General features: G+C 46.7%; 54 protein-coding genes, 1 tRNA gene and 1 pseudogene (1 of these 56 running past the window's edge). 22 read left to right on the top strand and 34 right to left on the bottom strand.

What is annotated here, in order from left to right:
* The 3 genes in view from NA59_RS03040 to NA59_RS14195 are tightly spaced (at most 2 nt apart) and all read left to right on the top strand, a layout consistent with a single transcriptional unit that may run on beyond the window.
* Positions 1-624 carry the 3' portion of an aspartate carbamoyltransferase catalytic subunit gene (locus tag NA59_RS03040; protein WP_044407794.1) on the top strand. The gene continues 417 nt to the left of window position 1, outside the view, so 624 of the gene's 1,041 nt are visible here — the last part of the coding sequence; the start codon falls outside the window, past its left edge; it ends in the stop codon at positions 622-624.
* Complete coding sequence (locus NA59_RS03035; RefSeq protein WP_044407791.1) at positions 624-1,910, top strand: dihydroorotase; 1,287 nt, start codon at positions 624-626, stop codon at positions 1,908-1,910. Before NA59_RS03040 ends, NA59_RS03035 begins: the two co-directional genes overlap by 1 nt.
* A gap of 2 nt (positions 1,911-1,912) precedes the next feature.
* Entirely contained in the window at positions 1,913-2,539 is a 627-nt protein-coding gene (locus NA59_RS14195) for a hypothetical protein (protein WP_052501424.1), read from the top strand.
* Here the strand turns inward: NA59_RS14195 and pabC are convergent.
* From pabC to NA59_RS02980, 10 genes are all read right to left on the bottom strand, one after another.
* Complete coding sequence (gene pabC / locus NA59_RS03025) at positions 2,521-3,372, bottom strand: aminodeoxychorismate lyase (protein WP_052501423.1); 852 nt, start codon at positions 3,370-3,372, stop codon at positions 2,521-2,523. The two genes, NA59_RS14195 and pabC, sit on opposite strands and share 19 nt — an antisense overlap.
* Positions 3,373-4,746: an aminodeoxychorismate synthase component I gene (locus NA59_RS03020; RefSeq protein ID WP_232504018.1), complete on the bottom strand. Its 1,374-nt coding sequence runs from the start codon at positions 4,744-4,746 to the stop codon at positions 3,373-3,375.
* 10 nt (positions 4,747-4,756) lie between these two features.
* Positions 4,757-5,998: a beta-ketoacyl-ACP synthase II gene (gene fabF / locus NA59_RS03015; RefSeq protein WP_044407789.1), complete on the bottom strand. Its 1,242-nt coding sequence runs from the start codon at positions 5,996-5,998 to the stop codon at positions 4,757-4,759.
* A 106-nt stretch (positions 5,999-6,104) separates the two neighbouring features.
* Positions 6,105-6,341, bottom strand: a complete 237-nt coding sequence (gene acpP, locus NA59_RS03010) for an acyl carrier protein (RefSeq protein WP_044407786.1) — start codon at positions 6,339-6,341, stop codon at positions 6,105-6,107.
* Positions 6,342-6,443: 102 nt separating this feature from the next.
* Complete coding sequence (fabG, locus tag NA59_RS03005) at positions 6,444-7,184, bottom strand: 3-oxoacyl-ACP reductase FabG (protein ID WP_044407783.1); 741 nt, start codon at positions 7,182-7,184, stop codon at positions 6,444-6,446.
* A gap of 2 nt (positions 7,185-7,186) precedes the next feature.
* A complete protein-coding gene (fabD, locus tag NA59_RS03000) occupies positions 7,187-8,119 on the bottom strand; it encodes an ACP S-malonyltransferase (RefSeq protein WP_044407780.1) in 933 nt (310 codons plus the stop codon).
* A 10-nt stretch (positions 8,120-8,129) separates the two neighbouring features.
* On the bottom strand, positions 8,130-9,107 hold the full coding sequence (locus tag NA59_RS02995) for a beta-ketoacyl-ACP synthase III (protein ID WP_044407777.1): 978 nt from the start codon (positions 9,105-9,107) through the stop codon (positions 8,130-8,132).
* Positions 9,107-10,147 (bottom strand): phosphate acyltransferase PlsX, encoded by a 1,041-nt coding sequence (plsX, locus tag NA59_RS02990; RefSeq protein ID WP_083944888.1) that lies wholly within the window; start codon positions 10,145-10,147, stop codon positions 9,107-9,109. Before plsX ends, NA59_RS02995 begins: the two co-directional genes overlap by 1 nt.
* Positions 10,148-10,153: 6 nt before the next feature.
* A complete protein-coding gene (gene rpmF / locus NA59_RS02985; RefSeq protein ID WP_044407774.1) occupies positions 10,154-10,330 on the bottom strand; it encodes a 50S ribosomal protein L32 in 177 nt (58 codons plus the stop codon).
* A 54-nt stretch (positions 10,331-10,384) separates the two neighbouring features.
* Positions 10,385-10,900 carry a YceD family protein gene (locus NA59_RS02980; RefSeq protein WP_044407771.1) on the bottom strand — a complete coding sequence of 172 codons (516 nt, stop codon included), beginning with the start codon at positions 10,898-10,900 and terminating at the stop codon, positions 10,385-10,387.
* 241 nt (positions 10,901-11,141) lie between these two features.
* Here NA59_RS02980 and NA59_RS02975 point away from each other — a divergent pair, with 241 nt between their 5' ends.
* A complete protein-coding gene (locus tag NA59_RS02975; protein WP_044407768.1) occupies positions 11,142-11,753 on the top strand; it encodes a Maf family protein in 612 nt (203 codons plus the stop codon).
* Here NA59_RS02975 and NA59_RS02970 read toward each other — a convergent pair.
* A complete protein-coding gene (locus NA59_RS02970) occupies positions 11,719-12,375 on the bottom strand; it encodes an HAD family hydrolase (protein ID WP_044407766.1) in 657 nt (218 codons plus the stop codon). The genes NA59_RS02975 and NA59_RS02970 overlap by 35 nt on opposite strands.
* Positions 12,365-13,309, bottom strand: a complete 945-nt coding sequence (locus tag NA59_RS02965; RefSeq protein WP_044407764.1) for an RluA family pseudouridine synthase — start codon at positions 13,307-13,309, stop codon at positions 12,365-12,367. Before NA59_RS02965 ends, NA59_RS02970 begins: the two co-directional genes overlap by 11 nt.
* 790 nt (positions 13,310-14,099) lie before the next feature.
* Here NA59_RS02965 and NA59_RS02960 point away from each other — a divergent pair.
* Positions 14,100-16,511, top strand: a complete 2,412-nt coding sequence (locus NA59_RS02960; RefSeq protein ID WP_052501422.1) for an Rne/Rng family ribonuclease — start codon at positions 14,100-14,102, stop codon at positions 16,509-16,511.
* A gap of 28 nt (positions 16,512-16,539) precedes the next feature.
* On the opposite strand, the gene NA59_RS02955 is transcribed toward NA59_RS02960, so the two are convergent.
* Entirely contained in the window at positions 16,540-17,172 is a 633-nt protein-coding gene (locus NA59_RS02955; protein ID WP_044407761.1) for a tRNA-uridine aminocarboxypropyltransferase, read from the bottom strand.
* Between NA59_RS02955 and NA59_RS02950 the strand changes: the two genes are divergently transcribed.
* Positions 17,171-17,584, top strand: a complete 414-nt coding sequence (locus NA59_RS02950) for a GNAT family N-acetyltransferase (protein WP_044407758.1) — start codon at positions 17,171-17,173, stop codon at positions 17,582-17,584. The genes NA59_RS02955 and NA59_RS02950 overlap by 2 nt on opposite strands.
* Before the next feature lie 27 nt (positions 17,585-17,611).
* Here NA59_RS02950 and ychF read toward each other — a convergent pair whose 3' ends face one another.
* The 7 genes from ychF to parE form a co-directional block, all read right to left on the bottom strand.
* Positions 17,612-18,703 (bottom strand): redox-regulated ATPase YchF, encoded by a 1,092-nt coding sequence (gene ychF / locus NA59_RS02945; protein WP_044407755.1) that lies wholly within the window; start codon positions 18,701-18,703, stop codon positions 17,612-17,614.
* Between the two features lie 42 nt (positions 18,704-18,745).
* Positions 18,746-19,330, bottom strand: coding sequence for an aminoacyl-tRNA hydrolase (pth, locus tag NA59_RS02940; RefSeq protein WP_044407752.1), 585 nt, complete (start codon positions 19,328-19,330; stop codon positions 18,746-18,748).
* 31 nt (positions 19,331-19,361) lie between these two features.
* On the bottom strand, positions 19,362-19,943 hold the full coding sequence (locus tag NA59_RS02935; RefSeq protein WP_044407749.1) for a 50S ribosomal protein L25/general stress protein Ctc: 582 nt from the start codon (positions 19,941-19,943) through the stop codon (positions 19,362-19,364).
* A 169-nt stretch (positions 19,944-20,112) separates the two neighbouring features.
* Positions 20,113-21,072 carry a ribose-phosphate pyrophosphokinase gene (locus tag NA59_RS02930; protein ID WP_044407745.1) on the bottom strand — a complete coding sequence of 320 codons (960 nt, stop codon included), beginning with the start codon at positions 21,070-21,072 and terminating at the stop codon, positions 20,113-20,115.
* Positions 21,073-21,122: 50 nt separating this feature from the next.
* Positions 21,123-21,197: transfer RNA gene (locus NA59_RS02925), tRNA-Gln, on the bottom strand.
* A 99-nt stretch (positions 21,198-21,296) separates the two neighbouring features.
* The gene (locus NA59_RS02920; RefSeq protein ID WP_052501421.1) at positions 21,297-23,000 is read right to left on the bottom strand and encodes a tetratricopeptide repeat protein; all 1,704 of its coding nucleotides are present in this window, start codon (positions 22,998-23,000) and stop codon (positions 21,297-21,299) included.
* Entirely contained in the window at positions 23,000-24,886 is a 1,887-nt protein-coding gene (parE, locus tag NA59_RS02915; protein ID WP_044407742.1) for a DNA topoisomerase IV subunit B, read from the bottom strand. Before parE ends, NA59_RS02920 begins: the two co-directional genes overlap by 1 nt.
* Positions 24,887-25,057: 171 nt before the next feature.
* Between parE and pdxH the strand changes: the two genes are divergently transcribed.
* Positions 25,058-25,711: a pyridoxamine 5'-phosphate oxidase gene (gene pdxH / locus NA59_RS02910; RefSeq protein ID WP_044407739.1), complete on the top strand. Its 654-nt coding sequence runs from the start codon at positions 25,058-25,060 to the stop codon at positions 25,709-25,711.
* 18 nt (positions 25,712-25,729) lie between these two features.
* Positions 25,730-26,461 (top strand): uracil-DNA glycosylase, encoded by a 732-nt coding sequence (ung, locus tag NA59_RS02905; RefSeq protein WP_044407736.1) that lies wholly within the window; start codon positions 25,730-25,732, stop codon positions 26,459-26,461.
* Here the strand turns inward: ung and NA59_RS02900 are convergent.
* The 7 genes from NA59_RS02900 to glyQ are packed head-to-tail and all read right to left on the bottom strand — an operon-like array spanning position 26,415 to position 32,960.
* On the bottom strand, positions 26,415-26,945 hold the full coding sequence (locus NA59_RS02900; RefSeq protein ID WP_044407733.1) for a hypothetical protein: 531 nt from the start codon (positions 26,943-26,945) through the stop codon (positions 26,415-26,417). The two genes, ung and NA59_RS02900, sit on opposite strands and share 47 nt — an antisense overlap.
* Positions 26,946-26,984: 39 nt before the next feature.
* On the bottom strand, positions 26,985-27,662 hold the full coding sequence (locus tag NA59_RS14190) for an OmpA/MotB family protein (protein WP_052501420.1): 678 nt from the start codon (positions 27,660-27,662) through the stop codon (positions 26,985-26,987).
* Positions 27,659-28,390: an OmpA/MotB family protein gene (locus tag NA59_RS02890; RefSeq protein WP_044407731.1), complete on the bottom strand. Its 732-nt coding sequence runs from the start codon at positions 28,388-28,390 to the stop codon at positions 27,659-27,661. Before NA59_RS02890 ends, NA59_RS14190 begins: the two co-directional genes overlap by 4 nt.
* A gap of 6 nt (positions 28,391-28,396) precedes the next feature.
* Positions 28,397-29,212: a motility protein A gene (locus NA59_RS02885; protein ID WP_044407728.1), complete on the bottom strand. Its 816-nt coding sequence runs from the start codon at positions 29,210-29,212 to the stop codon at positions 28,397-28,399.
* Positions 29,213-29,245: 33 nt separating this feature from the next.
* Complete coding sequence (locus NA59_RS02880) at positions 29,246-29,950, bottom strand: lysophospholipid acyltransferase family protein (RefSeq protein ID WP_052501419.1); 705 nt, start codon at positions 29,948-29,950, stop codon at positions 29,246-29,248.
* Between the two features lie 8 nt (positions 29,951-29,958).
* Positions 29,959-32,037, bottom strand: a complete 2,079-nt coding sequence (glyS, locus tag NA59_RS02875) for a glycine--tRNA ligase subunit beta (protein WP_044407722.1) — start codon at positions 32,035-32,037, stop codon at positions 29,959-29,961.
* Positions 32,034-32,960 (bottom strand): glycine--tRNA ligase subunit alpha, encoded by a 927-nt coding sequence (gene glyQ, locus NA59_RS02870; protein WP_044408025.1) that lies wholly within the window; start codon positions 32,958-32,960, stop codon positions 32,034-32,036. The genes glyS and glyQ overlap by 4 nt, the downstream gene beginning before the upstream one ends.
* 127 nt (positions 32,961-33,087) lie before the next feature.
* On the opposite strand from glyQ, the gene NA59_RS02865 reads away from it, so the two are divergent.
* From NA59_RS02865 to NA59_RS02855, 3 genes are all read left to right on the top strand, one after another.
* Positions 33,088-33,336, top strand: coding sequence for a sulfurtransferase TusA family protein (locus NA59_RS02865; RefSeq protein WP_044407719.1), 249 nt, complete (start codon positions 33,088-33,090; stop codon positions 33,334-33,336).
* A 114-nt stretch (positions 33,337-33,450) separates the two neighbouring features.
* Positions 33,451-34,758 (top strand): peptidoglycan DD-metalloendopeptidase family protein, encoded by a 1,308-nt coding sequence (locus NA59_RS02860; RefSeq protein ID WP_052501418.1) that lies wholly within the window; start codon positions 33,451-33,453, stop codon positions 34,756-34,758.
* On the top strand, positions 34,751-35,863 hold the full coding sequence (locus NA59_RS02855; protein ID WP_052501417.1) for an anhydro-N-acetylmuramic acid kinase: 1,113 nt from the start codon (positions 34,751-34,753) through the stop codon (positions 35,861-35,863). The genes NA59_RS02860 and NA59_RS02855 overlap by 8 nt, the downstream gene beginning before the upstream one ends.
* A gap of 133 nt (positions 35,864-35,996) precedes the next feature.
* Here the strand turns inward: NA59_RS02855 and NA59_RS02850 are convergent, their stop codons facing one another.
* Together NA59_RS02850 and NA59_RS02845 are read right to left on the bottom strand one after the other, a co-directional pair.
* Positions 35,997-36,686, bottom strand: a complete 690-nt coding sequence (locus tag NA59_RS02850; RefSeq protein WP_044407714.1) for a TorF family putative porin — start codon at positions 36,684-36,686, stop codon at positions 35,997-35,999.
* Positions 36,687-36,913: 227 nt separating this feature from the next.
* Positions 36,914-37,312, bottom strand: coding sequence for a winged helix-turn-helix domain-containing protein (locus NA59_RS02845; RefSeq protein ID WP_044407712.1), 399 nt, complete (start codon positions 37,310-37,312; stop codon positions 36,914-36,916).
* Positions 37,313-37,429: 117 nt separating this feature from the next.
* On the opposite strand from NA59_RS02845, the gene NA59_RS14185 reads away from it, so the two are divergent.
* From NA59_RS14185 to NA59_RS02815, 6 genes are all read left to right on the top strand, one after another.
* On the top strand, positions 37,430-38,461 hold the full coding sequence (locus NA59_RS14185) for a GGDEF domain-containing protein (protein WP_052501416.1): 1,032 nt from the start codon (positions 37,430-37,432) through the stop codon (positions 38,459-38,461).
* 433 nt (positions 38,462-38,894) lie between these two features.
* Complete coding sequence (gene nrdA, locus NA59_RS02835) at positions 38,895-41,180, top strand: class 1a ribonucleoside-diphosphate reductase subunit alpha (RefSeq protein ID WP_044407710.1); 2,286 nt, start codon at positions 38,895-38,897, stop codon at positions 41,178-41,180.
* 116 nt (positions 41,181-41,296) lie between these two features.
* The gene (gene nrdB, locus NA59_RS02830) at positions 41,297-42,430 is read left to right on the top strand and encodes a class Ia ribonucleoside-diphosphate reductase subunit beta (RefSeq protein ID WP_096777580.1); all 1,134 of its coding nucleotides are present in this window, start codon (positions 41,297-41,299) and stop codon (positions 42,428-42,430) included.
* Positions 42,431-42,523: 93 nt separating this feature from the next.
* The gene (gene msrA / locus NA59_RS02825; RefSeq protein ID WP_044407704.1) at positions 42,524-43,732 is read left to right on the top strand and encodes a peptide-methionine (S)-S-oxide reductase MsrA; all 1,209 of its coding nucleotides are present in this window, start codon (positions 42,524-42,526) and stop codon (positions 43,730-43,732) included.
* A gap of 7 nt (positions 43,733-43,739) precedes the next feature.
* Complete coding sequence (locus NA59_RS02820; protein ID WP_052501415.1) at positions 43,740-45,014, top strand: TlpA disulfide reductase family protein; 1,275 nt, start codon at positions 43,740-43,742, stop codon at positions 45,012-45,014.
* Positions 45,011-45,625 (top strand): LysE family translocator, encoded by a 615-nt coding sequence (locus tag NA59_RS02815; RefSeq protein WP_044407701.1) that lies wholly within the window; start codon positions 45,011-45,013, stop codon positions 45,623-45,625. Before NA59_RS02820 ends, NA59_RS02815 begins: the two co-directional genes overlap by 4 nt.
* Here the strand turns inward: NA59_RS02815 and NA59_RS02810 are convergent.
* Positions 45,622-47,181, bottom strand: a complete 1,560-nt coding sequence (locus tag NA59_RS02810) for an ATP-binding protein (protein WP_044407698.1) — start codon at positions 47,179-47,181, stop codon at positions 45,622-45,624. The two genes, NA59_RS02815 and NA59_RS02810, sit on opposite strands and share 4 nt — an antisense overlap.
* A gap of 456 nt (positions 47,182-47,637) precedes the next feature.
* On the opposite strand from NA59_RS02810, the gene NA59_RS02805 reads away from it, so the two are divergent.
* Complete coding sequence (locus tag NA59_RS02805; RefSeq protein WP_044407696.1) at positions 47,638-49,044, top strand: protein adenylyltransferase SelO; 1,407 nt, start codon at positions 47,638-47,640, stop codon at positions 49,042-49,044.
* A 5-nt stretch (positions 49,045-49,049) separates the two neighbouring features.
* Here the strand turns inward: NA59_RS02805 and NA59_RS02800 are convergent, their stop codons facing one another.
* Both NA59_RS02800 and NA59_RS02795 read right to left on the bottom strand, forming a co-directional pair.
* Positions 49,050-49,463: a type 2 periplasmic-binding domain-containing protein gene (locus NA59_RS02800; RefSeq protein ID WP_044407693.1), complete on the bottom strand. Its 414-nt coding sequence runs from the start codon at positions 49,461-49,463 to the stop codon at positions 49,050-49,052.
* Entirely contained in the window at positions 49,438-50,442 is a 1,005-nt protein-coding gene (locus tag NA59_RS02795; protein WP_044407691.1) for a PilZ domain-containing protein, read from the bottom strand. Before NA59_RS02795 ends, NA59_RS02800 begins: the two co-directional genes overlap by 26 nt.
* Positions 50,443-50,744: 302 nt before the next feature.
* On the opposite strand from NA59_RS02795, the gene waaA reads away from it, so the two are divergent.
* Positions 50,745-52,748: a lipid IV(A) 3-deoxy-D-manno-octulosonic acid transferase gene (waaA, locus tag NA59_RS02790; RefSeq protein WP_044407679.1), complete on the top strand. Its 2,004-nt coding sequence runs from the start codon at positions 50,745-50,747 to the stop codon at positions 52,746-52,748.
* Between the two features lie 126 nt (positions 52,749-52,874).
* Here waaA and NA59_RS02785 read toward each other — a convergent pair whose 3' ends face one another.
* Positions 52,875-53,519, bottom strand: a complete 645-nt coding sequence (locus NA59_RS02785; protein ID WP_044407676.1) for a response regulator — start codon at positions 53,517-53,519, stop codon at positions 52,875-52,877.
* A 337-nt stretch (positions 53,520-53,856) separates the two neighbouring features.
* Here NA59_RS02785 and NA59_RS02780 point away from each other — a divergent pair, with 337 nt between their 5' ends.
* The 3 genes from NA59_RS02780 (at position 53,857) to folE2 (ending at position 57,263) form a co-directional block, all read left to right on the top strand.
* The gene (locus NA59_RS02780; protein WP_044407671.1) at positions 53,857-55,221 is read left to right on the top strand and encodes an FAD-dependent oxidoreductase; all 1,365 of its coding nucleotides are present in this window, start codon (positions 53,857-53,859) and stop codon (positions 55,219-55,221) included.
* The gene (locus tag NA59_RS02775) at positions 55,187-56,194 is read left to right on the top strand and encodes a CobW family GTP-binding protein (protein WP_083944884.1); all 1,008 of its coding nucleotides are present in this window, start codon (positions 55,187-55,189) and stop codon (positions 56,192-56,194) included. Before NA59_RS02780 ends, NA59_RS02775 begins: the two co-directional genes overlap by 35 nt.
* Positions 56,195-56,315: 121 nt before the next feature.
* A complete protein-coding gene (gene folE2 / locus NA59_RS02770; RefSeq protein ID WP_044407665.1) occupies positions 56,316-57,263 on the top strand; it encodes a GTP cyclohydrolase FolE2 in 948 nt (315 codons plus the stop codon).
* 72 nt (positions 57,264-57,335) lie between these two features.
* Here folE2 and NA59_RS02765 read toward each other — a convergent pair.
* A pseudogene (locus tag NA59_RS02765) lies at positions 57,336-57,671 on the bottom strand (hypothetical protein); the annotation flags it as partial.

The following is a 57,671-nucleotide window of genomic DNA, read 5'->3' as shown; positions in this document are numbered from 1 at the left end:
CATGTGATGAATGCCGGTGACGGGCAACATGCCCACCCAACTCAAGCCATGTTGGATATGTTTACCATCCGCAAGCTCAAAGGCGATATTTTTGATTTAAAAGTAGCGATTGTCGGCGACATTCTGCATTCGCGCGTGGCACGTTCACAAATTCAAGCGCTCAGTATGTTAGAAGCGCGTGAAATCCGCGTGATTGGCCCTAAAACACTGATTCCGCCGTTTCCTGAAGCGCTCGGTGTGCATGTCTATCACGATATGAAATCGGGCTTAGAGGATGTCGATGTGGTGATTATGCTCCGACTTCAAAGCGAGCGCATGAAAGGGGCTCTGCTACCGAGTGAAAAAGAATACTTCAACCTCTATGGTCTTACCGAGCAGCGCCTGGCTTTTGCTAAACCCGGTGCGATTGTGATGCACCCAGGGCCGATTAACCGAGGGGTTGAGATTGATTCCGCGGTCGCCGATGGTGCTCAATCGGTTATTTTACAACAAGTCACCTACGGCATCGCGGTACGCATGGCGGTGATGGCGATTATTATGAGCAATGCCGCTCAATTGGCCCAATCGCAAAATGAAACCGCACTCGCCGACACCTTAGAAAAAGCAGAAAGGGAGGCACAATAATGAATATTTTAATTGAACAAGCCCGCATTATTGACCCCAGCCAACAGCTCGATAAAGTCAGCAACCTCTACATTTCTCGCGGTCATGTGATGGCGATTAGCGACCAAACCCCCGAAGGCTTTATCGCTGACCAAGTGATTAATGCAAAAGGCAAATGGCTGATACCCGGCCTGGTGGATATGCGTGCGCGCTTGGGCGAGCCGGGCAAGAAATTTGCTGGCAGTATTGCCTCAGAAACCAAAGCGGCGGTAGCGGGTGGCATCACCTCGCTCTGCTGCCCACCGGACACCGACCCAGTGACTGACACTCAAGCGGTGGCTGAGCTGATTCAACGTCGTGGCCGTCAAGCCGCCACCGCGTTTGTGTTGCCCACTGGCGCGCTAACTAAAGGCTTAGAAGGCAAATTATTGAGCAATATGCACTCGCTAAAACAAGGCGGCTGCGTTGCATTGAGCCAAGCCAACCAACCCGTTGAAAACCCGTTAGTAATGAAAAACGCGCTTGATTACGCCTCCTCACAGGACTTATTAGTCATCTTGCGCTGCGAAGATCAAGAACTTAAAAACAATGGCGTCGCGCATGCGGGCATGGTCAGTACCCGCTTGGGTTTGCCCAATATCCCAACCTCCGCCGAAACCATTGCCCTCGCGCGTGATTTAATTTTGGTTGAAGAAAGCGGTGTCCGCGCGCATTTCTCACAACTATCCTGCGCCCGCTCGGTTGAAATGATTGCCCAAGCTAAGCAACGTGGCTTGCCCATTACCTGTGATGTGGCGATTCATCAACTGCATCTAACAGAAATGGATGTCATGGACTTTGACCCTTTTACCCACGTCAGCCCTCCTTTGCGCTCACAAGCGGATCGTGATGCGTTACGGATGGGGGTTAAAACCGGGATTATTGATGCGATTGTGAGTGACCACACCCCGCTTGGGCGTGATGACAAAGCCCTGCCATTTGGTGAAAGTACGCCAGGTATCAGCGGCCTGGAAACCCTGTTGGCACTCACCTTGCGTTTGGTAGAAGATGGACTGATTGACCTCAGCCAAGCGATTAAACTGGTCAGTCAACAGCCCGCCGACATTCTAGGCATCCATGCTGGCAGCTTGGCTGTAGGCTATAGCGCCGATTGCGTATTGATTGATCCTGAAAGCTACTGGACACTTGATCGCAAGCAAATGCTCTCGGGCGGCAAGAATACGCCCTTCAATGGCTGGGAATTTAATGCTCAAGTCGAAATGACCTTATTCCAAGGTCGTCCCGTTTATAGGGTTAACCCGGTCTAGCGATGCAAGCGCGCTTTATTGACAGCCAACAGCAAGCTGAGGATTACTGGCTGATTCAGCTCGAATTGTGCGAACCACCCACCGAGCCTTGGCCAATTGGCAGTCAATTTCGCAGCGACAACAACCCGGCCTGGTTAATGCAAACAGCGACCAGGCAAAATCTAAAGTTTAGCTTATTAAGCCACCAGGCCTGGTTGTATCAACCGCAACAAATCCTTGATTTAAAGTTAATCAAACCAACAAATTCAGTCTATCCAGCGCAACCCAACTGGCAACAAAACCAGCTCTGGCTAGCTTCAGACTTGGCGATGGCCGCGGTATTTGATGCGGCTAAACGCTGGCAGCAAGCACCGAAACCCAAAGGGGCGTTTATCGCGCTACTTCACGCGCCCAAGCATTTTCCGTTTCGTGTCAAACCCGCACGCTTTATGCTACCACTGGACACCCAGGCCTCAGAAGCCATCGGCGCCTCCTCCCTACTCGAAGACTGGGGCATCCCCAACCGCCTCGCCTGCAGCGAATTTCTGCCGGGCTGCTTAGAGAGCACACTGGACAGACTCTATCAAGCTTGGCAAGAAGGCCAACATGACCCACAAGCATTTCAAGTTATTCAACTAAATAATAAATAATCGTTCTGAAGATAGTTCAACCAGGCCTGGTTAATTGGTTGAATTAATTTGAGGTTAAAATTTCGGCTTTGAAACGATTGAACCGCCTGCACGCCGCGCACCGCATTGCACATAAACGCCGCATCAGCCTGATCTAAATCAGCCAGCGTGAGTTGAGCTTGTTGCCATTGATAGCCAAATCCAGCTTGTTTTAATGCTTGAGGTAAGCTCGCCAGACAGGTGCCGCTCACCCCTGCGCTGTCTAACCTGGGTGTCATCAAATGCTTGCCCTTGACCAATACGAGATTAGATTGGGTACCGCTGACCAGCAAACCCGCTGCATCCAGCATCACGCCTTCGTCAGCCCCCGCTTTCACGACTTCAGCACGCGCGAGTACGTTATCAAGGCGGTTTAAATGCTTTATACCCGCTAAAACAGGGTTGCTGCTGACGGGGGTTTTGCAAAGAATGAGCTTCAAACCTGACCTGGATGTGTGCGAATAGGCGGGTGCAGGTGAACGTACCACAATAAAGTTTAAATCATGATAGCTGATGGCGGTCGGTGGCGCATAACCGCTACCCTGTCCGCGCGTAATCACTAGCTTAATCACGGCCGATTCTTCTGATTCGGCCAGCGCGGGCGCAAGCTGAGATAGCACCTGCTGTTGATCCAACGCAGGAAACCCTAACCGTTGAGCACTGGTGTGCAAACGATGCCAATGCGCTGACCAATTGGTCAGGCGTTGTTGATAACACAGCATCGTGGTGAAAAACCCATCACCGTACATCAGCCCTCGATCCTGAATGCGTGCATCGCAAACAGCCTGCGCATTCAACCAGGCCTGGTTGGACATTTAGCCCACCAAACCCAGCGCACGTAACAAGCCCTTGGCTTTATGGCGTGTTTCTTCCAATTCAAATTGCGGATCGGAGTCCGCCACAATCCCCGCACCGGCCCTAAAACGTAACTGGTCGCCTTGTTGTATAAAGCTGCGAATCAAAATATTGGTGTCCATCGTGCCATCTCGATTAATATAGCCCACTGAACCGGTATAGGCTTCACGAGGTCCTGTTTCGAGTTCCGCGATAATTTCCATACAACGAATCTTAGGACAGCCTGTAATTGTACCCCCTGGAAAGAGCGCATGAACAATATCAAGCGGCGTTTTATCCTTAGCCAGCTTGCCACGCACATTGGAAACGATATGATGTACATGCTGATAGCTTTCAACGACCATCAGCTCATTCACCTCAACCGTTCCAGGCTGGCAAATACGCCCAAGATCATTGCGCTCTAAATCAATGAGCATAATATGTTCGGCGCGCTCTTTGGGGTGTGCAATCAGCTCGGCAATCAACGCTAAATCTTCCGCTTGATTGTCACTGCGCTTGCGCGTACCGGCAATCGGTCGGGTATCGACCCATTGATGATCGTAACGCACTAAGCGCTCAGGGGAGGAGCTGATAATTGCGCCCTGCGCCATTTGAATAAGCCCCGCAAAGGGTGCCGGATTGTGTTGACGTAGTTGACGATAAACCGCCGCAGCGGGATGGGGCGAACAAGCCGGTAAGTCCAAACTCAGCGCCCAAAGCCTCGACAAATTGACCTGAAATACATCACCGGCCAGAATATAATCTTTAATACGCTGTACACCGTCAAGATAGCGCTGTGGCGGTTCTTCGTTTAGCTGTTTAACAACCAATTGTCCCGTGGTATCATCACCGATCACCCCCCTATAGTCCGCTTGCATTTGCGTTATGCAGTCGGCAAAGGCGGCTTCAGCGATAAAACACACCTGTTGCTGTTGATGATCGATAATGATCGCCGCCGGAAAACGTTGCAATAATGCCAGCGGCAAATGCGATGCCGATAATGACAAACTGGGTTCAATCACACTGGCATACTCATAGCCAAAATACACAAACCAGCCGCCATAAAACGGTAAATTTTCGGTATTTTCCAACCAGGCCTGGTTACGTTTAAGCGTATCTTGAAACGCTTGAATAAAGCGATCCGCTTGCGCCCTGTCCATCAATTCTATCGTGTCTTGCGGATAGGCAAATAAAATATCAAAGCGGCCAAGTTGCCCCTGAGCAACACTTTGTAATAGATGGGGGTAACGCTGAGGGCATGTTTCCGCTAAGCGCGATAAATCGGCCGATTGAATGGGTTGACGCACAACGCACAACCCAGCATGAGGTGAATGGATCATAACCTCAGGACTCACTCGGATGCCATTATTTTACACGACCCAACACCAAACTCGCATTCGTCCCCCCAAACCCGAAAGAGTTGGAAATCGCATAATCAAATTGTGCATCACGTGCCTCATGGGCAACGTAATCTAAATCACAACCCTCCGCTGGATTATCCAAATTGATTGTCGGGGGTAATACCTGATCTTGCAGTGCCAGTGTTGTTAAAATGGCCTCTATCGCACCCGCTGCGCCAAGTGCATGACCGATCATTGATTTAGTTGAGCTCATCGCTAGCTGATAGGCATGCTCACCAAACACCGACTTCACGGCGGCGTTCTCACAGACATCACCGGCAGGGGTAGAGGTACCATGCGCATTAATATAGCCAATTTGTGATTTATTTAGCTTTGAATTATACAAGGCCAACTCCATACAACGCGCGGCACCCGCACCAGCGGCAGCAGGTAAGGTCATATGATAGGCATCGCCACTCATGCCAAAGCCCAACACTTCACCATAGATTTTTGCTCCACGAGATTTCGCATGCTCATATTCTTCCAATACGACCGCACCCGCACCATCGGCCAGTACAAAACCATCGCGGTCCGCATCCCAAGGACGGCTTGCGGCTTGCGGATTATCATTTCGCGTTGACAAAGCGCGGGCCGCCGCAAACCCGGCCAAACCAAGCTCAGTCGTCGCATACTCGGCTCCACCTGCAATCATCACATCGGCATCACCATATTCAATCAACCGTGCCGCATCGCCAATACTGTGTGTGCCGGTCGCGCAAGCTGTGACTAACGACAGATTGGGACCTTTTAAACCAAACTTGATTGAAACATGACCTGAAATCATATTAATAATCGCACTCGGTACAAAAAAGGGCGACACCTTACGTGGACCCGAAGCCTGATAAACACCGTGTTGCGCTTCGATGGTGCCTATCCCCCCGATCCCTGAACCTATCGACACACCGATACGTGTCGCATTTTGTTCAGTGACTTCTAAACCCGCGTCTTGAAAAGCCTGAATCCCTACCGCAATACCATAATGAATAAATGGATCCATTTTTTTGGCTTCTTTAGGCGTAATGTATTCGCTGACATCAAAGTCTGGCATCATCCCAGCAAATTTGACGGAAAACTTGTCGGTATCAAACTTGGTAATCGGTGCAATACCACTTTTACCTGCTTTGATATTCTGCCAAGTTTGGGCAACATTTAATCCAACAGGGGTTAACAAACCCAAACCAGTAATGACAACACGACGCTTAGACAAGGTGATTCTCCTACAGGGTAACCAAAAACGTTAGTTTAGACGATTTAAAAATTTCGAGGTAAAAAAAAAGCCGTATAGACGGCTTTTTTAAATACGAAACTTGGAATTATTCCATGTTTGCATTGATGTAAGCTACAGCTTGTGCCAAAGTAGCAATTTTTTCGGCTTCTTCATCAGGAATTTCGCAATCAAACTCTTCTTCTAGCGCCATTACTAATTCAACGGTGTCTAGGGAATCCGCACCTAAATCGTCGATAAAAGAGGCATCAGATGTAACCTGTGCTTCTTCGACACCTAACTGTTCAACAACGATTTTTTTAACGCGATCTTCAATACTGCTCATGGACTGTCTCCAACTCTATTTATTGTGATTAAAAATTTTCGGTTATTTTGCACCTAGTGCACCTTTTTTTCAAGCTTTATTTAACGCAGTGCATCCGCTGAGTTAAACCATTACCATCCCACCGTTGACGTTAATCGTTTGTCCGGTAATGTAAGCACCGCCATCAGAAGCGAGAAAAGTGACCGCTTTCGCAATGTCTTCAGGCGCACCCAAGCGGGATAAAGGAATTTGCTGAGTTAATGCCACTCGCTGTTCATCAGGCAGGTTACGCGTCATATCCGTATCGATAAAACCCGGTGCCACAGTGTTCACTGTAATACCGCGTGAACCGACTTCGCGCGCCAACGATTTTGCAAAACCAATAATACCCGCTTTAGCGGCGGCATAATTCGTTTGACCGGCATTACCCATCACACCCACTACCGACGCGATATTAATAATACGCCCCTGTTTGGCTTTCATCATCCCACGCACACAGGCTTTGGACATGCGATACACAGAACTTAAATTGGTTTGAATAATATCATCCCACTCATCATCTTTCATTCGCATTAACAAATTGTCACGTGTGATCCCTGCATTATTGACCAAAATAGTCGGCGCACCAAACTCAGCGGTCATTGCGCTCATCACACTGGCAATTTGCTCAGGGTCTATGACATTCAGCGCCATGCCTTTACCCTTTCCACCGGCCGCCGCGATATAATCAGTAATCGCCTGCGCACCTGACTCAGATGTCGCCGTTCCGATAACAACAGCGCCATTTGCCACTAAATCTAACGCAATGGCTTTACCTATTCCTCGGCTTGCGCCGGTGACTAAAGCGATTTTACCTGTTAACATGCTTAATCCTCTATACTCAGACTACTTAACGAAGCCAGGTCAAAAATGGGTTCAATCGCCATCCGACGATCAATCCGACGATTGAGTCCGGTAAGCACCTTACCCGGACCCAGTTCATACGATTTCTCTACACCCTGTGATTTCATCGCCTCAATGGTTTTTACCCATTGTACCGGACGATAAAGCTGTGCAACTAATGCCGCTTTAATTTGCTCGGGTTCATTATAAGCTTCAACACTGACGTTATGCAGTACAGGGACGGAGGGCTTAGCAAAGATCATCGAAGATAAGGTTTGCGCTAACTGGTCCGCGGCAGGCTTCATCAATGCACAGTGCGAAGGCACACTCACCGCCAAGGGCACCACTTTCTTGGCCCCCTTTTCCTCAGCCAGCTTCATGGCTCTATCTACAGCCGCCTTATTGCCTGCAATCACGACTTGACCAGGGGTATTAAAGTTCACCGCCTCAACCACTTGATCACCGCAAGAAGCATGACATAACTCAACCACTTGTTCGTCGTCTAAACCTAATACCGCCGCCATCGCGCCTTCACCTGCAGGTACGGCCTGCTGCATTAAACGTCCACGCTCCGCCACCAAGGCAATACCTTGCTCCAGTGTGATCACGCCCGCTGCAACTAATGCCGTATATTCACCCAATGAATGACCCGCCATCAGACTTGGGACAAGGCTTGGTTGAATCTGCTGCAGTACACGATAAACCGCTATTCCTGAAGCCAACATCGCCGGCTGCGTAATATGCGTTTGATTTAATTTGGCTTCAGGGCCTTGCTGAACCACTTGCCATAAATCATAACCTAGCACGTCAGAAGCTTGACGAAACACCTGGGTTACAAGGGTTTGTTCCTGCGCTAGATCGGCTAACATGCCGATAGACTGTGACCCCTGACCGGGAAAAATAAATGCCGTTTTCATCTAAAATCCTTTAATACTTAAGCAGAGCGGAACCCCAGGTAAAGCCGCCACCAAATGCCTCCATCAATATGGTTTGACCAGGCTGAATACGTCCATCACGAATCGCTTCATCCAGTGCCATCGGCACCGACGCACTCGAGGTATTCGCATGCTTATTCACCGTGACAACCACTTGCTTATCACTTAAACCTAGCTTTTTTGCCGTCGCCGTAATAATACGCAAATTTGCTTGATGAGGCACCAACCAGTCTATCTGGTCTTTTGTCATGTTATTTGCATCGAGCGTTTCATTGGCAATCCGGCTTAATGTATTTACCGCTACTTTAAACACCTCATTGCCTTTCATCGCCATGGTTTTCTCGGCTATATCATCGGATTGCGGTAATTTAGAGGGGCCAGAAGGCACATGCAACAAATCCTCGTATTGGCCATCGGCATGAATATGTGTAGACAAGATACCCGGTTGATTTGACGCTTCAAATAACACCGCCCCCGCGCCATCACCAAAGAGTATGCAGGTAGTACGATCTTGCCAATTCGTTATGCGTGACAGGGTTTCCGCGCCAACAACCAACACCCGCTTGGCCATACCTGTTTTAATAAACTGGTCGGCCACACTCACCGCATAAACAAACCCTGTACAAACGGCTTGAATATCAAACGCGGGACAACCGCGAATACCGAGCCTTTGCTGTAATAGACAAGCGGTACTCGGAAATACCTTATCGGGTGTCGTAGTAGCAAACACAATCATATCAATCGTTGCTGGATCAATACCCGCCATTTCGATGGCTTTAAGACTGGCTTGCTCAGCTAAATCACAGGTAGTTTGGCCTTCAGCGGCTATGTGGCGCTGTTCAATACCCGTGCGCTCACGAATCCATTGATCACTGGTATCGACCAGGGTCTCTAAATCATGATTGGTAAGAATTTTTTCAGGCAAGTAACGTCCCGTACCGATAATACGACTATATATTTTTTCTGACATTAGGCCTGCTCTTCCTTGTGCATCCATTCTCCTTGCGAAGCGAGCAGTTCTGATACCTTCGATTCAATACGCGCAGGTACATTATTAATAACAGCTAATCGTGCTTGCTTTATCGCATGAAAAAAAGCAAAGCTGTCTGCACCACCGTGACTTTTAATCACAATTTTTTGCAAACCTAAGAATGAAGCGCCGTTATAGCGTCGAGGATCTACTTTTTCTTTAAAGGCTTTCAATACCGGCATTGCAATCAACGCGATTAGCTTTGTCAGCACATTACGACTAAAGGCCTGTTTCAGATAAAATGAGATCATTTTCGCCACACCTTCAGAAGCTTTAAGGGCAATATTGCCATCAAATCCATCGCAAGCGACAACATCTACTTTACCTTGATAAATATCGTCACCTTCCACATACCCCTGATAATTAACGGAGGTTTGCCGCAATATTTGCTGTGCGAGCTTAATGCGATCATGCCCCTTCATCTCTTCTTCACCGATATTGAGCAAACCCACTGAGGGGTTAGGGTTATTATCCAATGAACTGGCCAACACCGATCCCATAATCGCAAACTGGGCAAGGCTTTCACCATCCGCACCGACATTCGCGCCAAGATCAAGCATATAAACATGCCCCTTAACCGTTGGCATAGACGTACAAATAGCGGGACGATAAATACCGGGCAGCGTTTTAAGCACAAACTTTGCCGTCGCCATTAATGCACCGGTATTACCTGCACTGACACAGGCTTGGGCTTCATTTTGTTTGACCAGATTTAATGCCAATCGCATCGAGGACTGTTTTTTATTGCGCAATGCGTTAGAAGGGGATTCATCCATCTCTACGACCTGTTCAGCGTGATGAATGCTGAGGCGTTCTGACGAAAACTGGGCATCACTAAGGGCTTGGTGGAGGCGGGTTTCATCACCAACAAGAATAATATGTAAGTCATTAAAACGTTTAAGCGCTTCAATCACCGCGGGAACAGTGACCGAAACACCTTGGTCACCGCCCATTGCATCGATAGACAGTGTAATTTTCAAAGTAAATTAAGCCTTGTCTTGAACGACTTTTTTACCCTTGTAATAGCCGTCTGCCGTAATGTGGTGACGACGGTGAAGCTCACCTGTTGTCGCGTCTGTAGTGATTGCAGCGGTCGTTAAACCATCGTGTGAACGACGCATGCCACGTTTTGAAGGTGATTTTTTGTTCTGTTGAACGGCCATGTGATTTCTCCTAAATAAATACGCAAAATAATAAAACTTAAATAAAACCCTAAATCAGGTTCGTAACTGCTGTAACTTGGCAAACGGATTTGGTTTTTCTACGGCATCCTCAACAGAAGATGGCGCCAACTCACCAGCCTGCCAAGTCAAAAACTCTTCATCTTTTCTCGGTATCATCGGTATTGCCAGTAGCAACTCATCCTCTACCAATTCATACGTCGAAATATTACCCTCAGGTAATTCATAAAACTCCACCCCATCGTCCAAGTCATCGGATAATGCCAAGCTGCTTAGATACACGCCCGTTACTGTTGAATCAACAGGGTAAACAAAGGGCGCTAAAGTTCGCTGACACTCAAGACACAGCGGCGTCTTGACTGATAACTCAAATAGAGGGGTTTTAAGTTTAGGATGACGCCTAAAGACTAAATCCACCTCAACCCACTCTTCAGCTGAAACAAGCTGCTTTCTTAAGCGCTTTAAATCAGACTGCTTGACACGCCCACGAAAGCGCCTATTATGTTCTGCACAGTGTACAGGATCGATTAATTCTGGAATTTTTTCAAACATAGCCGCGAATAATACCCTTAGAAATGATTGGTGTCAAAATTTTACATGTTTTTAACTCGGATATTTCATAAATTTATATGGGATCGTACAAGACATCGGTTTTTCAGTGTTTTTAATAATCAAAGAGGCGTCACTTAGCCACTCGACTAAAAAAGTGTTATAAAATCAATAGGCAAGTAAACCCGCGTCAAACGTATCAAACATTCAATTAAAGCAAAATAAAACAAAAAAGAGGCCCAGCATGTCACCCGATCTACCGAGGATTCTTCTCGCATCCAGCTCAATCTATCGCCAGCAACTGTTAGGCAAACTTGGCCTACCCTTTCACTGCCAGTCGCCCAAAGTCGACGAATCCAAACAACCGCAAGAAACCATTGAGCAAATGGTTGCCCGATTATCACTAAACAAAGCACAAGCGGTTGCCAGCGCACACCCTGACGCGATTGTAATCGCTTCGGACCAAACGGCTTGCACAAAAAACCAAGCGCTTGGCAAGGCAGGTAACTATCAAACCGCTTTTGAACAACTTAAAGCACAATCAGGTCAATGCATTGACTTCTATACCGGCCTGGTTGTTTACAACCCATCAACACAAAATTATCTGCGCGCCATGGATCATACACAGGTGTACTTTCGCTCACTGTCCGACACACAAATCCACAACTACCTGATGGCCGAAAAGCCCTACGATTGTGCGGGCAGCTTCAAGTCCGAAGGACTCGGTATCTGCTTATTTGATCGCATTGCAACACAAGACCCGAATGCGCTCATCGGCTTACCCTTGATTCAACTGGTTAATCTTTTCAAACAAATGGGGATTAGTCTGCCAATAACCAGGCCTGCAGCGCGCTAAGGTGGTCAAAACTCGCTAAGGGATCAAAGGCCATCAATCGCTCAAGTTCATGTACGCCATGACTCAGCGCTAATCGCGGCATCGCAATCGTTTGCGCCATTTGCATATCAAAAGTGGTATCCCCTACCATTACCGCCTGGTCTGCCGTTAAGCTAAAATGCGCTAAAATTTGCTTGAGCATCAACGGATCAGGCTTTGAGGCCGACTCAACAGGTGTGCGCGTAATATCAAAAAACGCACCAAAGCCGGACTTATCCAATACCTCATTTAATCCTTTACGGCTTTTGCCCGTTGCCACAGCCAGCAAATAACCCGCCTCTTTCAACGAAGACAGCAATTCTTTTGCACCTTCGTAAGCCTCCATTTCAACCTCAGACTCATACAAAAAGTGCTGCGTATAGGCTTTAGCCATTTGCGCCACCTGACTAGGCTTGGCTTGAGGGTACAACTGGCTAATCGCCCTATCCAAGCTTAGACCGATAATTTGTTTTGATTGATGCCGATCGAGCACGGGCAAACCACACTGTTTGGCTGCAATTTGAATGGACCTGACAATACGGGCTTCAGAATTCATCAGCGTGCCATCCCAATCAAAAATAACCGCCTTAAAATTATTTGCCATCTTTCTGCTCCAGTTTACTAATGAGTTGTTTAAAATCTTTGAATAAAGGCGCTTCGATTTCAATCTTACGCTGTGTACTAGGGTGTTCAAATACCAAACGCTGCGCATGCAGCGCAAGTGAAGCCATACCCAAGGCTTTAAACCGTTTATTTACCTCATCAATGCCGTATTTATCATCACCGACCACAGGACAGCCCTGCGCTTTGGCATGCACACGAATTTGATGCGTGCGCCCTGTGATAAGTTTGACCTCCATCAATGCGGCCTGGTCAAACTGTTGCTGCAAGAAAAAGTAACTTAAACAGGCCTTACCATCCGGCGAGACCTCAACCATGCGTTCACCTGACCCTAGCGTGGTTCTTAACAAAGGCAAGTCAACCTTCTGTTTATTTTTAGGCCAATGCCCTGCCAGCAGTGTAAGATAGCGCTTCTCAATCTGATTTTGTCGAATTTGTTCATGCAAACAGCGTAACACCGACATTTTTTTTGCCAGAATAATCGCACCCGACGTATCACGATCCAAACGATGTACCAACTCAACCCGTTTAGCATCCTGCCGCAAATTACGCACGAGCTCTACAAGTCCCCAACTGACGCCACTACCGCCATGCACCGCCATGCCCGAAGGTTTATTCACCACCATCAAATCGGCATCTTCATACAGAATCAAGTCTTCAATACGCGCCATCTGGGTTTTCGGTGGCACAACTTTCTCACCCGCCTCCACCATGGAAACAGGTGGCACACGGACAATATCGCCCAATTCTAAACGGCGACTAGGCTGGGCCCGCCCTTTATTAACGCGCACCTCACCCTTTCGAATAATTCTATAAATCAGCATCTTAGGTACTTTACGCAAGTGCTTTAACAAAAAATTATCCAAGCGCTGCCCTACTTCTTCTGAACCCACTTCTAACAGCTTTACATTTGACATCGTTATTCACCTTGTTTTTCCTTTGCGCATTCTAGGAGCCTGCTGGACTTAAGTCAATCGACGGCCAAAAACAAGAGATAGCAACCCATCCCATCACAAACATCACGACCATTAAGTTAACGCGGACACTTCATTAAGTTCACGCCCCCTCGCTTGTCTAATTAATGCCTTAATGGGCGTGATCACAAGCGCTCAATTTAACCCTATCGCGTTGGCTGTTCGATAAATTGTTAAATATCCAGGCCCACAGATTGCGCCAAACGCAATCCAATGCTATATTGCGCAGGTTGATTAAAATAAAGATGAATAATCTATCAGCAAACTGATTTTTAAAGTGATTAACACATAAACCTATTTTTTAATAACTGGCTAACAGCCCGAAAAATAACAAAAAATAAACGAAACCTCAGCCACTAATTCCGTTTAACGCCGCCCCTTCATTCAGGTCATAAGACGTAAAGTAAAACAGACTTTAGCGACTGAGCGCGATCAGAGCAACGAAAACCATAACAAGCAACCATTAAAGGCGGGCTAATATTATGTCCGCACCGACTTTAATAACAGGACTAAGAGCTTAAACAGCACAAAAGTTTAGGCTCGAAAAAAAAGTTAACGAGTACAAACGAACATGCAGCACCGCTAACTTAAACCGGTACATAAAGGTTTTTAATTAGCACTCGTTTGTTGAGCGTCTTAACAAGATGTCAGGTTTTCCTCTTTCTCCCTTCTTCGCCCATCGTGCTATTTTGTTATTACCCGCTGAAGCCCTTAACCCAACAAAGAGAACAGCATGAAAAGAATGCTTATCAACGCGACCCAAGCCGAAGAGCTTAGAGTCGCACTGGTCGACGGCCAAACACTGTATGACCTCGATATAGAAACACCGCAACAAAAAAAGAAAAAAGCCAACATTTACAAAGGCATCGTGACTCGTATCGAGCCTAGCCTAGAAGCCGCATTTGTTGATTATGGTGCGGATCGCCACGGTTTCTTACCCTTTAAGGAAGTCGCTGAAGAATACTACCCCAACGGTCAACCTGACAACAGCCTATCGATTAACCAAGTGTTAAAAGAAGGCCAAGAAATTATTATCCAAGTTCAAAAAGAAGAAAGAGGTAATAAAGGCGCGGCGCTCACGACCCAAATCACCTTGGCAGGCCCTTATGTGGTGATGATGCCGAACAACCCCAAAGCGGGAGGCATTTCACGCCGCATTGATGGCGATGACCGTAGTAGCCTTCGCGATACCTTAAAAAGTATCGACATACCCGACAGCATGGGCTTAATTGTTCGTACAGCAGGGGTGGACAAAAGCCAGGAAGAATTACAGTGGGGCATCAACTACCTGATCCAGCTCTGGGATGCGATTAAGCAAGCCGCAACAGAGAAGGCCGCGCCTTTTTTAATTCATCAAGAATCGGATATTGTTACGCTGGCGATTCGCGATTATTTGCGTCAAGATATTGGTGAAATACTGATTGATGACATGGACACCTTTTATCGTGCACGTGACTTTATTCAACAAGTCATGCCCCAACAGGTCAACAAGGTGAAACCCTATCAGGATAAAATCCCACTTTTCACCCGTTTCCAAATTGAGTCACAAATTGAGTCCGCCTATCAACGTGAAGTCGTGCTACCCTCTGGCGGCGTGATTGTCATTGATATTACCGAAGCCTTAACTGCTATCGACATTAACTCTAGCCGCTCTACCAAGGGTGGTGACATCGAAGAAACGGCATTCCACACCAACATGGAAGCCGCTACCGAAATAGCAAGACAATTACGCCTAAGAGACTTAGGTGGCCTGGTCGTTATCGACTTTATCGACATGCACTCTTCGCGCCATCAGCGTGAAGTCGAAAACCAAATGCGTGATGCCGTGAAGTCGGATCGTGCCCGTGTACAAATCGGCAAAATTTCACGCTTTGGCTTGCTTGAAATGTCACGCCAGCGCTTGCGTCCCTCGATTGAAGAGTCAAGCCAAATTGTCTGCCCACGCTGTAAAGGCGTCGGCGTCATTCGTGGCGTTGAGTCCCTCGCCCTTTCACTGCTTCGTCTACTTGAAGAAGAAGCGATGAAAGAAGGTACACGTCGCATTACGGTACAGCTACCTGTCGACGTCGCTACCTTCTTACTGAATGAAAAACGTGCGCAAATCATCAAAACCGAAGACCGCTACCATCTGCATATTTTAATCGTACCCAATGAACACCTCGAAACACCCCAATACATTATTGAGCGCTCTCGCGTGGGTGAGCAGGATACGATTGAAACCAGCTACCAAGTGAAGACAGTGATTGAAAAAGAGCTACCTAGCTATGATGCGCCCAAGCAAAATAAAGAGGAACCGGCTCTCAAGAACACCTTACCCGCTACGCCACCGCCGCCTACAGCAACAACAGCGACACCCACAGTAAGCGAGCCAGGTTTGTTAGTTAAACTATGGAACTGGTTATTCAAGCAGCCCGACACGCAAACGGGTGCAGAAAAAGACAAAAAAACAACTGAAGAGTCCGATCGAAACAGTCGTCGTGGCAACAATCGCCGTCGTGGTAATGGCCGTCGCCGTAACAACGAAGAGGGGCAAGACAACACAGATACAGCGAGAACGGAGGCAAAAAAGCCCGAGCGCGCACCGCGCACCGAAGCACGCAACGACAACCGTAGTGAAACGCGCACTGAACGCACTGAGCACAACCGTGGGCCGCGAAAAGAGGCCGCGAAAGCCAAACCGGACACACAACGCGCACCCACAACAGCGGTGGAAAGTAAATCGGCACAACAACAAGAAGATAACAAACCGCATAAACCGGTGAACACTCAATCCACCACTGAGCAAGGCAGTGGCACAGATCGCGAGCCACGTCGTCGGAGAAGTCGCTACAATAGCCGTAGCGCACTCAATCGTCGTCGCGCGCCACGCGATGCGGAATCGATGAGTATCGCTGGCATCGCAGCAGAACCTGAGCACAACGAGGCTGCGGCTCCAGCGCCAGCGCCAGCTCCAGCGCCAGCGCCAGCTCCAGCGCCAGCGCCAGCTCCAGCGCCAGCGCCAGCTCCAGCTCCAGCTCCAGCTCCAGCTCCAGCTCCAGCTCCAGCTCCAGCTCCAGCTCCAGCTCCAGCTCCAGCTCCAGCTCCAGCTCCAGCTCCAGCTCCAGCTGACCAGCCTAGCGCACCACAGGAACCACGCAATAACTAATTTGCGCTGTTTTCTTAAAAAACCGACTTTATGTCGGTTTTTTTATTCCACCAACAAAACCTTGATACTGCGCAACCAACCCATCAAAACTTCTCAATAGCGACGTATAATCACTCGAATTATCGGCCTGATGCAACAAGTAAAAAATGGCCTCAAGCGTTGATAAACTATCTAATCGGCCTGACTGTCGAATGGAATAGTTAGATGTAAATTCGCCATTCAAAATGACACGAGGTAAACCTTGTAAAACCGGGTTTGCCATTAATAACTTATAGGTTTTTCGCCAAGTGCCATCCAGCACCAACACCCTTGGTTTAAAGTCCTCAACTGAAGCTTGACACAACAATGAAGACGCTTCCACCACACCCCCTTGCTCGCCATCTTGCGGCGGGTAGAGTAAATAAGTGTCACCCTGCGATAACCAGCGCACCAAATCTGGCATCGCCTCTATTTGTTCACCGATAAACAAGCGACTACCTGCAAGGCACCGATGCGCTAACCACGCGGTTCCTTTAGGGTGCCCAACTTCAGTGGGATGTTGTAAAATAGCCAGCTCAAAAGGGGGACTAACCTCGCACACCAAATGGCAAATACAGGTTTTTACAGGACGCTGACAGACCGGACAAATTGGACGTTTTACACTTGAAATGGGATAGGGCATGGTTTCTTTCACTGAATTTGAATCTACAGACAAGTATTTACTTAAACACTTTACAAGCCAAAACAAGCTCCCCCAACCCCAGCAAGCAGAAAGAGTATTTCTGGCAAAAGACCAACAAAAGATTATCGGCATCGCTAGAATTGTGCTGTTTGACAACCAGGCCTGGTTGCGTGGATTATATATTGAACCTACTGAACGACACAAAGGCTATGGCGCTCAACTAGTGAAATACCTACTTGAAAAACTTAATCAAAACTGCGTCGGGTTTATCCAACCCGATTTACAGAGTTTCTACCAAAAACTGGGCTTTAAAAAGCGAACAGCCGAGCAACTGGATGCTCAGCTAAATGAGAAATATACACAATATCTAAAAACAAAACCCCGTCTGCGCATTTGGTGCCACCAACGCTAGACAGGCTCCTAGTCCGGACGCAATCCATTAAACATTGAATCTGAAGTGCATCACATCACCATCTTGCACTATATATTCTTTACCTTCTAAACGCAACTTACCGACTTCTTTCGCGCCCTGCTCACCATTGTACTTTACATAGTCTTCATAGGCGGTAACTTCCGCGCGGATAAAGCCTTTTTCGAAATCAGTATGGATCACGCCTGCGGCCTGGGGTGCTGTAGCACCGACCTTAACTGTCCAAGCGCGCACTTCCTGTACGCCCGCTGTAAAATAGGTTTGCAGCCCAAGCAAACTATAGCCTGCACGGATCACGCGATTCAAACCAGGCTCTTCTAAACCCATACCCTGCAAGAAGTCCAGCTTATCTTCATCGTCCAACTCGGCAATTTCAGATTCAATCGCCGCACACACCGGCACCACCACGGCCCCCTGCTCTTGAGCCAACTTCTCAACGGCATCCAGCAAAGGATTATTTTCAAAACCATCTTCGTTGACATTGGCGATGTACATCATTGGCTTAATCGTGAGCAAATGAAGATCATATAGCTCAGCCTTTTCTTCAGGTGTTAATTCCACATTGCGCACCAGCTTGCCATCCGCAATTTCAGCCAATACCTTTTGCAGCACCGCTAAACGCGCCACCGCTTCTTTGTTACCACTTTTAGCGACCTTCTGCACCTTCTGAATCGCTTTATCAATTGACTCCATATCAGCTAACACCAACTCCGTATTAATCACCTCAATGTCATCTAACGGCGATATTTTGCCAGACACATGAACAATGTCATCATTTTCAAAACAACGCACCACCTGAGCAATCGCATCGGTTTCACGAATCGTGGCTAAAAACTTATTGCCTAAGCCTTCACCCTTGGATGCGCCTTCAACCAGGCCTGCTATATCGACAAACTCCATCGTCGCCGACATAATTCGCTGAGGCTTAACAATTTCGGCTAACTTATCTTGACGATAATCAGGAACCGGCACGATACCCACATTCGGTTCAATCGTACAAAAAGGATAGTTCTGTGCTTCGATACCCGCATTGGTTAATGCATTAAACAAGGTGGATTTTCCAACATTAGGCAAACCAACGATGCCACATTTAATTCCCATAACAGATTCCTTTTTGCATATTATTTGAGTGAGCTCGGTCTTTTACTTAACCTGCTTTGTGTGCAGCTGATTCATCGCTTTCGCCCAATCAGCGGCTAAGATGTCGGGCAAAACACGGGTAGCTTGGTAGATAGCCTCGTCAATCAACTCGCGGTCGGTTTTAGAAGGTGCTTTGAGCACATAATTAACCACCTGATGACGATCACCTGGGTGGTCAATACCCAGACGTAAACGATGAAAATTCGGGGTACTTAAGGCCGCGATGGTATCTCTTAACCCATTATGACCGCCATGACCGCCGCCTGTTTTAAGCTTGGCCACCCCAACAGGCAAATCCAACTCATCATGCGCAACCAATACCTGTTCAGGCTGAATACGATAAAACTTAGCCAAAGCAGAAATCGACTGACCAGAGCGATTCATAAAGGTAGCGGGTTTAAGTAACCAGGCCTGGTTGTTGCTGAGCTGAATTTTAGCTACTTCACCAAAAAATTTGGTTTCTGGACGAAATACCGCTTGATGTTGACGCGCTAATTCCTCCACAAACCAAAAACCCGCGTTATGCCGGGTCTGTTCATATTGTTCACCTGGATTTCCCAGACCGACAATCAGTTGAACAGAGGACATAAACGCAGGTTCCTGTTTTAAGCGCTAAAAACTAGCGTCTTACTTTACCGATACCGACCACAGCTTGGTCATAATCTGAGTTACCATGAAGCAATGCCACAACCTGCACGCCCTCCGGTAGTTTTAGATCCGATAAACGTAGATTTTCACCGGCTTCCATCCCTGACACATCAATTTCAATGGCTTTAGGAAGCGCCGCAGCGGTACAACGTACTTCAACTGTTTTCTGGAAGTAGGTCATCATGCCGCCCAATTTAACACCCGGTGCTTTGGCTGCACCCGTAAATTTAATTGGAATGTATTTGGTAATACGTGAATCATCATTCACACGCTGAAGGTCTAAATGCATGACATCTTCGCGAGATGGGTGACGCTGCATGTCTTTAATAACAACACGCTCTTGACTACCGCCCTCAACATCGATCGTTAGAACGGTGTTATAAGCATCAATATTAACAAGCGCTTTTTTTACAAAGTTACCTTCAAACGTTACAGATACAGCATCCTGACCTGCACCGTAAATAATTGCCGGTACTTTACCTGCATGACGAAGGCGGCGGCTCGCACCCTTCCCCTCAGCCACACGGGCTTTTGCTGTCCAAACTTCACTCATAGTGATTACTCCAATTGCGGGATTAAGATTCCCATTAAACAGGCTTTTGTCCGCGACCAGACAAAAGAAAGCGCGGATTATACTGTTTTTACAAGAAAAATACAAACAAAAAAGCCGTTAACCACTAGACCTAGCGATTAACGGCTTTAATATAAAGACAATACGCCGTTTAAACTTCAGGCATCAATGCCGTAACAGACTCTTCGTTGTTTACGCGTCGAATCGTTTCACCCAAAATATTGGCCATAGTGACTTGACGAATCTTGCCACACTCCATCGCCGCAACGGACTGTGGAATGGTGTCAGTAACCACCAACTCCTTGAGAACGGATTTACGAATATTTTCAACAGCCGGGCCTGACAATACCGCATGGGTTACATAGGCTGTCACACTGCTAGCACCATTTTCAATTAATGCCGCGGCCGCCTTACACAGTGTACCCGCCGTATCGACCATGTCATCAACAATAATACAATCACGCCCTTTAACATCACCAATAACGTGCATTACCTGAGAGACATTCGCTTTTGGACGACGCTTATCAATAATAGCTAACTCAGCATTCAGTGCTTTGGCGACCGCACGCGCACGCACCACGCCACCTACATCTGGCGAGACGACCGTGACATTGGTAATATCCAATACCTTTTCCATGTCCTCAACCAGAACAGGGGACGCATAAATATTATCAACGGGGATATCGAAGAAGCCTTGAATCTGGTCAGAGTGCAAATCAACGGTAATCATGCGATCTGCGCCAGCAACGGTAATCATATCGGCCGCTAGACGCGCGGTAATCGGCACACGGGCTGAATGCGGGCGGCGATCTTGGCGTGCAAAACCATAGTAAGGCACCACAGCGGTAATACGTTTAGCTGAAGCACGCTTAAGTGCATCAATCATGACCAGCATTTCCATCAAGTTAACAGCCGGCTCTGGCGTACAGGTGGGTTGCAACACATAGACATCACGACCGCGAACGGATTCGGTAATTTCAACCATAATTTCGCCATCACTAAAACGGCCTACATTGGCTTTGCCCAGGGGTTGATCAAGATACAGGGAGATGTTCTCTGCAAGAGTGACATTTGCATTTCCCGCAAATATCATGACATTTTTCTTGGCCATTAATGGCGGCTCCTGTCGAGGATAAAGAATTTGGGGAATTAAGAGTGAGATGGCTGGGCCGGAAGGATTCGAACCTTCGCATGACGGGATCAAAACCCGCTGCCTTACCGCTTGGCTACGGCCCAATAAATCTCTGTCGTTAAGACAGGTGCGTATTATCCAAGGTTTTCAAAAAAGTTCAAGCCATTTTTACGTTTTTTTTAAAAAAAATGGCTGATGGCTGACTAATTACCCGTTAACTCATTGATTAGGTTCTGTAACAATAGGTTATCCGGAAACAAGGGGGCATAGTCTTGCCACAAGGCTTTAGCCGCTTGCACCTGATTTTGCGCCCACTTGGTTTTAATTAAATGTATTAATACTTCATCATCTTTACGAATCGACCAGGCACGTTGTAAATAGGCCTCCGCTTCAACATAATTGCCTCGCTGATACGCCAACCAACCGCGGCTATCCAAAATATGATAACGATCTGGATCTATCGCAAGTGCACGGTCCAATAAATCTTGGGCCTCATCAAGATTGATATTACGCTCGACATAAAAATATCCCAGTGCATTTAATGCATCAGGTTCATCAGGAAAACGCGCCACCAAGGCTTTAGCGCGTACCTCGTACGCTTCAAAATCCTCCATTTCATAAAGCACCATCACCAAACCGTACATAATTGGCAAATCATCCGGCGCTAAATCTAACGCAAGCTGATAATGCGCCAAGGCTTGATCCCAACGAGAAAACTGACCATAGAATATCGCTTGAGCACGCAACACCTTGACGAGCTCTTCATTATTCGATGGCTGAAGGGTTTGTAAATGCGTTATACCCGCGTCCAAGCCATTCGTGGTGACTTTTATCTGTGCAATCAAAATATTCGCATCTAAATAATAACTTGGGTGCGAGACCTTTTGAAGATAACGCTTTGCCTGTTCAAGATCTTGGTTAGACTGGCTAATCACACCGAGGTAATAGTGACTCACATCACGATAGCCCTCCACACTTGAAAGCGTCAAAAAATAGGTTTGCGCCTGCGCCAGCTCGCCTAACTCTAGCTCAAGCAAGGCCAGCGATAGCAAAGAGGTAAAGGCGCGAGGGTTCGCATCGATAATACGCTGATAACGCTGTTTGGCCGATAAATATAACGCCGCCTTCACCTCTAAACGAGCAAAGCGCTCTTGCATCATCCACTGCGTCGGATTCTGTGCCATGAACTCCGCTAAAAACGCCAATCCTCTTGCGGTCAAATCCTGTTCAATATACAGATTGGCTAGCGCAAAATAGACCTCAAGGGGCGCCGCTAATCGAGTCGCCACATCCTCTAGCGCCTCAAGCGCAAGGAGCGGCTGGTTATAATGATTAGCTGCATAAGCCAATGCAAAACCTGCTGACCAATCCTGAGGATAAAGCTGGCCTAAACGTTGAAAAAAGGCCATCCCTATCTCTGGCTGTGTCGCTTGCACCGCCTGGGCAGAGGCATTTTTTAGATCATCTTCTAAACTTAAATCAGACACCTTTCGATAGGACTGCCAGGCCGAGATGGCCTCCTCGACTTCCCCATGGCGCAGCGCCATTAAATAGCCCACACGCCACGCACTCGCCTGCATGGGATCGAGCGTGCGCCATAGTGCAGCACTTTGCTCTATCCCCTTGGCAAAACCCGCCGACATCGCTAGCTGAAAACTTCTCTCGGCTAAACGCACATCTTGAGTCGCTTGCGCTATGGGAAACAACAAATTGTAAGCACTCATTGGATCGCCACGCTCAGCTAACATTTCACCGAGCATCAATTCAAACATCAACTTGGGCTCAATGTTTTTTACCTCCTCGGCCTGCATACCACTCGGCTGCATCGCGGGCTTAGCGCCAAGCTGCGCACAACCCAACAGGCTTGTGGCTAAGGGCAAAATCAACATAAATTTTATTTTTTTCACTAAACCACCTCGGCTAAATCGCCTTTTTCCTCTAACCAGGCCTTGCGATCTGATGCACGTTTTTTTGCCAGCATCATATCCATAATCGGCATGCTCTGTTCAGGCTCTAACATTAACTGCACTAAGCGCCGAGTTTGTGGCAACATTGTGGTTTCACGCAATTGAAGCGGGTTCATTTCACCCAAACCTTTAAATCGAGTAACCTGCACCTTGCCAGGTAGTTTTTCAGCTTGAATTCGATCTAGCACGCCTTGGCGCTCGGCTTCGTCCAGCGCATAAAACACCTGTTTACCGACATCAATACGATAAAGTGGTGGCATCGCCACATACACATGCCCGTTCTCAACCAGTCGAGGAAAGTGCTTCACAAATAACGCGCAGATTAAGGTCGCAATATGCGCGCCATCCGAATCCGCATCAGCAAGAATACAAACCTTGCCATAACGCAACCCCGATAAATCATCAGAAGCTGGGTCAACGCCAATCGCTACGCTAATGTCGTGAACTTCTTGCGAGGCTAAAATTTGACCCGAATCGACTTCCCAAGTATTCAAAATTTTACCGCGCAACGGCATAATCGCTTGAAAACGCTTATCACGCGCCTGTTTCGCCGAGCCACCAGCCGAATCCCCTTCGACCAAAAACAACTCCGTTAAGCCCAAATCCGTTTCAGTGCAGTCTGCTAATTTTCCTGGCAGTGCGGGGCCGGTGGTGATTTTTTTGCGCGCCACCTGCCGCGATTTTTTATTGCGTGTCTGCGCGTTATTAATCGCCAATTCCGCGATTTTTTCAGCCACTTCGGTATGCTGGTTTAACCAAAGGCTTAGACTATCCTTCACCACCCCCGAAATAAAGGGCACACATTCACGCGAAGACAAGCGCTCTTTGGTCTGGCCTGCAAACTGCGGTTCACGCACCTTCGCTGACAATACAAAAGCCACATTCTGCCAAACATCATCAGGTGAGAGCTTAACCCCGCGCGGAATAAGATTACGAAACTCACAAAACTCACGCACCGCATCGGTCGCGCCCTGGCGCAAACCATTCACATGGGTGCCACCTTGCGGGGTAGGAATCAGATTCACATAACTCTCATTCGGCACCTCACCCGAATCCATCATCCAAGCGAGTGCCCAAGAAACCGCTTCATTGTCTGAGGTTTGCGAACCAACAAAACCCTCCATCGGCAAACGTTCAAGTCCATCCAACGCTTGATTTAAATAGTCACGCAATCCATCTTCATAAAACCAACTTAGCTTTTCACCAGACACTTCATCATGAAAATTAACCGTCAAACCGGGGCACAATACCGCCTTAGCACGCAAAAGGTGTTTTAAACGTGTCAGCGCATACTTAGCACTATCAAAAAACGTGGCTTCAGGCCAAAACTTAAGCCAGGTACCGGTATTTTTTTTGCCTACCTTACCCGTTACAGTTAAAGGACTGGCTAACGCGCCCTGCTCAAACGCAATACTGTGTTGCTGCCCATCACGCTTAATTTGCACTTCCACACGGGTAGACAAGGCATTCACCACCGAAATCCCAACACCGTGCAAACCGCCTGAAAACTGATACGCTTTATTGGAGAACTTACCGCCTGCATGCAAACGGGTCATAATCACCTCAACACCCGACACCCCCTCTTCAGGATGTATATCGACCGGCATTCCACGCCCATTGTCCTCAACACTTAATGAGCCATCGGCATAATGCACCACACTGATTTCATTCGCATGACCTGCAATCGCCTCATCGACACTATTATCAATTACTTCTTGTGCCAAGTGATTGGGGCGTGTGGTATCGGTATACATCCCTGGCCGTTTGCGCACAGGGTCTAAGCCGGTTAGTACTTCAATTTCCGATGAATTATAGGTTTGACTCACAAAAGCTCCTTAATCACAACCAGGCCTGGTTGCGTTCGCTCATTTAAACATTAGCATTATTATTGGTAAATCGGTGTTTAATGTAAAGCCAAACTCCACAATCAACACGAAGATTCATTTTTTAGTTATGATACTATTCACTTACAGTTTTAAAAACGCAAAGGATATACTATGCCAAACCGTGATTACCATACCCACCGCCAAAGTTATGAAATGAGTGCGCTTACTGATGATTTCTTAAGCCACAACCCACTGATTCTTTTTCAAAGCTGGATGGATGATGCCTTTGAAAAAAAGGTTGATGAACCTACCGCGATGACGCTCTGCACAGTTGATGAAGACCAAAAGCCACACGCGCGGATAGTGCTTCTTAAAGCGTTTAATGAACAAGGGTTTATCTTCTATACCCATTATGCCAGCGCTAAAGGAAATCAACTTGAGGCCAATCCGCAGGCCGCCTTAAACTTTTTTTGGCCGCAACTTGAGCGCCAAGTAAGAGTTGAAGGCAGGATTACAAAAATCAGCCCTGAAGCCTCCGACACCTACTTCCAAAGTCGACCGATTGACAGTCAGCTTGGCGCCTACATTTCTCATCAAAGCCAGGCGGTGGCGCACCGAGACGAGCTCGAACAGCGGATGGCTCAGGCTAAACTCGACTTCCAAGGCAAACCGGTACCGCGACCCGCGCACTGGGGCGGCTATGCCTTAAGCGCGAATTATATTGAGTTCTGGCAAGGTCGTCCGAACCGTTTACACGATCGACTAAGCTTTAAAAAAGACCCGGATAACAACCAGGCCTGGTTAAGCCAGCGCCTGTGTCCGTAACATTTTTACTTATACCCCATGCCACTATTTACAATTGAACCCAGCTGGCAAGCGCAACTTAGTGCGGAGCTTGCCAGCCCGTCCACCCAGCAGCTTGAGGCTTTTCTAACAGCGCAGCAACAAGCCGGTAAACCGATTCTACCGAATAGGGACCAATGGTTCGCGGCTCTCAACGCCACGCCCTTTGATCAGGTTAAGGTGGTGATACTCGGTCAAGACCCCTACCCTACACCTGGCCATGCGCATGGCTTAAGTTTTTCAGTGTTACCGGACGTTCACCCGTTACCCAAATCGTTACAAAATATCAACAAAGAGCTACTCGACGATCTAAGTATTGATAATCAGCATACCGGCTACTTAATGCCTTGGGCAGAACAAGGGGTTTTACTGTTAAACGCCGTATTGAGCATTGAGGCTCATCAAGCGAACGCACACCAAAAGCAAGGCTGGGAACCGCTGACGGATGCCATGATTAGCGCACTCAATCAACAGCGTGAACATCTTGTATTTATTTTATGGGGCAACTATGCGCAAAAAAAAGGCGCATTGATTAACCGTGAAAAGCACCATGTCATTTGCAGTGCCCACCCATCACCATTATCAGCCTATCGGGGTTTTTATGGCAGCAAACCCTTTTCCAAAACCAACCAATACCTTAGTGAACATCAATTCACGCCGATTGACTGGCGACTTCCCAAGCCGCTCAGTGCAACAAACCCGATGGCATCACCTCAAATGGATCTGATCTAGGTGCTGCGTCTACCCACCAGCCCGCTTTCTCTATTTGTTGACGCATCAATGACTCAAACTGCCCAAGCTTAGCCTGGCTAAACGGAATTGCAAATACCGGCTGATGTGGCTGGGCGTTAATCATTGCATCAGGTAGACTTAAGCCTGTAAACGCAACCACAAACCCCTCGTCTTTGGGCTGAAGATCAATTTTTGTCGCCAAAAACATCGGTGCAGGAGGCGATGTGTTCGTTGAGCCGTCTTGGCCTTGAGCCGGCGACGACCTGCTCGCAACGGGTGCCAGCGGTTCATCGCTCATCAGATCAGATAACGTATCATTTGGCACCCATTTAACCAATTGTGTAACAAGTGGCACGGCCAAGCGCCGTGTCAGTAACAACTTGACCTGCTGTTGTTTAAGGTGCGCAACAACAATTAATCTATCTTCAAACTCACTGTACTGAATTTGTAATTGCTCCGCTATAGAAAACGTGGTACTGGACATAGACTGGGTATTTCCTTATGGTAAGTGCAATTAAAACGTTCAATCTGCGCGCAAAAAGCTAGCCGTTATTAAAATTTCAACTCGACGATTTAATGCCTTGTTCAGCTCGCTATCATTCGGCGCAACCGGCTGATGCTCACCGTAACCCGACACGGAGAACAAGCCTGCGGGTAAACCGGACACTTCATGCATCAACTGCATAACAACTTGCGCACGCATTGTGCTTAAAAACCAGTTATTGCGCAAAAAAGAGGTCGGCGAAATAGGATCATTATCCGTATGCCCTTCAACAGTGACATCCACCCGCCACGCCAACCCCATCTCAGCAGCCTGCACAAACAAACCTGCCAACGCAGGGTCCTCCTCCACGCTAAACAAGGTTAACTGAGGCAGTTTTTGAGCCATCAAACTCAACTCTTCCGCTAAGCCCTGGCTCACTTGAAAACCGCCGCGCTCAAACGCGCCGGGGTGATTAATAATTAAATGAATGCCACGGCTATCCAAGCGCAGCGACACAAAACGATAATCACGCACCAACATCAAATCTTGCAACTCACTATAGGATACCTGAAGCTGGTCTTGTGTCCACTTTTGCAACTGGGTAATTTCGGCTTTATGCAAGGCTAACATCATAATAAAAAAGGTGATTAATAATGTCACCACGTCCGCAAATGACATCAACCAAGAGGAACGCGCACGCTGTTCAGTCACATTCATCGTTCGACCTCAGGAATAAGCTTTAACACCGGTACCACATAAATCTCAATCCGTCGATTTTCCGGATCATTAGGGTTATCCGTCACCGGATGAAAGCTTCCATAGCCCGCAATCGTAAACATCGAAGCCGGCCAACCTAAGGCCTCTTGCAAATAGTTCATCACTTCATAAGCACGAAAGGTGCTCAATTGGACATTATCACGAAACCGTGCGGTAGGTGCCAGTGGCACAGCATCCGTGTGACCTTCAACCCGAATCATTAATGACACGCCCAACCCATTAGCACGCAAGACAGCCAACATACGCGCATACTGCTGTTCAAAGTTTATTAGATCTGCTTCATCAAGCACTTCAATAATTTCGTTTAAATACGGAAAATAACGCGGCTGAATATCCGGTCTCGCCGATTGAAACAAAGGGGCTTGAGCAAATAACTCCGGATCAAATGAGATCCGCACCCCTTTCGCAAAGGTATTTTCAATCCGCAACCAATCCATACCTTTTTGCTGATGAATCTGGGCTAAGCTGCCATGTAATCCACTTAACACCTTTTGATAGCTACGCTTAGGGGCGACACCCTCGACCTCTGTTAAGGTAATGATTAGCACAAAAAAGGCAAGGAGCGAAGTAAACAAAGACACAAACGTCAGCAACCAGACACGATAGCGCTGCAGCGCGACCATTTTCGCTTGCTCTTGAGAAGACGCATTATCTGGCGCGCTATTCATCGCCAATTAATAGTGTTGCGCCAATTTTTCTTTGGTGCGCTCATTGACAAAAGTTAACAAACTCTCGCGCACCAACAAAGGCGAGTGCATGCGTTTTAAATCAAATGCACCACGAATAATGACTTCATTTTTTAATAACTCCGCTTCTGAAAGCACCTTTAATTTACCCGCAATCGGCACAAACAGCAAATTGGCAAACAACACCCCATAAAAGGTGGTGACCAGCGCCAACCCCATCCCGCTCATTAAGCCTGCAAGCATATCCTCAGAATCCACCATTGCACTACTGCTACTGGCATGCGCCGTCATCATAATGATCAACCCCATCACTGTCCCCATCATGCCAAAAGCCGGTGCATAAGAGGCCATATTATGAAACAACTCTTGGCACTGTTGGTGGCGCTGTTGAATTTGGTTTTGATTATTGCGTAAACTCGCCTGCAACAAAGATTCATCGTTATATATCATCATTTGTGTAATCGCAAAACGCAAAAAGGCATCATCAATATTGGTCAAATGTTTTTCCAGCACCAATACACCATTTTTATGCGTCATATGACTGAGCTCTTCAATCTGCTCAATGGCTTGATTGACATTGGCCGGCTCAGTAATTAAAACCTTAGAGAATCCATGCGCGATACAACTCAATTGGGTTAAAGGATAGTTGATCAGCACCGCGGCTAAGGTACCACCGACCACCACCAACAAGCCTTGCCAATTAAAAAAAGCACCAATCAAACCGCCCGACTGCGAATCAAACATGCTTAGTAACAAAATAATTAGACCAAATAACAAGCCCAATATCGTAGCGGATTTACTCATAAATTGCGTGTATGAACCTCAAAATGAAACGCGTTATGCTTGCTGATACCAATCCTGCACAGCTTGATTAATCTGCTCAACCGTCATATTCTGCGGGTTAAGAGGTGGGCTAACTTTAACCTTAACCACACCGGCCTTTCTCAATAAGCTATTTTTGGGCCAAAAAGCGCCTGCATTGTGTGTCACCAAATAAATCGGTGCCTGCAATTTTAATGCCAAACTCGCCGCACCCTTGTTGATTTTGCCAATCGTACCTGTTGGCACCCGAGTACCTTCCGGATAAATCACAATCCAATCACCGCGCTGCTGCATTCTTTGCGTCCCCTGCTCCAATAATTGGCGCATCGCTTGACGGCCTGCCGCACGATCTATCGCAATCGGACTCAACATCGCCAAGGTCCAGCCAAAAAACGGAATACGCATCAACTCTTTTTTGAGTACATAAGTTTGACGCGGAAAGATCAGCTGCATCGCCATGGTTTCCCAAGCAGACTCATGGTGCGCCATCACCACACTGGGTTTAGTTGGATCAATATGCTCTGCACCCTCCACCTCAAAACGGATACCACAAGTGAACTGTAACCAAGCCAACGTAAAGCGTGTCCAATAGGTTAAAAACTCATAACGTACTTTATACGGTGCTAGCCAAAACAACTGACCGACAACAGAAAAAACCAGTGTCAAGACGGCACGCCCGATTTCAAAACTTATCGAGCGCAGGTACAAACCTATTTTCACACAACCCCCTAAGCGGATAGACGTGAGATATCCGCCACCGCCATAAACAGTTGACGAATTTGATTGAGTAACGCCAAACGATTTTGACGCACCACCAAATCATCCGCCATCACCATCACCTGTTCAAAAAACGCATCTACCGGCTCACGAATCTGCGCCAAACGGGTCAAGGCAAGGGTGTAATTGCGTGCCGCCACCTGCTCACTGACCTCTTCACGTAAATCATCTAATGCCTGCCACAGGTTGGCTTCTGCCTCACCTTCAAACAGCGCGGTGTTGACTTCGGAGGGCAAAGCACCTTCCACTTTACGTAGAATATTCTGAATACGCTTATTGGCTGAACTCAAGCTCTCTGCCTCGGTCAAGCTGGCAAAAACCTTCACTGCCTCAATCCGTTTTGAGAAATCAATCGGATGCGCAGGACGACACACACGCACCGCTTCAAAGGCTTCCGCACTCACACCTTGATCGGCATAATAGGCTTTTAAACGACCAATAATAAAATCATAAATCGAATCGGCTAACGCCTCCGAGAAAACCACCTTATCATGCAGCTTTAAACTCGCCTCGATGAGCCAATGCAAATCCAGGTCCAGTTCTTTCTCAATCATAATCCGAATCAAACCCAAAGCGGCACGACGTAACGCAAACGGATCCTTGTCACCCGTGGGCACTTCACCAATACCATAAATGCCGGTGATCGTATCCAGCTTATCCGCAATGGCCAGCGACTGAGCCAACTCATTGTTTGGTAGCTCATCACCCGCAAAACGCGGCTTATACTGTTGATCTAGCGCGTCGGCCACCAGTAAGTGTTCGTTTTGCGCCAAGGCATAATAACGCCCCATCACCCCTTGCAACTCAGGGAACTCGCCAACCATTAAACTCATTAAATCGCATTTAGATAAACGCGCCGCACGTTCAGCCAACTCTTGACGCACACCCAGCGGCTTGGCAATTTTCACGGCAAGCGTCTCTAAGCGCTCGATTTTATCAAACACAGTCCCAAGCTTTTGCTGGAACACGACGGTTTTTAATTGCGGCAAAAAGTCATCCAACGAACCCTTGCGGTCTTGATTCCAAAAGAATTTGGCATCCGACAAACGTGGACGAATCACGCGCTCATTACCCGATACCACCGACGCGGGATTAGTGCTGGCGATATTACTGACGGTAATAAACTTCGCCAATAATTTCCCATCTTGATCAACCAAATGGAAAAACTTTTGATGCCCTTTCATCGCCGAAATCAAACACTCCGAAGGTACGCTCAAAAAGTCCTCGTCAAACGAACCCATTACCGCTTGCGGCCATTCGTTGAGTGCCGTGACCTCATCCAGCAAATCCTCATCAATCACGGCCACAGCTTGCTCTTGCGCTGCCAAGGCCAAAACCTGCAGACGAATCAGCTCGCGACGTTCGGCAAAATCAGCCACCACAAAGCCTTGCGCCTTCAACACATCCGCATACTCGGCGGCTTGGTTAATAGTGAGTTCCGCTGGCGCATGAAAGCGATGGCCGCGCGTGACATTGGATGCGGGCTTACCTAGAATTGTTGCAGGTACAACTTCAGAACCCAACAACATCAACACCCAGTGGACGGGACGCACAAACGCCACATCCGAACTACCCCAGCGCATTGGCTTAGGAATCGGCAATTTAGCCAAGGCCGCCTCAACCAGGTCGGGTAACAAATCTTTCGCATTTTGCCCCTGAACAGCCTGCTCAAACGCCATCCAAGTTCCCTTATCGGTTTCCACCTCAATTAAGTCTGCCACCTCAACACCACAGGATCTAGCAAAACCTTGTAATGCCTTGGTTGGATTACCCTGCGCATCAAACCCGGCTTTTTTAGCCGGTCCTTTACGTTCAACCAGCTTGTCCGCCTGCAACAGCTGACAATCTTTCACCCAAACCGCTAAACGCCGAGGGGCGGCATAGGTTTTTAGTTCACCAAAACGCAACGCGGACTGCACCAAACCGGCTTGCAATCCATCCGCCAACGCCTGAACCAAGTTTTTAAGTGCTTTAGGTGGCAACTCTTCAGTACCAATTTCAACTAAAAAATCTGCAACTTGTAAACTCATGCTTGTGCCTCCTGATTTGCTTTTACTAATGGGAAGCCCAAAACCTCTCGTCCTGAATAATAAGCCTCAGCCACCGCACGCGCCATCGTACGCACACGTCCAATAAAGCGTGCGCGCTCGGTCACACTAATGGCGTGACGCGCATCTAACAGGTTAAAACTATGCGACGCACGCAATACCTGCTCATAAGCGGGCAAGGGTAATTTCGCTTCAATCAGTTTTCCAAATGCACGTTCACACTCATCAAACTGCGCAAACAAAAACTCGGTATTGGCATACTCAAAATTATAGGTAGACATCTCCACTTCATTTTGATGAAACACATCGCCATAGGTTACCACACCATCGGGCCCATCAACCCAGACCAAGTCATACACGCTGTTAACGCCCTGCAAATACATCGCAATGCGCTCTAAACCATAGGTTATTTCACCGGTAACAGGGCGACACTCTAAGCCGCCAACCTGTTGAAAATAGGTAAACTGGGTGACTTCCATACCATTAAGCCAAACCTCCCAACCCAAGCCCCAAGCCCCTAGCGTGGGAGATTCCCAATTATCTTCAACAAACCGAATATCATGCTCAAGTGGATCAATACCGAGCATTTTTAGCGAATCTAAATACAGCGCTTGAATATTATCAGGCGAGGGTTTTAGCATCACTTGAAATTGATAGTAATGCTGTAAACGGTTCGGGTTTTCACCATAACGACCGTCCGTTGGGCGGCGACTCGGTTGCACATACGCGGCGCGCCAAGGCTCCGGACCAATGGAGCGCAAAAAGGTGGCAGGGTGGAAGGTGCCTGCGCCCATTTCATTGTCATAAGGCTGCATAACAACACAACCCTGCTGCGCCCAATAGGCTTGTAATAATTGAATTAACCCTTGAAAGGTCTGTACTTCGGCACGTTTTTGATGAGAGATAGACACAAAAAACCCCTTGCGTGTTCAATAACCCGCCTATCTCATAAAATCGCAGGAATTTTATGAGATAGGCGGGTTAAATTTATTAAAATACGAATTTGAGCGATTATACCCCAAAGGAAGACTAATGAACACGCACAGACTTGATGCCAAAGGCTTAAAATGCCCGATGCCGGTTATAAAACTACAAAACCTATCACGCCAAGTTTCAAAAGGTGATTTCATCGAAATCGAATGCACCGATGCGGGCGCGGAAAAAGACATCCAGAGCTGGTGCCGAATTAACCAACATCAATTTATTCAATCCACAGCCCAACCTAACACCGACAACCCGGTTTGGTTAATCTGTATCCAAATTAATCCCCCGAATCCGTGACAAACCAACACAATTTAGCTATGATGATTTTAAAAATTAGCCTAACCTAATTCGCTTATCTGGGCAATTTGTTATAAAATTAAATAAATTAGCTAACCCAACAGGAGTCACCGCATGAAATTATTTCCCTTTCATCGGCCACATTTTTTTAAAAAACCGCTACAGGGCGTCATGGGGGTGCTACTCTCTGCTGGCCTGCTTGTTTCAAACGTGACATATGCAAATGCTGACATGGAGCGCCTGTCACTAAGCCTACCTACTAGCGCAATGAATGTTGCTAAAGAGACAGACTCACCACATAACACAAACACCTTGACTAAACGCCAATTTACCATAGGGCGCAACCAAACATTAAGCCACGCAATTGATGGTGTTAATAACGCACCAGGTATGGCATTTCAAATTGCACGCCTTGAAAATGCAGCCTTTTTTACTCAACTACGTGTCGGTGACACACTTGATATCTGGACGGATGCCGACAACAATCTGCAGCGTATTGACCTGCAAAAAACACGCCTACTCAGTTACCATCTAACGCGTGAAAACGATACCTTTACGATTAGCAGCCAGGAGAAGCCGGTCGAAACCCGCATTCAAATTATTCAGGCGACCATTGATGACTCACTCTATTTATCGGCCAAAGCGGCAGGCTTAAGCTCACGCACCATTATGAATCTTGCCGACATTTTTGCTTGGGAGATTGATTATATTCGAGAACTGCGCACAGGCAACGAGCTCAAACTCATTTACGAGCAACGCTTTTTAAATAACGAATATTTAGAAGATGGCAAAATTATTGCCGCTGAAATGACCGTTGGCCAACGCCCCCGAACCGTTCGCGCCATCCGCTATGAAAACCAAGGAGAGCTGATTGGCTACTTCGATGAAAATGGCGACAACTTACGTAAAGCCTTTATGCGCAACCCGATTAATTACACCCGCATTAGCTCACGCTTTCAAAAAGGGCGTTACCATCCAGTGCTACAAGAGATTCGCGACCACAAGGGTGTTGACTATGCCGCCCCCACCGGCACACCAATTTATGCCGCAGGCGATGGCACGATTAAATTTCGTGGCTGGGGGAATGGCTATGGCAACTACATTATCATTCAGCATGCTGGGCGCTATGAAACCGTCTATGGTCACATGTCGCGTTTTGGCAAATTCCGCCAAGGCCAAACAGTCAAACAAGGCGAAGTCATTGGGTATGTCGGTATGACAGGGTTGGCTACCGGCCCCCACCTACACTATGAATTTCGGATAGACGGCGTACACCATGACCCACTGACGGTTAAATTTCCGAATGCTGAACCGATTCAAGCTGACTTGCGCGATGACTTTCTACAGCATGCCAGCCTCATGGTGGCTCAGTTCGAACGCAATAGCGATGACACCACCAAGCTGGCGATGCGATTTGAGTAACGCTAACAGCTCCACACTTTACATTGGGCTGATGTCCGGAACCAGTGCCGATGCGATTGACGTTGCGCTGGTTAACATTGAAGGCGAAGCCATTCAGCTGATCGACTTCATCACTCAGCCCAATCACTATCAGGCAACCCTGGCGACACTTAACCAGCAGCCAAACATTTCACTGCACCAGCTTGCGGAGTTTCAAGTGCAAATTGCGCAGGATTTTGCGCTAGCGGCCAACAGCATGATGACAAAACATCAACTCGACAGAAAAGATATTCGCGCCATCGGCAGTCATGGACAAACCTTGTTTCATGCGCCTGACATCGGCATGAGCATTCAAGCCGGACACCCTGCCATCATTGCTAAACAAAGCGGCATTACCACCGCCGCCGACTTTCGCATCGATGATATGGCACTCGGTGGCCAAGGCGCGCCGCTTGCGCCCGCATTTCATCAAGCGCTATTGCGGCCAACCAGCCCGACCTTACTGATCAACATCGGTGGCATCGCCAACATTAGCTACCTACAACCCAATAAACCACCCCTAGGTTTTGATAGCGGGCCAGGCAATGGCTTAATGGACGAGCTCTGCCAATCGGCATTTAATCGCCCTTACGATGCCAACGGTGAACTCGCTAAACAAACCCCACCGGATAGCGCCATATTGGAACATCTGCTAACTGAGCGCTACTTTCAGCAAGCACCCCCCAAAAGCACAGGGCGCGAAACCTTCAACCAGGCCTGGTTACAAAAACAGCTTAAAGCCGAGATCACAACCAACATAACACCCCTAACACTCCTATCCACACTTAATCAGCTGACGGTAGATGCGCTGGCTAATGACATTGATAAGCTCGACTGTCCTGATCAAACGGTTTGCTACATCTGCGGCGGGGGAGCTTACAACCTCACCCTGCTAGAACGACTCCAAGCCCGACTACCCCAACTGCGCATTCAAACCACTCAGCAACTAGGTATCGACCCCAATGCGATTGAAGCGATGATGTGTGCATGGTTAGCGCATAATCGTATTCATGAAATTGAAACACCGCTGGCGGCGATTACCGGCGCACAAAAAAACACCGTACTAGGTGGCGTCTGGCTGGCATAAAAAGCAGGCCCTTTCGAGCCTGAAGGAGACCCGACGGGTGCCGAGTCTACGAGGATACTAACTAGGAAAACCAACAAGAAGACAGACGATTCTTGCTAGGGCGAGCCGGCCAAAGCCGGCTCATCGAAACGTGTTACATCAAGCTAAAAGACTTATTAATACCAAGGAGTAACGTGGTCTCTGCTGCACCACTTTCGGTAGCTTCTTTACTGGAACGCAAAATAGAAAAATCAATCGAAGTATCAGTATAAATTTCTGTACTGTATCCTAGCTGAACCCATGTATGATCCGTTCCTTTGCCTAAAAAGTCACTTCCCTTTCCGACAACACCATAAAATCCTTCGTACTCAGCGGCAATACTCACTACAGTATAACTTTCATCTTTATCTGGACCAGCTGAACCTTTCCTGTTTATACCCGAGTCCAACATCAAAGTGACCGGACCAAAACCAGCCCAGAAATTCAACTCATCATAAGGCGTATCAAAGTTACCTTCTAGGTATCTATACAGCGTGAAACCAGCCCCTAACACAAAACCACTTAAATCAACCTCATAACCGCCATATATATCATATTCGATATCGGCATCATCAACCTTGGCAGACCACAAACCTAGATACAATCCAGACTCATGCTCGTAATCCACACCAAACTCTGGAGAAACGCCCGGTGATTGAGGTGCACCTCTAAAGTAATATTGAGACATCATGCCAATATTACCAGTTACCTCTGCCTGTGCCGCTGTAGGCGCTAATACCGCCATTGAAGAACCAGCCATGGCCATAGATAAAGCGAGTGTTTTTAGTTTAAATAATTTTTTCATTTGCGTTTTCCTTTTATGGATTTGAAAAGAATCAAAATTCAAACGAATAAAAGCTATACTCATGCCAATAAAAATAAAAAACCTTAAACTTCAATAGCATAAATAAAAACCATCCTTTCAAACCCATTAAAAGAAAACGAAAAAGAAACAAAAATGGTGCGCTAATGCACCAAAAAAATCAAACATCAAGACCCCCATCTAACCCGCGTGCAACAATAAAATGTTGGCTAGGAGTCTGCGCGCTCATCCAAAACCGCTTGCAACTGCACAGTCTCCTGCTGAAGAAAAACCGCTAATCGCTGCTCAAGGCCTCGAAAATAATCAATATAAACCAAACCTAATGCCGTGATTTGCGTCCCCCCTCCTGCACGCCCTCCTTTTTCACTCACCACCAAGGGTGTTGCTGCAAGCTGATTCATATCCTCAATCAACTTCCAGGCTTTTTTATAGGACATTCCCATTTCCTTCGCCGCCCGATTTATTGAGCCATAACGCTGAATATTCTCTAACAACTTAATTCGCCCAATACCAAGATACCCCTCGCCCTGCGGACTGACCAACCAAAAACGCGCGCGGATCAATGCTGAGTACGCATCACCTGGTAATTTTTTTACAGCCACTGACATAGACACCCCTCCTTTCGTTACGTGACAAATTCATAATTAAGTGTAATAATTAGAGTGCTTTTTACAAAGCCATAGCTAACACCCTTTATCGTACCGTACCCAATACAGGTTGTTTTAATGTCAAGATCGCCATTGCGTTACCCCGATTCGCCGTCTGAATCGGCTATTATAGCTGAACAAGTCTTCAAGGAAATCAAAGCGTTGAAGGTTGCCGCCACGCCGGTTCACTTTACGCTTTTATATGAAAAATCCAGTCAACTTGACCCTGAGTTAGCCGAAAATCTAACGGAACTCATTGAGGCTGAAGAATACAATGATTTAACCGTTTATCCACTCTTTTTGGATTTGCTAAAAAGCATTCTTAACCAACAACTTCCCACCAAAGAGGTTGGCTCGTTGCTATCCGAAGCATTAACGAGCATCAGCAGCTGGTCAGCACAATCTTGTGAACAACAAAAAACACTTGAAAAAAGTATTGATTTTCTTAAAAGCCACCAACAACATCATGATGTTGTTAGCCACACTGAACACAATATCTTACCCGCAATTAAAGAGTTACACCAAGCGACCGGTGAGTTACAGAAAAAGCTCAACGAGTCGGCAGCCGTCATCAAGAAACTTAGTCGTGATTTAGACGATGCCAACCATCTTGCCAAAACAGATTCACTCACAGGTATTGCCAATCGACGTGGCTATAATGAAATCGTGATGAAAAAAATTAAGCAAGCCAAAGCCGAGTCGCAAACCTTTGGCATGCTCCTGTTGGATCTTGACCACTTTAAAAGCGTGAATGATAACTATGGCCACCTTGTCGGAGATAGTGCACTACGCTACATCTCCAAGCTGCTAAAAGCGGAAATCAAGGGGCATGACGAAATAGCACGCTTTGGTGGCGAAGAGTTTGTGATACTACTGCACAATATCAATTACGACAACGCACTGAAATTTGGTGAAAAACTGCGCGCAACTATTGAAAAAAAATCACTGCGAATTAAAGATCATGACAAGCCTTTGCGCTTAACTGCTTCGATTGGAATTGCCATTTACCAAATGGGCGAATCTAGTGATGATGTATTTCAGCGCGCCGACAAAGCCCTGTACATGGCCAAAACGAAACGAAACTGCGTACGCGGCGAGCATCAGCTTTAAAATAAGCACCGAAACCCCGGTAATGCCAAAAGCCAGGGTTTAAAAGGTATATTTTTTTTGAAAAAATTTACACCTTTTAAACAACAATTCCCACAAACTTATCCACAGAAAAAGTGCCGATTGCTCTAGGCTGCCTAATCATTTGTGAGCAAATAGGTGGTTCTCGCTGTTGATAACTCACTTAAAATTTATAGTTGCACTTTTCGACAAAATTCACTATATTTTGATATCCAAAATTTTCCAAGCCACTACATATTGTGGTTCTTAAAATATACACAACCAGACAGTTAGCGATGATTTTTAAAAATTTTGCTATAAAACAACACTAACACAATGAAAAACTACAAAAAAACCAACCCGATTTAACTATCGGTTAAATGATTTATTCACAGCAGCATCCACAACCGTATTAAACAGAGAGCGCAAGCGTAAAATGAGCAACCAAACCACAACATCAAAACCCGGCCTGAATGTAACTAAACGTGACGGTCGTCAAGAACCGATTGATTTAGAAAAAATCCACCGCGTCATCACCTGGGCGTCTGAAGGTTTAGAGGAGGTATCGGTTTCAGAAGTCGAGTTGCGCTCACATATTCAATTTTTTGATGGCATGAAAACTGCCGATATTCATGAAACCATCATCAAGTCTGCGGCGGATTTAATTTCCGAGCACGCCCCCGATTACCAGCATTTGGCTGCACGCCTCGCGATTTTCCATTTGCGTAAAAAAGCCTTTGGCCGCTTTACGCCACCGGCTTTATTTGAACATATCAACAAAATGGTCCGCGCCGGTCGTTATGACGCCCAGTTGCTTGAACAGTTTAGCAAAGCCGATATTGATGAGCTCGATAGCTACATCTGCCATGAACGCGATATGGCGTTCAGCTATGCCGCGGTGAAGCAGCTTGAAGGCAAATATCTAGTACAAAACCGTGTGACACGCGAAATTTATGAAAGCCCGCAGTTTATCTATATGCTGATCCCTATGTGTCTATTTGGTCACTACCCCGCCGATAAACGTATGGACGTGATTAAGCGTTTTTATGATGCGGCCTCCTTATTTAAACTCTCACTACCGACGCCGATCATGTCAGGTGTACGTACACCTACGCGTCAGTTTAGCTCTTGTGTATTGATTGAATGTGGCGACTCGCTAGATTCTATTAACGCCACCTCTTCGTCTATTGTCAAATACGTATCGCAACGTGCTGGGATTGGGGTAAATATTGGTCAAATTCGTGCGATTGGCAGCACGATTCGCGGTGGTGAGGCCTATCACACGGGTATGATTCCGTTTATCAAGCATTTCCAAACAGCGGTGAAGTCTTGTTCACAAGGCGGGGTTCGTGGCGGTGCGGCGACCCTGTTTTACCCACTCTGGCATTTAGAAGTTGAATCCTTGCTGGTATTAAAAAATAACCGTGGGGTAGAAGAAAACCGCGCCCGTCATTTAGATTATGGCGTTCAGGTTAATAAACTCATGTACCAGCGTATGATTGAGGGCGGAAATATTACCCTGTTCAGCCCGTCTGATGTGCCGGGTTTATATGATGCCTTCTTTGCTGATCAAGTGGAATTTGAGCGCTTGTACAAAATCTATGAAGCCGATGCTTCAATTCGTAAAAAACAAGTTAAAGCGATTGATTTGTTTACCCAGCTGGCGCAAGAACGCGCTCAGACTGGGCGTATTTATGTGCAGAACGCCGATCACTGCAACACCCACAGCCCGTTTGACCCGAAAAAAGCACCCATTCACCAGTCCAATCTTTGCTTAGAAATTGCACTGCCCACCAAACCACTGAATTCGGTGGATGACCCAAATGGTGAAATCGCCCTCTGTACCTTATCGGCGTTTAATCTTGGCGCGATTGACCATCTTGATGAGCTAGAGGAGCTATCCGAGTTGATTGTGCGTGCGCTTGATAGTCTGCTTGATTACCAAGACTATCCGATTAAAGCCGCGCAAATATCCAGCCACGGTCGCCGCACCTTAGGGCTCGGCGTAACCAACTTGGCTTATTATTTAGCTAAAAATCATGTGCGCTATTCAGATGGTTCGGCCAATGGTTTAGTGCATAAGACCTTTGAAGCGATTCAATATTATCTGCTTAAAGCCTCTAACCAATTGGCGAAAGAGTTTGGTGCCTGTTCGATGTTTAGCGACACCCTGTATTCAAAAGGGATTCTGCCGATCGATACCTATAAAAAAGACTTGGATGACGTCTGTAACGAACCCTTGCACTACGACTGGGAAACACTTCGCTCGAACATTAAACAAGATGGCTTGCGCAACTCAACCCTGACGGCATTGATGCCCTGCGAAACCTCGTCGCAAATTACCAATTCGACCAACGGAATTGAACCGCCGCGTGGTTTTATTTCAGTCAAAGCCTCAAAAGATGGCATTTTGAAACAAGTCGTGCCTGGCTTTAAAGAGATTAAAGACAACTATGAGTTACTTTGGAAGATTCCAGATAACAAAGGTTATTTACAGCTAGTAGGCATTATGCAGAAGTTTGTTGACCAAGCGATCTCCGCGAATACTAATTATGATCCTGCAAAATTTGAAGCCGAGCGTGTGCCGATTAAACAAGTATTGCAAGATATTTTATATGCCTACAAACTGGGGGTTAAAACGCTTTATTACCACAACACCCGCGATGGCGCCGATGACTCGCAAGAAGACGATAGCTGTGCCGGCGGTGCATGTAAGCTTTGAGAGTTAACCACTGTTAATTTAATCCACAATTGAGAGCACCAGGCCTGGTGCTCTTTTTGTCTAAAAACCGTATAATCACAAGATAACTATTATCATTCATAACTAGGAAGTCCATTATGAGTTGCCAAGAAAAAATGACCTACTCAACCTTCTGTCGAAGCCAAAACGATGCGTTAAAAGAGCCGATGTTTTTTGGCCAAAACGTGAATGTGGCGCGCTATGACCAACAAAAATATCCTATTTTTGAAAAGCTAATCGAAAAACAGTTGAGTTTTTTTTGGCGCCCAGAAGAAATCGATTTATCCAGTGACCGTGGTGAATACGCCGCTTTGCCCGAAAATGAAAAACATATTTTTATCAGCAATCTAAAATACCAAACGCTATTGGATTCGGTACAAGGCCGCTCTCCGAATGTCGCATTACTGCCGCTGGTGTCGATCCCTGAGCTTGAAACCTGGATTGAAACCTGGTCCTTTTCTGAAACCATCCACAGCCGTTCCTACACCCACATTATCCGCAATATCGTGACCGACCCGGGTGTGGTGTTTGACGATATTGTGACCAATGAAGAAATCGTTAAACGCGCCATTTCAGTCACCGAGCACTATGACAAATTAATTCACTTAACCAATAGCATGTATGCCAATGCGGTTGATCTTGAAAAAGACCCGGTTTTCCGTAAAGAAATAAAAACTGCGCTTTATTTAACCTTGGTATCAGTGAATGTATTAGAAGCGATTCGTTTTTATGTGTCGTTTGCTTGCAGCTTTTCGTTTGCTGAACGCTCATTAATGGAAGGCAATGCCAAAATCATCAAGCTGATTGCGCGTGATGAAGCCTTGCATTTGTCCGGCACCCAGCATTTGTTAAACATTATGCGCTCAGGCGAAGACGATCCCGAGTTGGCCGAGATTGCCAAAGAACAAGAACAAACCATTATCAGCATTTTCCGTGATGCCGCTGAGCAAGAAAAACAATGGGCGGCCTATTTATTCAAAGACGGCTCGATGATTGGTCTCAACACCAAAATTTTGCAGGACTATGTCGAGTACATCACTAATGTCCGCCTAAAAGCGCTTAATTATGACACTATTTTTCCATCAAAAAGCAACCCGCTGCCTTGGATGAATAATTGGCTGGTGAGCGATAACGTGCAAGTCGCGCCGCAAGAGTCAGAAATCAGCTCTTATTTAGTCGGACAAGTCGACACCAAAGTTAGTAAAGATGACTTTGGTGGCTTCTCGTTGTAGAACGAAATGAAATGGCTTAGATCGGGTTTTCGCTTGGGTTTTCTAGCGATCGTTTCCAGTTTATTTTTAAGCGCCTGCGCGCAGGAGAAAAGTATGACAGCAGCAACATCTACTGAATCAATTATCTTAGGCATGGGTTGCTTCTGGGGCGCTGAAAAACGCTTATCAGAACTCCCTGGCGTTGTGGATGTTGAAAGCGGTTATGCCAATGGTGAAATCAGTGCCAGCTATGAAGCGATTCTGGCGCATGAGCGCTTACGCCGTGCAGGCAAAACCGATAAGCGCAATCATGTTGAAGTCATCAAGGTCAACTTTGATCCTGAGAAAATAAACCTAGAAGCTATCCTGATTGCTTTTTGGCAAAACCACAACCCCACTCAAGGTGACCGCCAAGGCAATGACATAGGTTTCAATTACCGTAGTGCAATCTACTATACCAGCCCAACCCAAGCTGAACTGGCGATAGCGACCCGTAATCACTATCAAGCGGCCCTCCATCAAGCCGGCTTGGGCGACATCACCACCGAAATCGCGCCACTGACCCACTACACCGCTGCTGAAGACTATCACCAAGACTATCTAGCCAAAAACCCAAATGGCTATTGTGGACTAGGCGGAACGGGTGTGAAATACCCCAGCTTACAACCAGGCCTGGTGGTAAACACGCCCAGGTTAAATCCTGAAACCTTGGACTTTAACCAACAGTTAGTGGTATTTGAATCGGAAAACTGTGGTTTCTGTAAACAGTTTGAAGCCGAGGTCTTACAAAACTGGCAATCTAGCGTGCCGGTAGCACAAAGCTTATCGCCACTTGCACCTGAAGGCTGGCAGCTAGATAAAGCCCTGTTTGCTACCCCGACGATTGTACTATTCAAACAAGGCAAAGAAGTATCTCGCTACACCGGCTATAACGGCGATAGCCAACGCTTTTGGCAATGGCTTGGCTATCAACTACTGACACCTGAACAACAACGTATTGCCTTTGAACAAGGTACTGAACGTGCTTTTACCGGCTCCCATCTGGATGAAAAACGCCCCGGTGTGTTTGTTGACCCGATTACTGGCGCACCGCTATTTCGTACCGACACCAAATTCGAAAGCGGTTCAGGTTGGCCGAGTTTTTTCAACCCCGTTGAGGGCGCTCTCACATTGCACGAAGATCGTTCGCACGGGATGGTAAGAGTCGAAGTACGCTCAGCGAGCTCGGGGATTCATTTAGGCCATGTGTTTGATGATGGCCCACCCCCAACCTATAAGCGTTACTGCATTAATGGCAATGTATTGAAGTTTATTCCGGACTAAGCCGGATATGATCGGTTCAAAACTCAAACCCAGCAACCAGGCCTGGTTGTTATTAACTGGTTTTGTGCTGATGCTTTTTTGCGTTTCAGTACAAGCCAAACCCTTGATGATCGATGATACCGAGTTATCGCTGCAGATCACCTCCAGCATTACACCGGCTAAAGCACGCGTGCTTTGGCTGGTCTCCGAATACGGGGTATTAACCGCTGAAAATCAGCTCGCCAAGCAACTCGCTAACCATGGAATCGAAAGCTGGCAACTCGATCTATTTGAAGCGCTGCTACTTTCACCGACCGCCAGCGCGATCGATGAGATACCGAGCGCACTGCTTGTATCCCTGATTGACCAAGCCCATCAAGACGGCTTACCGCTGTTTATCATTGCGCCCAACAAAGCCGCTCAACTGGCCGCACGGGGGCTGCATCTTTACCAGCAAACACCTAAAGAAAACATCGCGTTGATTCTACTCAACCCTAACCTCTATATTGAAACGCCCTCACCAGGTGAAGCGCCTATTTACTGGCCACAGACTCAAACCCTTAATCTGCCTATTTTTACGCTACAAGCCGAATTATCCCCTTGGCGCTGGCAATTGTCTGAACTAAAAAAGCAACTCAGCAACGCAGGCAGTCCGGTGTTTTTACAGTTATTACCCCAAGTGCGAGACCGCTTTTACTTTCGTCCAGATGCTCTTGCGATAGAACAGGCTGCAACACAAGACCTCGCACCCCAGCTTTTAAAAGCGATGCGTCTGTTAACAGGCTATATGCACGCACCTCGCACCAGCGGCGCCCTCGTTGCATCCAACGCGCCCATGCCAACAAACCTAGCACCCAGCGATCGTTTACAGGTTTACCAAGGACCACAACAACGAAACCTTGATCTTGTTGATCTACAGGGCGGGCGCCATCGCTTAAACGACTATCAGGGTCAGGTTATCTTGCTTAACTTTTGGGCCAGTTGGTGTCCACCTTGTCTGCATGAAATGCCTTCGATGACCCGTTTAAAAACCCAACTGAGCGACCAGCCCTTTGAGATTTTAGCCGTTAACCTTGCCGAACAGCCTGCCGACTTTGCTGATTTTCTGATGCAAAACCCGGTGAACTTCCCGATTCTGCTTGACCCACAAGGCCAAGCGATTCAAGACTGGCGAATCATTGCCTACCCCACCACCTATCTGATCGACAAGCAAGGGCAAATTCGCTATGCCCTTTTTGGCGGCACGGAATGGGATCAACCCCATCACCTTAAAGTCATTCAACAACTGCTGGATCAACAATGAGTTTAAGCCTCACTACCCTTTTAGGACTGAGTTTAGCGCTCATTGTTGTATCCGCCACGCCGGGTCCTGGGGTGATTACCACCGTCACCCGCAGCCTACAAAGTGGGTTTCGTGCCGGTTGTTGGATTACGGCTGGCATTGTGGTAATGGATTTAGTAGTGTTAATCGTGACCTTAAGCGGCTTAAGCTTACTCGCCTACTGGTCACAACCAGGCCTGGTTGCAATGAAACTCTTTGGGGCGGGCTTTTTGCTCTGGTTAGCTTGGAAAAACTGGCATAGACCCGCCTTAGCGCAAAGCGCCACACCCGAACAAGACCGTCGCGACTTCTTTACCGGTATCGCGGTCAGTTTGACCAACCCGGTACTCTTTTATCTCGCGTTTTTACCGGCTTTTATTGACCTCAGCGCCCTAACCCTGCTGGACGCATTCGTGCTGCTGGGCTTAATCAGCTTGATACTGGGTGGCGTATTACTGGCCTATGCCCTCGCCGCCGCCAAGATGCAACGCTTACTATTTAGTCAACAAGGCAAAGGTCAAATCTGGCTCAATCGCATCAGCGCTCTAGTACTAACCTTACTTGCTCTACTGCTATTCGCCAGCTTGGCTTAACTATTACACATTGAGTTCAGCCGCTCCCACTCAAAGCTGGATAGGTTTTTTGCGTTAGGGGCAAAGTGAATACCGATTAGGTAAATCGGTTTTTGCTCGTTAAGGTATTTATCGGCATAGCCTTTGTCTTTTATTTGCTGCAGCGCATGGGTTTTGTCTGTCGCATCGACTTTAAATTCGAGGATGTAAATGGCGTTGGCCATTTTGATGGTTAAATCAATCCGCCCTTTATTGGTCACATCTTCACCGATAATGTTCAGCCCCAAACTTTGTAAATAAACATAGATGACACTGGCATAAAAGCCTTCATAATGCTGAATGTCGTTTTTGGTGAAATGGTTGTAGGGAATGCTGGAAAAGATGCTGGTCAAAGCAAGTTTGAAACTCTCAAGATTCTGTTCTCTTAAAGCGCGACTTAAAGGTTTTGCTTTTAAGCTGTTATCTTCATAGAGCGTGGTGATAATGTACTTGTTTAATGAGGTTTTTACTTCTTTGTTGGGGACAACCAACGTGTAAATAATATCATCGTCTTCGTCTTGGGTTACGTTTCCGATCGTTAAATAGCCGCTTTGATAGAGAATGACTTCTAAATCTAGGTTTTCAATGTCAAAACTATTGAGCAGTTTTTGATCTACCCGCAGGTTGGCTAGATTGGGCAGGAAATACTGGTGTTTTTTAATCAGCTCGATAAGAAAGGTTGGCGTGCCGCTTTCAAACCAGTAGTTGGAATAGGTGTGATCCTTGGCAATAAAACTGAGGATGTCAAACGGGTTGTACATTCGACTGCCTAGGAAGTTGTAACCGTTGTACCACTCTTTGAGCCTATCCATGTCCACACCTTCGAGATAAGGTGCAAAGGTGGTTTCGACATCCTGTTGGCTGTAACCACAGATATCGCCATAGGGTTTATCGAGTGAGATGTCGGTGATGTTGTTCAGTCCGCTAAAAATCGACGTTTTAGTAAACTTGCTCACACCGGTTAAAAACGCAAACCGTAAAAACTCATCACTGCCTTTAATCACGCTGTAAAAATTAACCAAGCCATCACGCAGTTCTTGAGCAAGGGGCGTGTTGGTGATGTTGTCCAGAATCGGTTTGTCGTATTCATCGACCAGCACCACGACTTTTTGGTTGTATTTTTGATTGGCTTTACGGATGAGTTCGCTGAAGCAGCCGGCGACACTGGTTTTTTCTTCGCATTCAATCGCTAGATACTGCTGGTTTTCTTTGAGTGTACGTAAAATGGATTCATCTAACTGCTGACGACTCTCTATCTTGCCTTGCGCAAAACTGATTCGAATCACTGGATAGCGAATATCCCAATTCCATTGATTTTCTATCGCCAAACCGCTAAACAAGGATTTATTGGCTTCAAAGATATTGCGCAGAGTATCCAGAAATAGTGACTTACCAAAGCGTCTGGGGCGGCTTAGAAAAACATACTGATAATTTTCTAACAGTTCTAACGCGATACCCGTCTTATCGACATAGACGTAGTCGCCTTCACGTATTTTGCTAAAGGTTTGGATGCCTATCGGTAGTTTTTTAAGTTTCATCGTTGTGGTGTCCCTCATAGTGCGAATAGTATAACAAACTTAAAACACTTGGCGTCAACAGCAATGTTATAAGCCAGGGCAAACGCATCTAAATAATAAAAAAATCATAACAACAGTCATGATTAACCTCGTTCCCACGCTGTGCGTGGGAATGCAGACCGATTTAACCTATGAAACAGCGCTCAACCCCAAGTCCAAGGCGCTCCCACGTTCAACGTGGGAGCGAGACCTGATTGTAAGTTGTTGTTTTATTATTTACTTTAGATGCGTTTGCCCTGTGTTATAAGCGCCAAGCATATTAACAATAATCTACTGAAGTTGGAACGGGCTTAGGTTAAATATCACTGAATCATAACCTGCAAACGCTCAATGGAGATGTAAACACTAAAATTTTTTGCATCCTGCCGCAAAAGCCGCTAAGCTATATCCTACTAAACTACTTGGTTATTAATCGTCATGCCTTTTATTCAACATTATCACCAATTGCCTGCTGAGTTTTATACCCCAGTGATGCCAGAACCCCTTGCAGATGGAAAACGCTTTGCCCTCAACCACGAGCTAATCACGGCGCATCATATTGATCTTAGCGAGGGTGAAATTCAGGCGATAGGTAGCGGCTTATTGCCGGATTCGTTGCAGCCTTTAGCGCAAAAATACACCGGGCACCAATTTGGTTATTACAACCCAGATTTAGGCGATGGTCGAGGTCTGTTATTAGGCCAGTGGCAAACGCCAAACGATGAAAAGTTTGATTGGCATTTAAAAGGCGCAGGACGCACACCCTATTCACGCCGTGGCGATGGGCGCGCTGTTTTGCGCTCAGTGATACGTGAATACCTCGCCAGTGAAGCCCTGCATGCACTGGGTGTACCGACTACTCGCGCGCTAGCGATTGTCAGCGGAAACGAAACGGTCTGGCGTGAAGGCCCTGAACCACGTGCAATGATGCTCAGAGTCACGCCCAGCCATATCCGCTTTGGGCATTTTGAATGGGCTGCAGAACAAGGCCAACACACCGCCAAAACCCTCGCCGACTTTGTCTTGGCGCAGCACTATCCTGAGCTGCTTAATAAACCTGAGCCCTATGTCGCACTGCTAGAAACCATTTTTCAACGCACCGCTAAGCTAATTGCCCAATGGCAAAGTTTAGGCTTTAATCATGGCGTAATGAACACCGACAATATGTCGATTCTAGGCGAAACCTTTGATTTTGGTCCCTATGCGTTTATGGATGATTGCCAGATAGGCTATATCTGCAACCATAGCGACAGTGCCGGACGCTATGCCTATAACGAACAACCGAATGTTGGACTATGGAACTGCCAAGTATTAGCCGAAGCCTTTGCGCCGTTGATTCCAAGCGAAACCACCCGTCACGCACTGCTGGATGGGTATATCGAAACCTTTAATACCGAATATATCAATCTGATGCGTCGCAAACTTGGACTACAAAACCCACAAACTGACGATAAATTACTGATTGCCGAACTGTTAATTTGCTTGGATAAGCATCGCGTCGATTTCCATGTCTTTATGCGCTCGTTAGCCGATATTTCCCAGCCTCAAAGCTGTTGGCCGCAAGCTGAAGACTACCAGGCCTGGTTCAAAAAATACCAACAACGCTTAGAAAAAGAAAGCCAAACCCCAGCTGAACGCCGAAGCTTAATCCTCAACACCAATCCAGCAAGAGTGCTGCGCAATTACATTGCCCAGCATATTATCGAACAGGCCGAACAGGGAGATCGCCAGATTATTGATGTCTGGCGAAATTGGCTGGCACAACCATTTAAAGAGGAGGATTCGGTTTGGACACAAGCGCCCAAACCGCAAGACAAAGGACGTCGATTAAGCTGCTCGTCTTAACCAAGTTAGGAAGACCGTAACTGTTTGTTAACGGCTTGCGTCTTAAGAAGATTGTGGAGCCAGCGCGAAAAAGTTGGGTGACTCGTCTCTGTGAACTTCACAATATTACGCGGGTCTTGATGACAGAAACACCGCCTGACCGATTTAACGCACAGGTTTAACTGATCCAGCGTTAACAAAGAAATATCAAGATAGCTCAACTTTGTCAACAATACCGCTTCGCCTATCACTTGCAAGGTGGGCTCATCATAGCGTTTTGCCATAGTATTAAACGGGGCTTGGTCCACCTTTCCTTGCGCTACTAGCCTCAGCATATCCTCAATCGACAAGCTATACACCGCTTTAATCGCAAAATCGCGCTGGCTTAATGGTAAGGCGTTAATAAAGTTTTTTTCAATCGGGTAACTGGTTCCAGGCACGGGCTAACCTTTTAAGCTCTTGATATTGAATTTCTTTTCGAATCGCGCGCTGCAAAAAATCGGTAGGATGTTTAAAGTCGATAGCAATTCTATCCACAAAGCGCCCTGTTATCGAATCAATGCGAACAATGCTTCCTTGTAGATTAATGGTACTTTTTACACTTGGCAACCAACAAAACACCTCCACACGCTCATGCACCTTAAACTTTTTTTGTAGATCTATCGCCACACCACCCTCACTCAAATTAATAACCGTGGGCTGCCAATTGTTTGGATTAATTTTGGTGGCGCAATCCAGACAGATATCTTTTAAAATATTGGCATGCAAATCTAGCAACGCTGTCATATGACACACCATTCGAATTAAGGGCACCTTCAAATTGGCATCGGTGCTCAGTGTGTATAAATTTTTTTCACTATCAAATTTTGGCCAGTTATTCGCGTTAGGCACAACCAAATAGCTTGAGGTAGACTGCTGCAAAACTTGAACCAGCATATCCAAGTAATAAAAATATTTTTGATAAATCGCGACTAAAAATCCATGGGTTTTGGGTGAGTCTGCACAAAAACGATTCAATTCATTAGAGTATTCTTTAAATTGACTCACCCGCAGAAGATAAATCGCATCTCTTAACGGATTCATGCCTTCTGATAACTGTTTTACAGCATGCGCAAAAAAGTCTACCGCATCAAAAAACTCACTGACTAGGGTACTGAGCTGAACCTTAAAACGATCAATATGTTCAAGATCTTCAAGTATGCAGGTTTTTAAATGGCCATGCTGTCCCAAAACATGGCGAGAATAATAAACCACATTAGCGCTGTAAATGTCTTTAAACGAATCAAATTCACCGGGCGCAATTAAGACCTTAGTGCGCAAGTCTAAACGATGAAAGCGGCGCCCAATCCCATTCCAAGAGGTATGAATGTCTTGAGCGGTTTGCGCAAAACTAGGTGGCAATTGACGTTGGTTTTGCATGGTCACTTCTCAAAAAAGGTGTTTAGCCTACAATTAATAAAAACGGCGAGCAAGTCTATAGGCAATCCGCGTAAAATTTATGAAAGATTTAAAATAAACATTTTACAATTAAATGCGTAAAATCGCAAAGTGCAATTTTACGCGCGATGCCATCGCGTTTAAAATATTGACGACAGTGCTGTTTTAGTTCAAGCGAGCGAAAGATGAGGTTAAAATAAGCGCATCACTCACGCTTGTCATCCCTTATCGTTTAACGCAAAGCGGATGCCAAAAACCACAACCCAGGATAAATCAGGTAAACCATGTCTTTTCTTTATAGCTTCCTATTTTATTTTTTCAGCCCAGTTATCGGCCTGATTTTACTGCTACGCAGCATCAAAGACAAACGTTACCGTCAACGCTGGTGCGAACGTTTAGGTGTTCTCCCCCAACATTTACGTACCCGCGCCCAGGGTGCGGTGGTCATACACTGTGCATCAGTAGGTGAAGTGGAGGCCGCCAAGCCTTTGATCAATGCCCTCTGCACAACCTATCCTCTCACACCGATTCTAGTAACGTGTACCACCCCGACGGGATCGGAACGAATTCATACCTTGTTTGGTGATCATGTCGCGCACTGCTACTTACCCTTGGATATGCCTGACGCTATTGAGCGCTGGTTAAGCGCCCTTTCACCACGCGCCTTAATCCTACTAGAAACCGAACTCTGGCCCAATTTACTTATCGCTTGTCGTAAAGCAAAGGTGGATACCTTTTTGGTTAATGGACGCCTGTCCAAAAAATCCGCACGCGCCTATCGCCGTTATTATTGGTTTACACGCCTGATACTGAATAATCTTGACGCTATCTTAGTGCAAAACCAAGCCAGTTTACGGCGGTTTAAAAAACTGGGATTTAACAACCAGGCCTGGTCAGTAGGAAACCTCAAATTTGACTTCAAACCACCTGAAACCCCCTTCCCCAGCACACTGTGCGACACCCTTAAAAACAGAACACTATGGGTAGCAGGCAGCACACATCCAGGTGAAGACGAAATACTCATACAAGCATTTAAAAAACTTAGCCCATCACACCCGACACTGACACTGGTCTTAGTACCTCGCCATCCAGAGCGGTTTAATCCGGTTGCACAACAACTGCTTCAAGCCGGCTGTCGATTTCAGCGTTTAAGTCAATCCACCGAAATCGCACCGGATACCCAAGTCATTTTAGGCGATACCATGGGCGACTTGGTACGCTGGTACCAGCAAGCCGACACGGTGTTTATTGGCGGCAGCTTAGTGGCGCGCGGCGGCCACAACCCGCTAGAAGCGATAAGCTTTGGCAAACCGATGATGAGCGGTCGACAGGTGTTTAACTTTGCTGACATCTACCGACAGCTTGACCGGCAACACGCTGTGGCATGGGTTCATCACGCCGACGAGATCGTCGCGCAACTCAATCACTGGTTATTAAACCCCGACCAAGCACAACAAACTGGCGATCGTGCCCAAGCTTTTTTTAATCAACACCATGGCGCAACGCTTAAAACCCTGTCGTGCCTAACACAATATCTTGGCGACACGCTAAGCTGGCAAACCACCGCCCAACAAGCCCATACTCATACTATTGTGGATACACGCTATATCGCTGATGACATCCGAGACCAAGCCTTCAGCCCCGATTACTGGCGAACACAAAATAAGATCATCGGTCACTCAACAGGGCGTAATCAGGTTTGGTTTATTGAACACAATCAGCAGAAAATGGTGCTACGACACTATTATCGTGGCGGCTTCATCGGTAAGGGGTTAAAGGATCAGTTCTTTGGGTCATCGGCCATATCCAGTCGTGCATTTCAAGAGTTTCGCTTATTAAACTGGATGCGTACGCAAGGTTTGCCTGTACCCAGGGCTTGTGGCGCACGTTACCAAGCGAGTGGATTATTTTATCGCGCGGATATTTTGATTGAGTTAATACCGCACAGCCAAGATTTATTTACCCATCTTTGCCAGCAACCCTTAGCAATCGAAACGTGGCAAGCGGTAGGTCGCACGATCGCGCGCTTTCATCAAGCCGGCATTTATCACGCCGACCTAAACTGTCACAATATTTTGCTAGATTCCCTATCAACAATCTGGCTTATTGACTTTGATAAATGCGAAAGGCGACCGCCAGGCCAGTGGCAAAACGCAAACCTAGCACGACTTGAGCGCTCCTTGCATAAAGAACAAGCCGCTAACCCAACATTTTATTTTAGTACCGAGAATTGGCGTTGGCTGCGAGACGCATACGCGCAAGAAGACAAACACCGCTTAAAAAAATAATAAATCAACAAGTTACCCAGCCACCGTTCCCAGGCTACTAACGTATGCGCAGATGATAGGCGAGATTAAAAACACCCAAACGCCGCTTTTGTGCAGCCGATTGTTTGATCAAACGATGCCTAAGCGTTAATTTTTTCGCTGCGCGTGCATTCGATGCACCCATTCAGAATCAATGCCATGCTTACGAAACAAATAATATAAATTTTCACGCCGTACACCTAAGCGTTTAGCCACATTGAGAATACGATAATTCTCTTCTTCCAACACTCGCTTAATTAAGTTCAGCTCAAAACCTTCCTTTGAACCTTTTAGCCCGCTGTCATCGAGTGAAGAGTTTAATGAAACGGCAAAACAACCTTGCGTTGTTAAATTTTTCTCGGTATCAAAAAATAATAATGCGCGCGAAATAGCTGCGAGTAGTAAATCCATCGACACCGGCTTTTGTAAAAAATCAAACGCCCCTTCCTTAATGGCCTGGGTGGCTGCATCTTGTTTATCATGCCCTGTTAACACAATCACTTTCAACCAAGGCCTCATTGATAAAATTTGACGCATCGAGCCAAGTCCAGCCTCAATTGAATGAGGCTTAGGCGGCAGCCCTAAGTCCTGAACAACGCACTTTATCCCTGATTCTGAATCCAAAATCTCCATCGCCGTGGCGAGATTTTTAGCCTGCAAAGCCTTATACCCTTGCTGACTCAATACAGCAGAAATCATTTTCCTTAAGGCTTGATCATCTTCAATAATTAAAATTTGATTGTCTTGCACCATAGTCTATATCTGCTACTCTCACTTATTTTCAAACAAAAACAGTAACCACCGACTGCGCCAACCAATTCAGCATACTAACCTAAGCCAACTCGGCTTTCCAGCCATTTACTCAAAAACAACAAAATACCACCACCAAAAAAACCGTCTTGTATCAGGCTGTCGGACTAAAGCCATCTGCTACAAAAAAGCAGGTTTTGGCCACGATCGGTTTCGTCCGACAGACTCCTCGGCTTTTATACAGGATATTCTGACAAATATTTAATAAATTTGGTCACTTTTCATCGACAGCTTGATTTATAATCTGATTATTAACACTTAGTATCGGTTTATAAATCAGATGAAAAAACGGGTTTTTGATGTCATTATCATTGGCGGCGGCATTTCGGGCTGCGCCTTAACCTATGTCTTAGCTAAATACAGTAAAGTTAAGTCAATAGCACTTCTTGAAAAGTATGGCACGTTGGCGCCACTGAACTCCAATGCACGCAGTAACAGCCAAACCTTGCATTGTGGCGATATTGAAACCAACTATTCACTCGTCAAAGCAGGCCAAGTCAAGCGCCAAGCTAATATGATTGTGCATTATGCCAAGCAGTTTGAAAAAAATGATTTTCTGTATAAATACCCAAAAATGATCTTGGCGGTCGGCGATGAAGAGTGCGAAAAGCTAGAAGCACGCCATCATGCGTTTGCCGAGACCTTTCCCTATATGGAATTGTGGGATGCCGAAAAAATTGCCCAAATTGAACCCGGTGTGGCGTTGATTGATGGCCAACCTCGTCCTGAAAAAATCCTGGCTTCAGGCTGTACCGATGAGTTCTCCGCTGTTAACTATGGCAAGCTCTCCCGCTCGTTTATCGCTGAAGCACGTAAATATCAAACCGAAGTTTCGATCAACCTCGGTACCCAAGCGAAAAAAATTCAAAAATTTGATGACCATTATGAGATTACCTCTGCACAAGGTACATTTATGTCGAGGTTTGTGGTGGTCTCTGCAGGTGGGCATAGTTTATTGCTCGCCAATCAACTCGGTCACGGCTTGAACATGTCGATTTTACCGATGGCCGGCAGCTTTTATTATGTGCCGAACTTGCTAAAAGGTAAGGTTTACACGATTCAAAACGACAAATTACCGTTTGCCGCCCTGCATGGCGACCCAGACCTAGCCGAACCCAATAAAACCCGCCTTGGTCCCACGGCTCTGGTACTCCCTAAACTTGAGCGTTACACCGGGGGCACCTATTGGGAGTTTTGGAAGAGTCTCAAACTGGATCTCAAAGTGATGAAAGTGTTTTGGGATTTAATGAAAGACAGTGATATTCGCAATTATATTTTGCGTAATTTTGCATTTGAAATCCCGGGCATTCGTAAAAAACTATTTTTAAAAGATGCACAAAAAATCATCCCAGGACTGAAAATTGAAGACCTGCAATTTGCTAAAGGCGTCGGCGGATTACGCCCCCAAGTGATTGACAAGGACACCATGCAACTCAAACTCGGCGAAGCCAGCATTGTGCCTGCTGGCGAGAATCTGATCTTTAACATGACACCCTCACCTGGCGCCACCACCTGCTTATACAATGCCTATCGCGATGCGCGAATTGTCTGTGAACGTTTAGGGATTGAGCTCAAACGCGATCAACTAGTCAACGACCTGCTTGAAGGACATGACCTTTTCCAAGATGCCCAACCCTCCGATTGAGGTGACGCTGGTTTTCGGACTGCTTGGCAGTGGTAAAACCAGCTTGATTCTTCACCTTTTATCGCAAAAACCCATTTCAGAACGCTGGGCGCTGCTGATTAATGACTTTGGGGTACTGGGGATCGATGCCCGCACCCTGCAACAAAACGACACTCCATTGTTTGAAGTGCAAGGCGGTTGTATTTGCTGCAGTGCCCAACGCCCCTTAGCCCAAACCCTGCAAACCATCAGCCAAGACCCTAGTATTGAACGCTTAATCATCGAACCCAGCGGCCTTGCTCATCCCGCTCAAATCATCGACACCCTCAAAAAAACAATTACCGACCGCCCGTTCAAATTAACCTCCAGCATTTGCTTAATCGATCTACAGCGCTTTAGTCCTGAAATTTATAAAAAGTCCGCCCTGCTACGTGATTTTATTCAGCTAGCCGATCTAGTCCTACTCACCCGCCGCGACAAAATCACAGCGAATCTACTCGACAGCACACAGCATTTTTTACAATCCAACGTACTCGGCAAACCGCACATTCAAATCGCATCCTTTGGACAGATAGACCTTAGCGTGCTTACACTTAAAGCAACTCGCCCCGCTTTTTTGTTTTTACAAGCTACAGGGCTTAGCCAACAACCAGGCCTGGTTGAGGATTTTAGCAGCGGCTTACCCAAAACGCTTCAAAGCCAGGTTATGCAAGGCACGACCCACGCGGTGAGCTGGATTTGGCAACCCGAACTCCTGTTTAAACGGCCACAACTTAAAGCCTTTTTTGCTGACCCGCCTGCTGGCTTGATTCGCGCCAAAGGCTTGTTAAGAACCGGCAATGAATGGCAGTTAATAAATTGGGTGAATGGCGAACTCTCATTTGATGACCAGGCCTGGCGGCAAGATAATCGGCTGGAAATGTTGTTTGATCAGCCAGTCGATATCAAAAAACTTGAACAAAAACTAGAATCGGTTATCCATGACCGACCATGACTAATCGTGACAAAATCTGAGCAAATGAGTGCCGAATAACCAAAACCTTGATATGATAGCAAGCCATTTAATTTTAACTCCCTAAAGAAAAACACGTTTTTAGGCTACAGAAGGAAATTGCATGACTAAGCACATGCCCGATATCGCATGCCAACCTCACCAAGGCCCGCAAGCCACCCTGAATTGGGTCGGCATGAGCGGCATTGAACTGCCGGTTTTAATCCAATCTAACCATGAAACCATTCGCCTGTCGTCACATACCCAGGCTTACGTAAATTTGACGGATCCAACCAGCAAAGGCATTCACATGTCACGTCTATACCTGCTACTGGATCAAATGGCGACTCAACAAACGCTCACCACCCAACGCGTGCATGAGATCCTAAATCGATTTATTGAATCGCATCAAGGCTTAAGTGACCATGCGTTTGTCGAGTTTCGGTTTGACTATTATGAGCGTCGTAAATCGTTAAAAAGCGATAATGCAGGCTGGAAACATTATCCAGCCACCCTGCGTGGTGAACTCAAACAAGGCCAGTTTAAGTGCGAAGTCAGCATTGAAGTGCCCTATTCATCCACCTGCCCTTGTTCCGCCGCGCTATCTCGTCAATTAATCCAAGACGCGTTTGAAGCCAAGTTTGGCAAGGACCAAAACTTAGATTATGCCCAAGTCATGCAATGGCTAGGCACACCCGAGGGCATTTGTGCAACCCCCCATAGTCAGCGCTCCTATGCACAAATCAAATTACACCTGCAAGAAAATGCTGAACTGGATTTTTCCAATTGGATTAACCTGATTGAAGACACCTTGCAAACACCCGTTCAAGCCGCGGTTAAACGCGAAGACGAACAAGAATTTGCGCGTTTAAATGCCAGCAACCTAATGTTCTGCGAAGATGCCGCCCGCCGTTTACAAGCGGCGCTGATTGAACAGCCCCAAGTGCTGGATTTTTGGTTGCGCGTCAACCACCTAGAAAGCCTGCACCCCCACGACGCCGTTGCGGTCGCCACCAAAGGCATAGAAAACGGCTATATCGATGAGCCAAATTTAATGGGCTTAGTCAACTAACTCGGTGCAAACGCAGACTACTCTCCCGTCATTCCAGCCTTCACCGGAATGACGGGGGGTCCATGGTTGGTTTTAGTCGAGTATACTGAACATTTGTTTTAGGCTGGTCGATTGCAAAAAACACTCAAGCAGTTGGTCGATTTGCGCTTCACTCAGTTGACTAATTCGCGCTTCGTAGTTTAAATGGTCTTCATGAGGATATTTAAGACGTATCATTTTAGATAAAACCTTAGCCTGCCCTCTAAGCTCACCCCTGAGTTCACCCTCAAGCTCGCCCTCTTCCCGCGCTATGCGCTCAAATGATGTTACATATGCCATGTGCTTTTCCTCTTCAATTTGGTCTACTAGGTTTTTTACTTCGATGTCTAGATTATGCGGTAATCGTATCATCCAGTCAACTAGGCGTAA

The sequence above is a fragment of the Thiomicrospira microaerophila genome, from assembly GCF_000934765.1.
GTDB lineage: Bacteria > Pseudomonadota > Gammaproteobacteria > Thiomicrospirales > Thiomicrospiraceae > Thiomicrospira > Thiomicrospira microaerophila.
The sequence above is the reverse complement of the archived record's forward strand: the minus strand, read 5'-3'. Positions and strand labels throughout refer to the sequence as shown.

Bases quoted from the DNA above. Each gene is read 5' to 3' on its own strand.
- nrdA (WP_044407710.1), top strand. From the start codon at position 38,895: ATGAGCAACCAAACCACAACATCAAAACCCGGCCTGAATGTAACTAAA.
- NA59_RS02995 (WP_044407777.1), bottom strand. From the start codon at position 9,107: ATGTCAGAAAAAATATATAGTCGTATTATCGGTACGGGACGTTACTTG.
- NA59_RS02960 (WP_052501422.1), top strand. From the start codon at position 14,100: ATGAAAAGAATGCTTATCAACGCGACCCAAGCCGAAGAGCTTAGAGTC.
- waaA (WP_044407679.1), top strand. From the start codon at position 50,745: ATGTCTTTTCTTTATAGCTTCCTATTTTATTTTTTCAGCCCAGTTATC.
- NA59_RS02865 (WP_044407719.1), top strand. From the start codon at position 33,088: ATGAACACGCACAGACTTGATGCCAAAGGCTTAAAATGCCCGATGCCG.
- NA59_RS02795 (WP_044407691.1), bottom strand. From the start codon at position 50,442: ATGCAAAACCAACGTCAATTGCCACCTAGTTTTGCGCAAACCGCTCAA.
- NA59_RS02815 (WP_044407701.1), top strand. From the start codon at position 45,011: ATGAGTTTAAGCCTCACTACCCTTTTAGGACTGAGTTTAGCGCTCATT.
- NA59_RS02890 (WP_044407731.1), bottom strand. From the start codon at position 28,390: ATGAATAGCGCGCCAGATAATGCGTCTTCTCAAGAGCAAGCGAAAATG.
- acpP (WP_044407786.1), bottom strand. From the start codon at position 6,341: ATGAGCAGTATTGAAGATCGCGTTAAAAAAATCGTTGTTGAACAGTTA.
- NA59_RS02930 (WP_044407745.1), bottom strand. From the start codon at position 21,072: ATGGCCAAGAAAAATGTCATGATATTTGCGGGAAATGCAAATGTCACT.
- NA59_RS02850 (WP_044407714.1), bottom strand. From the start codon at position 36,686: ATGAAAAAATTATTTAAACTAAAAACACTCGCTTTATCTATGGCCATG.
- NA59_RS02810 (WP_044407698.1), bottom strand. From the start codon at position 47,181: ATGAAACTTAAAAAACTACCGATAGGCATCCAAACCTTTAGCAAAATA.
- pth (WP_044407752.1), bottom strand. From the start codon at position 19,330: ATGTCCTCTGTTCAACTGATTGTCGGTCTGGGAAATCCAGGTGAACAA.
- NA59_RS02845 (WP_044407712.1), bottom strand. From the start codon at position 37,312: ATGTCAGTGGCTGTAAAAAAATTACCAGGTGATGCGTACTCAGCATTG.
- NA59_RS02785 (WP_044407676.1), bottom strand. From the start codon at position 53,519: ATGGTGCAAGACAATCAAATTTTAATTATTGAAGATGATCAAGCCTTA.
- nrdB (WP_096777580.1), top strand. From the start codon at position 41,297: ATGAGTTGCCAAGAAAAAATGACCTACTCAACCTTCTGTCGAAGCCAA.
- NA59_RS14195 (WP_052501424.1), top strand. From the start codon at position 1,913: ATGCAAGCGCGCTTTATTGACAGCCAACAGCAAGCTGAGGATTACTGG.
- msrA (WP_044407704.1), top strand. From the start codon at position 42,524: ATGACAGCAGCAACATCTACTGAATCAATTATCTTAGGCATGGGTTGC.
- NA59_RS02955 (WP_044407761.1), bottom strand. From the start codon at position 17,172: ATGCCCTATCCCATTTCAAGTGTAAAACGTCCAATTTGTCCGGTCTGT.
- NA59_RS02805 (WP_044407696.1), top strand. From the start codon at position 47,638: ATGCCTTTTATTCAACATTATCACCAATTGCCTGCTGAGTTTTATACC.
- ychF (WP_044407755.1), bottom strand. From the start codon at position 18,703: ATGGGAATTAAATGTGGCATCGTTGGTTTGCCTAATGTTGGAAAATCC.
- NA59_RS02975 (WP_044407768.1), top strand. From the start codon at position 11,142: ATGTCACCCGATCTACCGAGGATTCTTCTCGCATCCAGCTCAATCTAT.
- NA59_RS14185 (WP_052501416.1), top strand. From the start codon at position 37,430: ATGTCAAGATCGCCATTGCGTTACCCCGATTCGCCGTCTGAATCGGCT.
- NA59_RS02820 (WP_052501415.1), top strand. From the start codon at position 43,740: ATGATCGGTTCAAAACTCAAACCCAGCAACCAGGCCTGGTTGTTATTA.
- pabC (WP_052501423.1), bottom strand. From the start codon at position 3,372: ATGTCCAACCAGGCCTGGTTGAATGCGCAGGCTGTTTGCGATGCACGC.
- NA59_RS02775 (WP_083944884.1), top strand. From the start codon at position 55,187: ATGACCTTTTCCAAGATGCCCAACCCTCCGATTGAGGTGACGCTGGTT.
- pdxH (WP_044407739.1), top strand. From the start codon at position 25,058: ATGCCAAACCGTGATTACCATACCCACCGCCAAAGTTATGAAATGAGT.
- fabG (WP_044407783.1), bottom strand. From the start codon at position 7,184: ATGTTAACAGGTAAAATCGCTTTAGTCACCGGCGCAAGCCGAGGAATA.
- NA59_RS02950 (WP_044407758.1), top strand. From the start codon at position 17,171: ATGGTTTCTTTCACTGAATTTGAATCTACAGACAAGTATTTACTTAAA.
- NA59_RS02980 (WP_044407771.1), bottom strand. From the start codon at position 10,900: ATGTTTGAAAAAATTCCAGAATTAATCGATCCTGTACACTGTGCAGAA.
- NA59_RS02935 (WP_044407749.1), bottom strand. From the start codon at position 19,943: ATGAGTGAAGTTTGGACAGCAAAAGCCCGTGTGGCTGAGGGGAAGGGT.
- NA59_RS02970 (WP_044407766.1), bottom strand. From the start codon at position 12,375: ATGGCAAATAATTTTAAGGCGGTTATTTTTGATTGGGATGGCACGCTG.
- NA59_RS02780 (WP_044407671.1), top strand. From the start codon at position 53,857: ATGAAAAAACGGGTTTTTGATGTCATTATCATTGGCGGCGGCATTTCG.
- NA59_RS14190 (WP_052501420.1), bottom strand. From the start codon at position 27,662: ATGAATGTGACTGAACAGCGTGCGCGTTCCTCTTGGTTGATGTCATTT.
- glyS (WP_044407722.1), bottom strand. From the start codon at position 32,037: ATGAGTTTACAAGTTGCAGATTTTTTAGTTGAAATTGGTACTGAAGAG.
- rpmF (WP_044407774.1), bottom strand. From the start codon at position 10,330: ATGGCCGTTCAACAGAACAAAAAATCACCTTCAAAACGTGGCATGCGT.
- NA59_RS02885 (WP_044407728.1), bottom strand. From the start codon at position 29,212: ATGAGTAAATCCGCTACGATATTGGGCTTGTTATTTGGTCTAATTATT.
- NA59_RS02965 (WP_044407764.1), bottom strand. From the start codon at position 13,309: ATGTCAAATGTAAAGCTGTTAGAAGTGGGTTCAGAAGAAGTAGGGCAG.
- folE2 (WP_044407665.1), top strand. From the start codon at position 56,316: ATGACTAAGCACATGCCCGATATCGCATGCCAACCTCACCAAGGCCCG.
- NA59_RS02900 (WP_044407733.1), bottom strand. From the start codon at position 26,945: ATGTCCAGTACCACGTTTTCTATAGCGGAGCAATTACAAATTCAGTAC.
- fabD (WP_044407780.1), bottom strand. From the start codon at position 8,119: ATGAAAACGGCATTTATTTTTCCCGGTCAGGGGTCACAGTCTATCGGC.
- ung (WP_044407736.1), top strand. From the start codon at position 25,730: ATGCCACTATTTACAATTGAACCCAGCTGGCAAGCGCAACTTAGTGCG.
- NA59_RS03035 (WP_044407791.1), top strand. From the start codon at position 624: ATGAATATTTTAATTGAACAAGCCCGCATTATTGACCCCAGCCAACAG.
- NA59_RS02860 (WP_052501418.1), top strand. From the start codon at position 33,451: ATGAAATTATTTCCCTTTCATCGGCCACATTTTTTTAAAAAACCGCTA.